This window comes from Streptomyces changchenzhani (genome assembly GCF_039766235.1).
In the GTDB taxonomy this organism is placed as follows: Bacteria; Actinomycetota; Actinomycetes; order Streptomycetales; family Streptomycetaceae; genus Streptomyces.
The window spans coordinates 113016-168808 of record NZ_JBDHNH010000012.1; the positions used below are offsets into that span (position 1 = coordinate 113016).

Annotated in this window: 53 protein-coding genes, 1 tRNA gene, 2 pseudogenes and 1 riboswitch (2 of these 57 cut by a window edge); of the genes and pseudogenes, 29 read left to right on the plus strand and 27 right to left on the minus strand. The window is 70.3% G+C overall.

Annotated features, from left to right (window positions below; all coding sequences use genetic code 11):
- On the minus strand, positions 1-1158 hold the 5' portion of the coding sequence (gene aceE / locus ABCR94_RS32190) for a pyruvate dehydrogenase (acetyl-transferring), homodimeric type (RefSeq protein ID WP_347124243.1). 1575 nt of this gene lie to the left of the window's left edge; 1158 of the gene's 2733 nt are visible here — the first part of the coding sequence; the start codon lies at positions 1156-1158; its stop codon lies beyond the left edge, outside the window.
- A gap of 424 nt (positions 1159-1582) precedes the next feature.
- Here aceE and ABCR94_RS32195 point away from each other — a divergent pair, with 424 nt between their 5' ends.
- The 6 genes from ABCR94_RS32195 to ABCR94_RS32220 all read left to right on the plus strand — a co-directional run bounded on the left by ABCR94_RS32195 (position 1583) and on the right by ABCR94_RS32220 (position 6124).
- Positions 1583-2023 carry a DUF3052 domain-containing protein gene (locus ABCR94_RS32195; protein ID WP_347124244.1) on the plus strand — a complete coding sequence of 147 codons (441 nt, stop codon included), beginning with the start codon at positions 1583-1585 and terminating at the stop codon, positions 2021-2023.
- 205 nt (positions 2024-2228) lie between these two features.
- A complete protein-coding gene (locus ABCR94_RS32200; protein WP_347124362.1) occupies positions 2229-2747 on the plus strand; it encodes a peroxiredoxin in 519 nt (172 codons plus the stop codon).
- 105 nt (positions 2748-2852) lie between these two features.
- Positions 2853-3428, plus strand: coding sequence for a TerD family protein (locus ABCR94_RS32205; RefSeq protein ID WP_347124246.1), 576 nt, complete (start codon positions 2853-2855; stop codon positions 3426-3428).
- Between the two features lie 94 nt (positions 3429-3522).
- Entirely contained in the window at positions 3523-4098 is a 576-nt protein-coding gene (locus tag ABCR94_RS32210; RefSeq protein ID WP_347124248.1) for a TerD family protein, read from the plus strand.
- A 49-nt stretch (positions 4099-4147) separates the two neighbouring features.
- Positions 4148-5287, plus strand: a complete 1140-nt coding sequence (locus ABCR94_RS32215) for a DUF475 domain-containing protein (RefSeq protein ID WP_347124250.1) — start codon at positions 4148-4150, stop codon at positions 5285-5287.
- 99 nt (positions 5288-5386) lie between these two features.
- Positions 5387-6124: a TerD family protein gene (locus ABCR94_RS32220; protein ID WP_347124251.1), complete on the plus strand. Its 738-nt coding sequence runs from the start codon at positions 5387-5389 to the stop codon at positions 6122-6124.
- A gap of 79 nt (positions 6125-6203) precedes the next feature.
- On the opposite strand, the gene ABCR94_RS32225 is transcribed toward ABCR94_RS32220, so the two are convergent.
- Positions 6204-7001: a TerD family protein gene (locus tag ABCR94_RS32225; protein WP_347124364.1), complete on the minus strand. Its 798-nt coding sequence runs from the start codon at positions 6999-7001 to the stop codon at positions 6204-6206.
- 186 nt (positions 7002-7187) lie between these two features.
- On the opposite strand from ABCR94_RS32225, the gene ABCR94_RS32230 reads away from it, so the two are divergent.
- The 4 genes from ABCR94_RS32230 (at position 7188) to ABCR94_RS32245 (ending at position 12705) form a co-directional block, all read left to right on the plus strand.
- Positions 7188-8348: an HpcH/HpaI aldolase/citrate lyase family protein gene (locus tag ABCR94_RS32230; RefSeq protein WP_347124253.1), complete on the plus strand. Its 1161-nt coding sequence runs from the start codon at positions 7188-7190 to the stop codon at positions 8346-8348.
- A gap of 157 nt (positions 8349-8505) precedes the next feature.
- The gene (locus tag ABCR94_RS32235; protein ID WP_347124366.1) at positions 8506-11049 is read left to right on the plus strand and encodes a phosphoribosyltransferase; all 2544 of its coding nucleotides are present in this window, start codon (positions 8506-8508) and stop codon (positions 11047-11049) included.
- Positions 11046-11897, plus strand: a complete 852-nt coding sequence (locus ABCR94_RS32240) for an HAD family hydrolase (RefSeq protein ID WP_347124255.1) — start codon at positions 11046-11048, stop codon at positions 11895-11897. The genes ABCR94_RS32235 and ABCR94_RS32240 overlap by 4 nt, the downstream gene beginning before the upstream one ends.
- Before the next feature lie 148 nt (positions 11898-12045).
- A complete protein-coding gene (locus ABCR94_RS32245; protein ID WP_347124257.1) occupies positions 12046-12705 on the plus strand; it encodes an O-methyltransferase in 660 nt (219 codons plus the stop codon).
- Positions 12706-12795: 90 nt separating this feature from the next.
- On the opposite strand, the gene ABCR94_RS32250 is transcribed toward ABCR94_RS32245, so the two are convergent.
- The 3 genes from ABCR94_RS32250 to ABCR94_RS32260 all read right to left on the minus strand — a co-directional run bounded on the left by ABCR94_RS32250 (position 12796) and on the right by ABCR94_RS32260 (position 15321).
- The gene (locus tag ABCR94_RS32250) at positions 12796-13014 is read right to left on the minus strand and encodes an FmdB family zinc ribbon protein (RefSeq protein ID WP_347124259.1); all 219 of its coding nucleotides are present in this window, start codon (positions 13012-13014) and stop codon (positions 12796-12798) included.
- Between the two features lie 143 nt (positions 13015-13157).
- Complete coding sequence (locus tag ABCR94_RS32255; protein WP_347124261.1) at positions 13158-14540, minus strand: coiled-coil domain-containing protein; 1383 nt, start codon at positions 14538-14540, stop codon at positions 13158-13160.
- A gap of 73 nt (positions 14541-14613) precedes the next feature.
- Entirely contained in the window at positions 14614-15321 is a 708-nt protein-coding gene (locus tag ABCR94_RS32260) for a DUF4097 family beta strand repeat-containing protein (RefSeq protein ID WP_521978352.1), read from the minus strand.
- A gap of 440 nt (positions 15322-15761) precedes the next feature.
- Here ABCR94_RS32260 and ABCR94_RS32265 point away from each other — a divergent pair.
- From ABCR94_RS32265 to ABCR94_RS32275, 3 genes are all read left to right on the plus strand, one after another.
- A tRNA-Val gene (locus ABCR94_RS32265) sits at positions 15762-15836 on the plus strand.
- Between the two features lie 364 nt (positions 15837-16200).
- Positions 16201-16572 (plus strand): hypothetical protein, encoded by a 372-nt coding sequence (locus tag ABCR94_RS32270; protein WP_347124263.1) that lies wholly within the window; start codon positions 16201-16203, stop codon positions 16570-16572.
- Between the two features lie 14 nt (positions 16573-16586).
- Positions 16587-17024, plus strand: coding sequence for a 2'-5' RNA ligase family protein (locus tag ABCR94_RS32275; protein WP_347124265.1), 438 nt, complete (start codon positions 16587-16589; stop codon positions 17022-17024).
- Between the two features lie 255 nt (positions 17025-17279).
- Here the strand turns inward: ABCR94_RS32275 and ABCR94_RS32280 are convergent, their stop codons facing one another.
- Both ABCR94_RS32280 and ABCR94_RS32285 read right to left on the minus strand, forming a co-directional pair.
- Positions 17280-17765 carry a hypothetical protein gene (locus ABCR94_RS32280; protein ID WP_347124266.1) on the minus strand — a complete coding sequence of 162 codons (486 nt, stop codon included), beginning with the start codon at positions 17763-17765 and terminating at the stop codon, positions 17280-17282.
- An 11-nt stretch (positions 17766-17776) separates the two neighbouring features.
- Complete coding sequence (locus ABCR94_RS32285; RefSeq protein WP_347124267.1) at positions 17777-19234, minus strand: NsdA family TPR-like regulatory protein; 1458 nt, start codon at positions 19232-19234, stop codon at positions 17777-17779.
- Positions 19235-19418: 184 nt separating this feature from the next.
- Between ABCR94_RS32285 and ABCR94_RS32290 the strand changes: the two genes are divergently transcribed.
- The 6 genes and pseudogenes from ABCR94_RS32290 (at position 19419) to ABCR94_RS32315 (ending at position 23536) form a co-directional block, all read left to right on the plus strand.
- Positions 19419-19781, plus strand: coding sequence for a hypothetical protein (locus tag ABCR94_RS32290; RefSeq protein ID WP_347124269.1), 363 nt, complete (start codon positions 19419-19421; stop codon positions 19779-19781).
- 279 nt (positions 19782-20060) lie between these two features.
- Entirely contained in the window at positions 20061-20558 is a 498-nt protein-coding gene (locus ABCR94_RS32295) for a glycine-rich domain-containing protein (protein WP_347124271.1), read from the plus strand.
- A gap of 68 nt (positions 20559-20626) precedes the next feature.
- The gene (locus ABCR94_RS32300) at positions 20627-20803 is read left to right on the plus strand and encodes a hypothetical protein (protein ID WP_347124273.1); all 177 of its coding nucleotides are present in this window, start codon (positions 20627-20629) and stop codon (positions 20801-20803) included.
- A gap of 210 nt (positions 20804-21013) precedes the next feature.
- Positions 21014-21280, plus strand: a pseudogene (locus ABCR94_RS32305) (CopG family transcriptional regulator).
- Entirely contained in the window at positions 21277-21690 is a 414-nt protein-coding gene (locus ABCR94_RS32310; RefSeq protein WP_347124275.1) for a DNA-binding protein, read from the plus strand. Before ABCR94_RS32305 ends, ABCR94_RS32310 begins: the two are co-directional and overlap by 4 nt.
- Positions 21691-21892: 202 nt before the next feature.
- Positions 21893-23536: a GMC oxidoreductase gene (locus ABCR94_RS32315; protein WP_347124277.1), complete on the plus strand. Its 1644-nt coding sequence runs from the start codon at positions 21893-21895 to the stop codon at positions 23534-23536.
- 73 nt (positions 23537-23609) lie between these two features.
- Here the strand turns inward: ABCR94_RS32315 and ABCR94_RS32320 are convergent, their stop codons facing one another.
- Together ABCR94_RS32320 and ABCR94_RS32325 are read right to left on the minus strand one after the other, a co-directional pair.
- Positions 23610-24089: a carboxymuconolactone decarboxylase family protein gene (locus ABCR94_RS32320; RefSeq protein WP_347124278.1), complete on the minus strand. Its 480-nt coding sequence runs from the start codon at positions 24087-24089 to the stop codon at positions 23610-23612.
- On the minus strand, positions 24086-25165 hold the full coding sequence (locus ABCR94_RS32325) for an NAD(P)H-dependent amine dehydrogenase family protein (RefSeq protein ID WP_347124280.1): 1080 nt from the start codon (positions 25163-25165) through the stop codon (positions 24086-24088). The genes ABCR94_RS32320 and ABCR94_RS32325 overlap by 4 nt, the downstream gene beginning before the upstream one ends.
- 188 nt (positions 25166-25353) lie before the next feature.
- Between ABCR94_RS32325 and ABCR94_RS32330 the strand changes: the two genes are divergently transcribed.
- Together ABCR94_RS32330 and ABCR94_RS32335 are read left to right on the plus strand one after the other, a co-directional pair.
- Entirely contained in the window at positions 25354-25875 is a 522-nt protein-coding gene (locus ABCR94_RS32330) for a hypothetical protein (protein ID WP_347124282.1), read from the plus strand.
- A gap of 83 nt (positions 25876-25958) precedes the next feature.
- On the plus strand, positions 25959-26189 hold the full coding sequence (locus ABCR94_RS32335) for a DUF2277 domain-containing protein (protein WP_347124284.1): 231 nt from the start codon (positions 25959-25961) through the stop codon (positions 26187-26189).
- Positions 26190-26195: 6 nt separating this feature from the next.
- On the opposite strand, the gene ABCR94_RS32340 is transcribed toward ABCR94_RS32335, so the two are convergent.
- The gene (locus ABCR94_RS32340) at positions 26196-26852 is read right to left on the minus strand and encodes a DedA family protein (RefSeq protein ID WP_347124286.1); all 657 of its coding nucleotides are present in this window, start codon (positions 26850-26852) and stop codon (positions 26196-26198) included.
- Between the two features lie 211 nt (positions 26853-27063).
- On the opposite strand from ABCR94_RS32340, the gene ABCR94_RS32345 reads away from it, so the two are divergent.
- Entirely contained in the window at positions 27064-27603 is a 540-nt protein-coding gene (locus ABCR94_RS32345) for a superoxide dismutase family protein (protein ID WP_347124288.1), read from the plus strand.
- On the opposite strand, the gene ABCR94_RS32350 is transcribed toward ABCR94_RS32345, so the two are convergent.
- The 3 genes from ABCR94_RS32350 to ABCR94_RS32360 form a co-directional block, all read right to left on the minus strand.
- Positions 27569-29527, minus strand: coding sequence for an FAD/NAD(P)-binding protein (locus tag ABCR94_RS32350; RefSeq protein WP_347124289.1), 1959 nt, complete (start codon positions 29525-29527; stop codon positions 27569-27571). The two genes, ABCR94_RS32345 and ABCR94_RS32350, sit on opposite strands and share 35 nt — an antisense overlap.
- A 166-nt stretch (positions 29528-29693) precedes the next feature.
- Positions 29694-31385 carry an alkaline phosphatase D family protein gene (locus tag ABCR94_RS32355; RefSeq protein ID WP_347124291.1) on the minus strand — a complete coding sequence of 564 codons (1692 nt, stop codon included), beginning with the start codon at positions 31383-31385 and terminating at the stop codon, positions 29694-29696.
- A gap of 154 nt (positions 31386-31539) precedes the next feature.
- Positions 31540-32184: an HNH endonuclease family protein gene (locus tag ABCR94_RS32360; RefSeq protein ID WP_347124293.1), complete on the minus strand. Its 645-nt coding sequence runs from the start codon at positions 32182-32184 to the stop codon at positions 31540-31542.
- A gap of 259 nt (positions 32185-32443) precedes the next feature.
- On the opposite strand from ABCR94_RS32360, the gene ABCR94_RS32365 reads away from it, so the two are divergent.
- Together ABCR94_RS32365 and ABCR94_RS32370 are read left to right on the plus strand one after the other, a co-directional pair.
- Positions 32444-33259, plus strand: a complete 816-nt coding sequence (locus ABCR94_RS32365) for an ABC transporter permease (RefSeq protein WP_521978330.1) — start codon at positions 32444-32446, stop codon at positions 33257-33259.
- A 282-nt stretch (positions 33260-33541) separates the two neighbouring features.
- Positions 33542-34123 (plus strand): TMEM165/GDT1 family protein, encoded by a 582-nt coding sequence (locus tag ABCR94_RS32370; RefSeq protein WP_347124294.1) that lies wholly within the window; start codon positions 33542-33544, stop codon positions 34121-34123.
- Positions 34124-34245: 122 nt separating this feature from the next.
- Here the strand turns inward: ABCR94_RS32370 and ABCR94_RS32375 are convergent, their stop codons facing one another.
- Both ABCR94_RS32375 and ABCR94_RS32380 read right to left on the minus strand, forming a co-directional pair.
- Positions 34246-34908 carry an HAD-IA family hydrolase gene (locus tag ABCR94_RS32375; protein ID WP_347124295.1) on the minus strand — a complete coding sequence of 221 codons (663 nt, stop codon included), beginning with the start codon at positions 34906-34908 and terminating at the stop codon, positions 34246-34248.
- Between the two features lie 143 nt (positions 34909-35051).
- Positions 35052-36053 (minus strand): peptidoglycan-binding domain-containing protein, encoded by a 1002-nt coding sequence (locus tag ABCR94_RS32380; RefSeq protein ID WP_347124296.1) that lies wholly within the window; start codon positions 36051-36053, stop codon positions 35052-35054.
- A 151-nt stretch (positions 36054-36204) separates the two neighbouring features.
- On the opposite strand from ABCR94_RS32380, the gene ABCR94_RS32385 reads away from it, so the two are divergent.
- On the plus strand, positions 36205-38295 hold the full coding sequence (locus ABCR94_RS32385) for an MDR family MFS transporter (protein ID WP_347124298.1): 2091 nt from the start codon (positions 36205-36207) through the stop codon (positions 38293-38295).
- A 44-nt stretch (positions 38296-38339) separates the two neighbouring features.
- On the opposite strand, the gene ABCR94_RS32390 is transcribed toward ABCR94_RS32385, so the two are convergent.
- The gene (locus tag ABCR94_RS32390; RefSeq protein ID WP_347124300.1) at positions 38340-38816 is read right to left on the minus strand and encodes a GNAT family N-acetyltransferase; all 477 of its coding nucleotides are present in this window, start codon (positions 38814-38816) and stop codon (positions 38340-38342) included.
- A 100-nt stretch (positions 38817-38916) separates the two neighbouring features.
- Between ABCR94_RS32390 and ABCR94_RS32395 the strand changes: the two genes are divergently transcribed.
- Together ABCR94_RS32395 and ABCR94_RS32400 are read left to right on the plus strand one after the other, a co-directional pair.
- Complete coding sequence (locus ABCR94_RS32395) at positions 38917-39573, plus strand: hypothetical protein (protein ID WP_347124302.1); 657 nt, start codon at positions 38917-38919, stop codon at positions 39571-39573.
- A 293-nt stretch (positions 39574-39866) separates the two neighbouring features.
- Positions 39867-40214 carry a hypothetical protein gene (locus ABCR94_RS32400; protein WP_347124304.1) on the plus strand — a complete coding sequence of 116 codons (348 nt, stop codon included), beginning with the start codon at positions 39867-39869 and terminating at the stop codon, positions 40212-40214.
- A gap of 48 nt (positions 40215-40262) precedes the next feature.
- On the opposite strand, the gene ABCR94_RS32405 is transcribed toward ABCR94_RS32400, so the two are convergent.
- Together ABCR94_RS32405 and ABCR94_RS32410 are read right to left on the minus strand one after the other, a co-directional pair.
- Complete coding sequence (locus ABCR94_RS32405; RefSeq protein ID WP_347124305.1) at positions 40263-40601, minus strand: antibiotic biosynthesis monooxygenase family protein; 339 nt, start codon at positions 40599-40601, stop codon at positions 40263-40265.
- A gap of 42 nt (positions 40602-40643) precedes the next feature.
- Entirely contained in the window at positions 40644-41786 is a 1143-nt protein-coding gene (locus ABCR94_RS32410) for a DUF2330 domain-containing protein (RefSeq protein WP_347124307.1), read from the minus strand.
- A gap of 346 nt (positions 41787-42132) precedes the next feature.
- On the opposite strand from ABCR94_RS32410, the gene ABCR94_RS32415 reads away from it, so the two are divergent.
- Positions 42133-44211: a bifunctional glycosyltransferase 87/phosphatase PAP2 family protein gene (locus tag ABCR94_RS32415; protein ID WP_347124370.1), complete on the plus strand. Its 2079-nt coding sequence runs from the start codon at positions 42133-42135 to the stop codon at positions 44209-44211.
- A gap of 69 nt (positions 44212-44280) precedes the next feature.
- On the opposite strand, the pseudogene ABCR94_RS32420 reads toward ABCR94_RS32415, so the two are convergent.
- Both ABCR94_RS32420 and ABCR94_RS32425 read right to left on the minus strand, forming a co-directional pair.
- Positions 44281-44634: pseudogene (locus tag ABCR94_RS32420) on the minus strand (MMPL family transporter); the annotation flags it as partial.
- Between the two features lie 253 nt (positions 44635-44887).
- Complete coding sequence (locus ABCR94_RS32425) at positions 44888-46132, minus strand: cytochrome P450 (protein ID WP_347124308.1); 1245 nt, start codon at positions 46130-46132, stop codon at positions 44888-44890.
- A gap of 235 nt (positions 46133-46367) precedes the next feature.
- Between ABCR94_RS32425 and ABCR94_RS32430 the strand changes: the two genes are divergently transcribed.
- Positions 46368-47537, plus strand: a complete 1170-nt coding sequence (locus tag ABCR94_RS32430) for a steroid 3-ketoacyl-CoA thiolase (RefSeq protein ID WP_347124310.1) — start codon at positions 46368-46370, stop codon at positions 47535-47537.
- 136 nt (positions 47538-47673) lie between these two features.
- Here the strand turns inward: ABCR94_RS32430 and ABCR94_RS32435 are convergent, their stop codons facing one another.
- The 7 genes from ABCR94_RS32435 to ABCR94_RS32465 form a co-directional block, all read right to left on the minus strand.
- A complete protein-coding gene (locus tag ABCR94_RS32435; protein ID WP_347124312.1) occupies positions 47674-48492 on the minus strand; it encodes an ECF transporter S component in 819 nt (272 codons plus the stop codon).
- Positions 48489-50114, minus strand: coding sequence for an ABC transporter ATP-binding protein (locus ABCR94_RS32440; RefSeq protein ID WP_347124314.1), 1626 nt, complete (start codon positions 50112-50114; stop codon positions 48489-48491). Before ABCR94_RS32440 ends, ABCR94_RS32435 begins: the two co-directional genes overlap by 4 nt.
- Positions 50111-51241: an energy-coupling factor transporter transmembrane protein EcfT gene (locus tag ABCR94_RS32445; RefSeq protein ID WP_347124316.1), complete on the minus strand. Its 1131-nt coding sequence runs from the start codon at positions 51239-51241 to the stop codon at positions 50111-50113. Before ABCR94_RS32445 ends, ABCR94_RS32440 begins: the two co-directional genes overlap by 4 nt.
- Positions 51238-51900, minus strand: a complete 663-nt coding sequence (locus ABCR94_RS32450) for an SCO2322 family protein (protein WP_347124372.1) — start codon at positions 51898-51900, stop codon at positions 51238-51240. The genes ABCR94_RS32445 and ABCR94_RS32450 overlap by 4 nt, the downstream gene beginning before the upstream one ends.
- On the minus strand, positions 51900-53135 hold the full coding sequence (locus ABCR94_RS32455) for an SCO2321 family membrane protein (protein WP_347124317.1): 1236 nt from the start codon (positions 53133-53135) through the stop codon (positions 51900-51902). The genes ABCR94_RS32450 and ABCR94_RS32455 overlap by 1 nt, the downstream gene beginning before the upstream one ends.
- Before the next feature lie 109 nt (positions 53136-53244).
- Positions 53245-53317, minus strand: a riboswitch (cobalamin riboswitch).
- Between the two features lie 69 nt (positions 53318-53386).
- Positions 53387-54436, minus strand: a complete 1050-nt coding sequence (locus ABCR94_RS32460; protein WP_347124319.1) for a Strvi_7410 family MBL fold metallo-hydrolase — start codon at positions 54434-54436, stop codon at positions 53387-53389.
- 174 nt (positions 54437-54610) lie between these two features.
- Positions 54611-55793 carry the 3' portion of an ATP-binding cassette domain-containing protein gene (locus ABCR94_RS32465; RefSeq protein WP_347124321.1) on the minus strand. Its footprint extends 560 nt past the window's final position, so the window shows 1183 of its 1743 coding nt (coding positions 561-1743); its start codon lies off the right edge, out of view; the stop codon is at positions 54611-54613.

A 55793-nucleotide genomic window follows, 5' to 3' on the forward strand; every position in this document is an offset into this window, starting at 1 on the left:
CGCGTAGACCTTCTTGTGGTCGTGACCGCCGCGGCCGAGGTGCAGGATCTGCTCGTCGCTCATGCCGTCGACCATCGCGCGCAGGCGGTGGTCGTCGCCGAAGAAGTGCTCGCGGATGTACTCGCCGGTCTCTGTCGCGTACGTCTGGAACTGGCCGTCGGGCGTGGTGTTCAGCCGGTTCACCAGGACGCCGTCGCGGTCCTGCGCGAGCAGCGGGTCCCAGGAGCGGTCCCAGACGAGCTTGATGACGTTCCAGCCGGCGCCGCGGAACTGCGACTCCAGCTCCTGGATGATCTTGCCGTTGCCGCGGACCGGGCCGTCGAGGCGCTGCAGGTTGCAGTTGACGACGAAGGTCAGGTTGTCCAGGTTCTCGCGGGCGGCGATGGACAACTGGCCCAGCGACTCGGGCTCGTCCATCTCGCCGTCGCCGAGGTACGCCCAGACATGCGACTTGGAGGTGTCGGCGATGCCGCGCGCCTCCATGTAGCGGTTCATCCGGGCCTGGTAGATCGCGCCGAGGGGGCCGAGGCCCATCGAGACGGTCGGGAACTCCCAGAAGTCCGGCATCAGCCGCGGGTGCGGGTAGCTGGACAGGCCGTTGGGGAACTTCGACTTCTCCTGGCGGAACCCGTCGAGCTGAGCCTCGCTCAGGCGGTCGAGGAGGAACGCGCGGGCGTAGATACCGGGGGAGGCGTGGCCCTGGAAGAAGATCTGGTCGCCGCCGTCACCCTCGTCCTTGCCGCGGAAGAAGTGGTTGAAGCCCACGTCGTACAGCGAGGCGGAAGACGCGAAGGTGGCGATGTGGCCGCCGACTCCGATGCCGGGGCGCTGGGCACGGGACACCATCACGGCCGCGTTCCAGCGGGTCGCGTTGAGGACCTTGCGCTCGATCTCCTCGTTGCCGGGGAAGAACGGCTCGTCCTTGGTGGCGATGGTGTTGATGTAGTCCGTGCTGCGCATCTCGGGCACGGCCACGCGCTTCTCGCGGGCACGCTCGATCAGGCGGAGCATCAGGTAGCGGGCGCGCTCGCGGCCCCGCTCGTCGACGGCGGCGTCGAGGGAGTCCAGCCATTCCTGGGTTTCTTCGGGATCGAAGTCCGGGACCTGGCTCGGAAGGCCGCCAATGATGATCGGGTTGCGATCGGATCCGGAAGCCACGCTGTTCCTTCGCTGGTTGGGTTCTGAGGGGGTGTCGCGCCGCATCCATCGTGTACCCCGCGAACGCAAACGTCATCTCTACTGGGGGGTAACCACCGCTCGGCGAGAAGGCTCGTCGTCGGTCCGCGGGCAGGGTCACGGATGGGTCCGGCCAAATCGCAACCTTACGCCCAACGCGTTTATCTGTTCCGTAAGGCTGTTCGGAACCCGATTGGCGTACTGAAGCCGCGGAACCCGTCAAACCCGGTCGAATGGTGTGGGATGAATCACGGCGGGCGGTCCAGGGGTGCCCGTATACCCATCCTTTGGGCGGGATCGGGGGCGGGGTACTTGCGAGATTCGTCCTGCACGTGTGGACTACCGCCAATGCCCCGCGCACGCGCGGGTCCCAAGCATTTTCCAAAACATGATCAGGAGGCAACCCGTGAGCGCGACCGCGGACCACGCGGAGGAGCGGACCAACCCTGCCGCGAGGCTGGGTTTCCAGCCCGAGCAGGTGGTCCAGGAGATCGGCTTCGACGACGATGTCGATCAGGAGCTCCGCGAGGCCATCGAGGAACTCATTGGCAGCGATCTCGTCGACGAGGACTACGACGATGTGGCAGATGCCGTCGTGATGTGGTTCCGAGACGACGACGGTGACCTGACGGACGCGCTGGTCGATGCCACGCAGCTGATCGACGAAGGCGCACCCGTCTGGCTGATGACGCCGAAGACCGGCCGCGACAACTACGTCGAGCCGAGCGACATCAACGAAGCCGCGACGACGGCGGGTCTCTCGCACACCAAGAGCGTCAATGCGGGCAAGGACTGGACCGGCAGCAGGCTGGTTACCCCGAAGGCGGCGAAGTCAAGCAAGCGCTGACCAGCACGGACACAGACACCGGCCACCTTCACCGATGCACTACGGGCCCCCGCCGACCTCGTCGGCGGGGGCCCTCCGCATAGGCTTGACGGCCCCATGTTCCTGACACCTCTGTTTCCGACACCTCTCCTGACACGTCTCCTGAGACCTCTGACGGCACCGACGAAGGGTTGACGTTTCCATGGCAACTGCCACGGCGGGTTCCATGACGGGTTCCACGACGATCGAGGTCGGCGCCCTCGCCCCGGACTTCGAGCTGAAGGACAACCACGGGCGGACCGTACGGCTCTCCGACTTCCGGGCCCCGGGGGCGACCGGGCAGACAGCGGACGCCGACGACAACGCCAGGAATGTCGTGCTGCTCTTCTACCCCTTCGCCTTCACCGGCGTCTGCACGGCCGAGCTGCACGCGCTGCGCGACGAGGCGGAGAAGTTCGTCAACGACGACGTACAACTGCTCGCCGTCTCCAACGACTCCATCCACACCCTGCGGGTGTTCGGCGAGCAGGAGGACCTCGAATACCCCCTGCTCTCGGACTTCTGGCCGCACGGCGAGGTCTCGCGGGCGTACGGCGTCTTCGACGAGGACAAGGGCTGCGCGGTGCGCGGCACCTTTGTCATCGACAAGGCGGGCGTGGTGCGGTGGTCCGTGGTGAATGCTCTGCCCGACGCGCGTGACCTCAACGACTACCTCAAGGCCCTCGGAGAGCTTTCCGGTCAGTAACCTTTCCGGTCGATAAATTTCGGGACTTTAGCCCTGCTGCGACCGGGAACCGGTCACTAGGATCGGATCGTTGATCCGATACAGCTCGACATCATTGGAGGACTCGTGGGAGTCAGCCTCAGCAAGGGCGGCAACGTCTCGCTGACCAAGGCCGCCCCCAACCTGACCGCGGTCATCGTCGGTCTGGGCTGGGACGCGCGTACCACCACCGGGGGTGACTTCGACCTCGACGCCAGCGCCCTGCTGACCAACGACCAGGGCAAGGTCACCAACGACTCGAACTTCGTCTTTTTCAACAACCTCAAGAGCCCCGACGGCTCGGTCGAGCACACCGGTGACAACACCACCGGTGAGGGCGAGGGCGACGACGAGGTCATCAAGGTGAACCTGGCCGGCGTGCCGGCCGATGTCGCCAAGATCGTGTTCCCGGTCTCGATCTACGAGGCCGAGTCCCGGCAGCAGAGCTTCGGGCAGGTGCGCAACGCGTATATCCGCGTGGCGAACCAGGCCGACAACGCCGAACTGGCGCGCTACGACCTGAGCGAGGACGCCTCGACGGAGACCGCGATGGTCTTCGGAGAGCTCTACCGCAATGGTGCGGAGTGGAAGTTCCGGGCCATTGGCCAGGGTTACGCCTCGGGTCTGCGCGGCATCGCGCAGGACTTCGGCGTCAACGTCTGAGCGAGACCCGCTTTTCCGTCCGGCGCCGCACATGAGTGCGGCGCCGGACGTGCCTGGCCACTGATTCACTTCACTGCGGGGAGGAAGCAACAACATGGGCGTCACACTCGCCAAGGGAGGCAACGTCTCCCTCTCCAAGGCAGCACCGAACCTCACTCAGGTACTGGTCGGACTCGGCTGGGACGCACGTTCAAGCACCGGAGCCCCCTTCGACCTTGATGCCAGCGCGCTGCTGTGCCAGAACGGCCGCGTGCTCGGTGATGAGTACTTCGTCTTCTACAACAACCTGAAGAGCCCCGAGGGCTCCGTCGAGCACACCGGGGACAACCTCACCGGTGAGGGCGAGGGCGACGACGAATCGCTGGTGATCGACCTGTCCGCCGTGCCCGAGCACTGCGACAAGATCGTTTTCCCGGTCTCGATCCATGACGCGGACAACCGCGGTCAGACCTTCGGTCAGGTGAGCAATGCCTTCATCCGGGTGGCAAATCAGGCCGACGGACAGGAACTTGCTCGCTACGACCTCTCCGAGGACGCTTCCACCGAGACGGCGATGATCTTCGGCGAGGTGTACCGGTACGGGGGCGAATGGAAATTCCGTGCCGTTGGGCAGGGGTACGCGTCGGGACTGCGGGGCATCGCTCTAGACTTCGGGGTCAACGTTTCGTAAAGCCGCGCACGGCGCGGGGGAGACCCGTACTCACACGATGGGGTAACCAGTGGTTCTGAAAACCTTCGGCTGGTCGTTTGCCATCACGGCAATCGGACTGGCTTTCGCCGCCTGGCAGTGGGGGTGGGAGGCATTCGGGATCGTACTGATCCTGTCCATCCTCGAAATCTCGCTGTCCTTCGACAACGCGGTGGTCAACGCCGGAATCCTGAAGAAGATGAATGCCTTCTGGCAGAAGATCTTCCTCACCGTCGGCATCCTGATCGCAGTCTTCGGCATGCGGTTGGTCTTTCCCGTCGCCATCGTCGCGATCAGTGCCAAGGTCGGCCCGATCGAGGCCGTCCAGCTCGCGATGGACCAGCCTCAGCGGTACGAGGCCCTGGTCACGGACGCCCACCCGGCCATCGCGGCCTTCGGTGGCATGTTCCTGATGATGATCTTCCTGGACTTCATTTTCACCGACCGGGACATTAAGTGGCTCGGCTGGATCGAGCGCCCGCTGGCCAAGATCGGCAAGGTCGACATGCTGTCGGTCTGCGTCGCGCTGATCCTGCTGCTCGGCACTGCCATGACCTTCGCGACGCACGCGCACACCAGCACCGGCCACGCGGACAAGACGGCCACGGTGCTGCTCGCCGGCGTCGCCGGTCTGATCACATACCTCATCGTCGGCGGTCTCTCCGGACACTTCGAGAACAAGATCGAAGAGGAGGAGGAGCGCGAGCACGACGAGGAGGAGAAGGCCAAGGCCGAAGGCAAGGAACCCACGGTCATCGGCCTCGCCGGAAAGGCCGCGTTCTTCCTCTTCCTCTACCTGGAAGTCCTGGACGCGTCCTTCTCGTTCGACGGCGTCATTGGCGCCTTCGCCATCACGAACCACATCTTCTGGATGTCGCTCGGCCTCGGCATCGGTGCGATGTACGTCCGTTCGCTGACGGTCTACCTGGTCCGCCAGGGAACGCTGGACGACTACGTCTACCTGGAGCACGGCGCGCACTACGCGATCGGCGCCCTCGCGGCCATCCTGCTCGTCACCATCGAGCACGAGATCAACGAGATCATCACCGGTCTCGTCGGTGTCCTCCTGATCGCCGCCTCCTTCTGGTCCTCGATCCGCCGCAACAAGCGGATCGCGACCGAGGACGGCAAGAGCGCCGACGAGAAGTCGGAGGTCCCATCCGGGGTGTGACCCGGCTGGTATTGAGGAACGCTCTCTGCGGGGCGGTCACGAGGCTTCGGCTCTCGGGGCCGCCCCGCGGCTTTCCGGACGACTGAGGGGTGGGGCGCGATGGCCATCTGGGACAGCCTGCGGCGGGACAGGTCGGCGCAGTACGCGCCGGGCAGCTCGGCGACCAATGCGATCGAACTGACCAAGCGGCGGCCTTCGGTGTCGCTCACGAAGCAGGGCGCGGACACCGGCAATCTGCGGGTGAACCTCTCCTGGCGGATGCGGACTTCCGACATCGGCGGCAGGCCGCGGCAGGGCGGCGGACTCCTGCGGCATCCCTTCAAGTTCTTCCAGCCGGACGTGGTCCAGGCGCACACCCAGGGCGTGGTCAACGTCGACCTCGACCTGGGCTGCCTCTACGAGCTGGAGGACGGCACCAAGGGCGTGGTGCAGCCACTGGGCAGCTTCTTCGGGAGCCTCAATGTGGCGCCGTACATCAAGCTCAGCGGCGACGACCGGTTCGGTGCCCCGTCGGGCGAGACGATCTATGTGAACCTCGACCACCGCGAGTCGATCAAGCGACTGCTGGTCTTCGTCTACATCTACGACCAGACGCCGGCCTTCGACCGTACGCACGCCATTGTGACGCTCTTCCCGAGCAACGGCCCCCGAATAGAGATCGAGCTGGACGAGCGCGCCCCCCAGGCCCGCTCGTGCGCGGTCTTCACCGTCGAGAACGTCAAGGGTGACCTGGTCGTGCACCGCGAAGTGAAGTTCGTCTACGGATTTCAGGCGGAGCTCGACCGGCTGTACGGCTGGGGTCTGCAGTGGGGGCGCGGCTACAAGACCAAGACCTGAGAGCCGCGGGCGCCCGGCGGGCGCGTCAGAGGCCCCGGGCGCGCTCGGTGCCCCGGGGTGCCCCGGGGCACCCTGCGCGTCAGCCGCGGATGAACTGGGGGCCCTGCGGCGGCAGCCTGAAGTTCGGGTCGGGCGCGGGCGCCGCGGCTGCGGCGGGCTGCGGATAGCCGTACGCGGGCTGCGTCGACGCCGACTGGGGATACCCGTAGGCGGGCTGGGCCGGGCCGGGCTGCGGGTAGCCGTACGCGGGCTGCGGGGGCTGGGCCGACGGCTGGGGCTGTGCGGGGGGCGCAGAGGGCTCAGCGGCCCCTCCGGGCTCGGCGGCGGCCTCGCTCTCGTCCACCGAGATGCCGTGGTCGGTGGCCAGGCCGATTAGGCCGTTCGAGTAGCCCTCGCCGAGCGCCCGGAACTTCCAGCCGTCACCGCGCCGGTACAGCTCGCCGCAGATCAGCGCGGTCTCCGCGCCGGTCTCCGGCTTGACCTCGAAGTACACGAGGGGCTCGCTGCTCCCCGTCGCGGTGGCGTCGTACACCTCGATGCACAGATCCCGTACCTGCTCGAACGGAATGTGGTCCGTCGAGGCCACGATCAGCACCCGGTCCACCGCGGATTCGAGCGCCGAGAGATCCGTCTGCACCGAATCGGTGACCCGGTCGGGGAAACGCTTCTTTCCCAGGCTCCGCACCAGCCCCGAGGGATGGCGGGGCTGGTTGTAGAAGACGAAGTCCTCGTCGGAGCGCACGCGCCGGTCGACCCCGAGCAGCAGAGCCGAGGCATCCACCTCGGGAACGTCCGGGCCCGGAGTCCAGCGCAGTACCGCCCGTACGGCCATGGCGTCGAGCGGGACGTTCGAGCCCTTCAGCATCGCGTGCGTCATGCCGGTCATCCTGCCTCCCCGGCGCCCCTGTGGACAACGCGGGGCCACTTTCCGTATCAGCGGTGGCGAGTGTGCGCTTCTGCGCGTTACCTGAAGTTCATGGACCCGGGAACTCTGGGCCCCCGTACCTACGTACTATTACCGGCCACACCTCGCGAGGCATTTACGGCAGTACGGGAGACCCTCATGCGTCATTTCGGGCATATCCCGCCCTCTGTCCGGGAGAGTCTGTTCCATCGGGAGCCCGGTGAGTTCACGGCCGGGTCGCCGATCCAAACGCTTTCCGTTGCCCTCGGCGCCACGCTCTACAGCCCTGCCACACGGCCGCACCTCGCCGACGACGTGGTCAAGCAAGCCGGCCGCGGTGTCATTTCCATGGTCCTGTGCCTGGAGGATTCCATCGACGACGCGGAAGTCGCCGACGCCGAGGAAAATCTGGTCCGGCAGTTCACCGAGCTCGACGCGCGGGGCGTGGAGCCGCCGCTGCTGTTCATCCGGGTCCGCGAGCCCGAGCAGATTCCCGACCTGGTGCACCGGATCGGACCGGCGGCGCGGCTGCTGTCCGGATTCGTACTGCCGAAGTTCACCCAGGAGCGCGGAGTCCCGTTCCTGGAGGCGCTCACGGAGGCGGAGGCTGCGAGCGGGCAGCGGCTGTTCGCGATGCCGGTGCTCGAATCGCCTCAGCTGCTGCACCTGGAAACGCGCGCCGAGACCCTCGACGGCATCGCCCGCACCGTCGACAAGTACCGGGAGCGGGTACTCGCGCTGCGGCTGGGCGTCACCGACTTCTGCTCGGCGTACGGGCTGCGCAGGGCGCCCGACATGACGGCGTACGACGTGCAGATCGTCGCCGGGGTCATCGCCGACGTGGTGAACGTGCTGGGACGCTCCGACGGCACGGGCTTCACGATCACCGGCCCGGTGTGGGAGTACTTCAGGGTCCAGGAGCGGATGTTCAAGCCGCAGCTGCGCCGGAGCCCGTTCGCGGGCCGGGCGGAGGCACTGCGGACCGCGCTCATCGAGCACGACATGGACGGGCTGCTGCGGGAGATCGGCCTCGACCGCGCCAACGGGCTGCTCGGCAAGACCTGCATCCACCCCTCGCACGTCCCGCCCGTGCACGCGCTGTCGGTGGTGAGCCACGAGGAATTCACCGACGCGCAGGACATCCTGCGGCCCGAGCGGGGCGGTGGCGGCGTGCTGCGCTCCGCGTACACGAACAAGATGAACGAGGTGAAACCCCACCGCGCGTGGGCCGAGCGCACGCTTCAGCGGGCCGAGGTCTTCGGTGTGGCACGGGAGGACATCGGCTTCGTGGAGCTGCTGACGGCCGGAATCCCCGGCTGAGATGGCACAGGGGGGAAGCGGCCGGGTGGCTCACGGTGACCATGAGGGTCAGGTGGGTCAGGTGGGTTACGTGGCCCACCTCGGCCACCTGGGCCACACGGGCGACACTGGTTACATCGGACCGTCCGACGAACGCAAGGCAGCGGAGAACAACGTGGTGTGGTCGGGAACGTGGGTCGCTGAGCGGCTGGGTGTCGAACTTGTCGGCGGGGGCGGAGGCGCCGGCGAGGGCGGTGAGCTGACCGATCTGCTGGGTATGGCACTGCGCCGCAACCCGAAGCGGGCCCATCTGCTCGTGTCGAACGTGCTGGGCAAGCACGTACCGCAGCGGCCCTCCCGGGTGTACGGAGCCGGGTTCGCGCTGGGCCAGGACGTGCGCGAGCTGCTGGGCGACGAGACGGCCGCGCGTGCGGTCGTCCTCGGGTACGCGGAGACGGCGACCGGGCTCGGCCACTCCGTCGCGGACGGCGTGGCGCTCGCCCCGTACCTCCACTCGACGCGCCGCCCGGTCGACGGCGTGGCGACGGCGGGCGGCTTCGAGGAGTCGCACTCGCACGCCACCTCGCACCTGCTGCTGCCGCAGGACCCCGAGCTGCTCGCCGGGACGGGGCCGCTGGTCCTCGTCGACGACGAGTTCTCCACGGGCAACACGGTCCTGAACACGATCCGCGACCTGCACGCGCGTTACCCGCGCGACTGGTACGTGATAGTCGCCCTGGTCGACATGCGCTCCGCCGAGGACCGGGGACGGCTGGCGGAGTTCGCGCGGGAGATCGACGCCAGGGTCGACCTGATCGCGATGGCCTCGGGGACGGTCCGGCTGCCGGCGGGCGTGCTGCAGAAGGGCATGGACCTCGTGGCCCGGTACGAGGAGGGGGCGGGGACGGCGCCGATATCCGGAGCTGCGCCGGTGCCCGTGTCCGAGGGCGTGTCCGTGCCCGGAGCTGCGCCCGAGGGCGGGCCGGTCCCCTCGTCCGGCACCTGTGTCCGCGTGGAGCTGCGCTGGCCGACCGGTGTGCCCGACGGTGGGCGGCACGGTTTCCTGCCCGCGCATCGGGTCGCCCTGGAGGGCTCGCTGCCGGGCATGGCGGCCCGTATCGCCGAGGCGCTCCCCGCCGGGGCCCGCCGTGTGCTGGTCCTCGGCTTCGAGGAGCTGATGTACGCCCCGCTCCGGCTGGCCGAAGCGCTCGACGCGCGCGTCGACGCCGAAGTGCGGTCGTCGACCACCACCCGCTCGCCCGTGCTCGCCGTCGACGACCCGGGCTACGCGATCCGCACCCGTATCACCTTCCCCGCGCACGACGCTCCCGCCGACGGGCCTGGCCCGCGCTATGCGTACAACGTCGCGGGCGCCGGCTTCGACGCCGTGGTCGTGGTCGTCGACTCCACCGCCGACACCCCCGAACTGCACGCCCCCGACGGCCTGTTGGCGGTGCTCGCCCCTCATGCCGGCCGCGTCGTGCTCGCGGTCGTCCCCTCCTACGTGCCCGAGTCCTACGTGCCCGAGACATCCACGAGGCCCGCACGCCCCACGCACGCCTCCGAACGGCAGGAACCGCTCATGCCCGAGCCCCTTCGCGGCCCCGCCTTCTCCTCGTACGCGCCGGAGGACTGCGGCTGGCTGCTCCAGGACCTGTCGGACGTCGAGCTCGAAGCCCCCACCGAGGAGCGCGAGGAGGCGATCCAGAGCGGCGGCGCGCACTACGCCGAGTCGCTGCCCGTGGAGTACCAGCCGAGCGCCCACTACCAGGAGCTGTTCAAGTCGGCCCTGGACACGTCGGCCGCCCGTATCGCCAGGGCCGTCGGCACCGTGACCGAGACCGTCCTCGCCGAACGCTCCCCGCGCCCCGTGCTGGTCTCGCTCGCCCGCGCGGGAACGCCCGTCGGCGTCCTGATGCGCCGCTGGGCCCAGCACCGGCACGGCCTCGACCTGCCGCACTACGCCGTCTCCATCGTCCGTGGCCGGGGCATCGACGAAACCGCCCTGCGCTGGCTGGCCGCCCACCACGACCCCGCCGACATCGTCTTCGTCGACGGCTGGACGGGCAAGGGCGCGATCACCCGCGAGCTGGCCCAGGCGCTGGAGGCCTTCGAGGGCTTCAACCCGGAGATCGCGGTCCTCGCCGACCCCGGCGGCTGCGTCCGGACGTACGGCACCCGCGAGGACTTCCTCATCCCCTCCGCCTGCCTCAACTCGACGGTTTCCGGGCTGATTTCGCGTACGGTGCTGCGGTCCGACCTGGTCGGTCCCGACGACTTCCACGGGGCGAAGTTCTACCGGGAGCTCGCCGGTGACGATGTATCAGGCCACTTCCTCGACACCGTCGCCGCGCGCTTCGACGAGGTCACCGATGCCGTGGACGCCGAGGTCAAGGAACTGCTGTCGGCGGACCGGGCCCCCACCTGGGAGGGCTGGGCGGCCGTCGAGCGCATCAGCGAGGAGTACGGCATCCACGACGTGAACCTCGTCAAGCCCGGCGTCGGCGAGACCACCCGCGTCCTGCTGCGCCGCGTCCCCTGGAAGATCCTCGCCAACCGCGGTGCGGGCCCTGACCTCGACCACGTACGGCTGCTGGCCGAGCAGCGCGGCGTACCGGTCGAGGAGGTCGACGGGCTCCCTTACACCTGCGTCGGACTGATCCACCCCCAGTACACACGCGGCGCGACCGGCGCCAACGGCAAGGCGGTAACGGCGAAGTGACCAGCTCTCCCGCCCCTTCGGCAGCTCCCGTTCTGGTCGCGAGCGATCTCGACCGCACCCTGATCTACTCGTCGGCGGCGCTAGGTCTGCGCATGCCCGACGCCGAGGCGCCGCGCCTGCTGTGCGTCGAGGTGTACGAGAGCAAGCCGCTCTCCTACCTGACGGAGACCGCCGCCGGGCTGATGACGCAGCTCGCGGCCGAGACCTGCTTCGTACCGACGACCACCCGTACCCGCGAGCAGTACCAGCGCATCAAACTGCCGTGCCCCACACCGCAGTTCGCGATCTGCGCCAACGGCGGGCACCTCCTCGTCGACGGGGTGTCCGACCCGGACTGGCAGGCCAGGGTCGCCGGGACTCTCGCGGACGAATGCGCCTCCCTGGCCGAGGTCCGCGCCCACCTGCTGAGCGCGGCCGACCCGGCCTGGCTGCTCAAGGAGCGGGTCGCCGAGGATCTCTTCGCCTATCTCGTCGTGGAGCGCGCGCTGCTGCCCGACGAATGGGTCAAGGAACTCGGCGAGTGGGCCCAGGACAAGGGCTGGACCGTCTCGCTCCAGGGCCGGAAGATCTACGCCGTACCCAAGCCGCTCACCAAGAGCGCGGCCATGCGCGAGGTCGCCCGCCGCACCGGCGCCACCCTCACGCTCGCCGCCGGTGACTCGATTCTCGACGCGGACCTGCTGCTGGCCGCGGACCGGGGCTGGCGTCCGGGCCACGGAGAGCTGGCGGACACGGGCTGGACAGGCCCCCGGGTCACCGTACTCGCGGAGACAGGCGTCGCGGCGGGCGAGGAGATCCTGAGGTCCTTCATCCGCGCTGCCGGCCGGCACGGGCACGCGGCCGCCTGAGCGTCCGTACGCCCGCGAAGGGCAGCACGGCGTAGGAAAGCGCAGCTGAAGCCAGGCTGAAGATGGCGGCGAGCGGCGAGGGCATGGAGGTCACGCACTGGGCGATATGGTGCGGTTCCGGGGATCTGACGGCCTGACAGGGAGCGCGATGAGCAAGGGAAACAGCACCAAGATCACCGACGAGTTGTACGACTACATCCTGGCGCACAACCCGCCACTGGACGCCGTGCAGCGCGAGCTCGTCGAGACCACCTACGCCCGGCTGCCCGACCGGGCGGGCATGCAGTCCGCCGAGGAGCAGGGCCCGCTGCTCGCCTTCCTGGTCAGGCTGATCGGCGCCCGGCACATCGTCGAGGTCGGCACCTTCACCGGATTCTCCGCCCTGGCGATGGCCCAGGCACTGCCCGAGGACGGCCGGCTGATCGCCTGCGACATCTCGGAGGAGTGGACGGCGTACGGGCGCGAGGCATGGGCGAAGGCGGGCGTCGCGGACCGCGTGGAGCTGCGGATCGGCCCCGCCCTGGACACCCTGCGCGCCATGCCCGCGGAGCCGCACATCGACTTCGCCTACCTCGACGCGGACAAGGCCAACTACGTCCCGTACTGGGAGGAGTTGGTGCCCAGGATGCGGCAGGGTGGGGTGATCGCGGCCGACAACGTGCTTTACGGCGGTGGTGTCGTCGACCCGGGCGCGACGGGTGGGGCGGCGGCGATCAAGGAGTTCAACGACCGGGTGACGGCCGACGCGCGGATGGAGAGCGTGATGCTTCCCGTCGCGGACGGCCTGACGCTTTCGCGCAAGCGCTGAGCGCCCGCCGCTGCCGCGTCGGGTTCCCCCAGGCCAGCCGGACGGCCGAACCGGAGGACTCCGACCGTCCGGCGGGGCCAGGAGCGGGGTCTAGCTGCAGCATCCGCCGCCGCAGCAGCCGCCCCCACCCCCTCCCGAGGGCGCCGGACCGCTGGACTGGGCCGTGCCGCCCACGGCGACGGCGGACAGTAGCTTGACGGTGTCGTCGTGCCCGTCCGGGCAGGCGGCGGGCGCGGAGGATTCGGCCATGGGCCGGTTCAGCTCAAAGGTGGTGCCGCAGGAGCGGCAGCGGTACTCGTAGCGAGGCATGCGCACAGGCTACTGAGTCGGCGGCGCGCCCAGGAGCCGGCCGGGCCCCACCTGGCCTCGGGGTGACCCGGCGCGGGCACGCGTGCGTATGCCGGGTCGGGAGGCGGACGTACATCCGCCGCCCCCGTGCCGGCTCCGCCGGGTCAGGCGCCCGGGTGACCGCCCAGCTCCTCGCGGATCAGCTCGACTACCCGCGCCACCGTGCGGCGTACCGCCTCCGTCTCGGTGAGGAAGTGCCAGTAGTCGGGGTGCCGGCCCTCCAGGCCCGCGACGGCGCGGTCCAGCCGGGCCACCGAGTCGTCCAGCGGGCGGGCGTGCCGGGGGTCGGGCGTATTGCGGCCGGCCATGGCCAGCCGCTGGGCGTCCCTGATCGCGAACCGGGTCCGCTCGATCTCCTGCTGCGGGTCCTTGGACACGGCATTGAGCCGCTGCAGCCGGTCACCGGCGGCCGAAACGGCCTCGTCGGTGGAGTTCAGCAGGGCCCTGACCGTGCTGAGCAGCGCGGTGGCATCCGGCCAGCGCTGCTCCTCGCGCGCCTTCGCCGCCTCTTTGATCTTTTCCTCGGCCTGCCGGACGGTCGACTCCGTCTGCGCGGGAACGGCCTGCAGGTCCTGCCAGCATGCCGCCGTGAACCGGCGCCGCAGCTCGCTCAGGATCGGCTCGACCTTGCCCGCCCGGGTCGTCAGCGCCTGCGCCCGGGTCCGCAGCGACACCAGCCGCCGGTCGATGTCGGCGGCCCGCTCCGGCAGCCGCTCGGCCTCGGCCCGCACGGCCTCCGCGTCGCGCAGCACCTGGTCGGCGCGGAGCAGGGTCTCCGCCACGCCGTGCCGGCCGGCTCCCTGGTTGAGCTTGGTCAGCTCGGGAGCGAGGGCCGCGAGCCGCGTGGCAAGATCATCGGCCTTGAGCCCGGACTTACGTACCGCGTCGAGCGCGTTACTGGCGGCCAGCAGTGTCTGCCGGGCCCGCTCCACGGCGGGCGCGAGCCGGGCGAGCTGCGTCTCCGCGGTGTCGAGCAGCGGCCCAAGACCCTGCCCGAAGCGGTCGAGCTCGCCCTTGACCCGTACGAGCTCGTCCTTGGCCTTGCTCAGCTCCCCGCGCGCCCTGGTGGCGGTCGATGCGTCCAGGTCGTCTTGGTCGAGGTCGTGCGCGTCGACGGCGGTGATGTAGACACTGCTGGCCTCGTCGATACGTCGTCCGAGCGCCGCGAAGTCCTCCGCGGCTTTGCGGGCGGCCGGTGAACTGTCCACCGCGGTGATCGTCTCGATGGAGATCCGCAGATCGCGCTGGGCCGTGTCCAGCTCGTAGAAGGCCGCGGCCGCCGCGTCCTTCGCGGCCTGCGCATCGGCCCGCACACCCTCCCCGCGCCCGCCGAACCACCGTCTCGTACCGCCGCCCGCGAAGGCGAAGGGAAGCGCGGCGATCAGCGGTACGGGCAGGAGCACGAGGGCGAGAACATCCCGGACGGCACCCGCTTTCGTACGGCGGATTACTCGCTGCGTGCACGGCTGCGCGTGTGTCGCCGTCACATCCCTCTCCCGTGCTGTGTCCGCCCTACCCAGTTACAGTCTCCCACCAGGTAAGGACGAACACACGGGCCCGTTAGTTCGCACTTCGCAAGGTGACTTCCCCATTGTCGCTGCGGGCCTTCACCACATGCGTGCTGTTCTCGTCCCGCGGGACGTCCACGTTGACGTCGCCGTTGTCGCTGCGGGTCGTCACGTCGTACCCCGTCCTGGGCAGGTCGATGACGATCTCACCGTTGTCACTGACGGTCTCCACCAGGTCCGGCACGGCACTGAAGCCCAGCCGCACCGCCCCGTTCTCGGAGTCCGCGGTCACCTTCTTGGCCGAGATTCCCTTCGCGACGACCTGGCCGTTGTCACTGTCCAGGTCGAGCGCGCCGCTGGAGTCCTCCACCCGCACCTCGCCGTTGGAGGACTGGATCTTCAGCGAGGTGTCGAACCCGGTGGCCCTGACGCTCCCGTTGTCACTCAGCACGGTCACGGCGACCCCGCGCGGCACCTTGACCCGATGCCAGGCGTCACAGTCGCTCGCGAGCGCGTCGCACTTCTGCTGAAGGACGAGCTTCCCGTCCTTCAGCTCCCAGCTGTTCTTGGGCCCTTCCCCGAGGAACACCCACCCGTCGGCGCGCCGGGTGACCTGCACGTCCTTCACATCGGCGGGCACCAGCTCCAGCGCGGAGTTGTCGGCGTCGACGGTCAGGGTGTCCCCGCTGAAGGCGAACGACCGGTTCTCGGCAGGCGCGTCCTTGGCGTCATCACCGCCGCAGCCGCTAAGGGCGACCATGGCAACGACGACTCCGCCGACGGCGGTGAGAGTGCGAGTACGAAGTGCCACGGTGACCGTTCCCCCTGATAGTTCCTGCTGACAGACTCCACGCTACGAAGCCGGAGCCTCCGGGACGATCCGGAGTGCCACCGGATCGGGGGTGGGGTTATCCCCCCGGCGGGCGGCGGCGGGCGGACTCCGGCCCGGCGCGGGCGACTCGGGTGACCAAACGGTTTGCGATGTCGCCTCGTGAGACGTCCCTGATCCCCCGTGGGGATCCCGGCCTTCAGGCCGGGCGGGAAGCGCATCCTGGAGTTCGGAGCCGCGAAGCGGCGGAGTACACTGCGTATCTGCTTCGGCAGCGGTCAGGGCTTGGCCGTCATGAGACCCCTCGGGGTCAAGTGAGAAGCCGCCTCGTTTACGAGGGGGAGGAGTCACGTAATCTGTTGGCTCATCCAGGGCGCGTAGCTCAGGGGTAGAGCGTCGCCCTTACAAGGCGAATGTCGGCGGTTCGAAACCGTCCGCGCCCACCAGCAGGTAGTACGACAAGGGCCCAGGTCGCCGGTAGTAGTCCGGCAACCTGGGCCTTGATCGTTTCTACACCTTTCCGGCGGGGGAGCGGCATCGTGCCACTCACGGGCACGTGGCTCCTGTAGATCTTCCCCAGCGGACTCCGTCGGCCGCGCTGCCGTTCCTCTCGCGAGTCGTCGCCGCGTGGTCCCGCTCCGTGAACCAAGGGCTCGCTCCGCTCGCCGGTCTGTTCCGTCGAGCGCCAACCGTCTGATCCGACCTTCTCCCATCGGGCCCTGCCGGGCCCGATGGGCCGAACACGCCGGCTCCACGCTCGTCGGCGAGGACGACATCGGCGGACTCTTCTCCTGCCCCGAGGCGCGGCAGGTGAATTACGCAGCAGCTGTGCACCTGGGCACGGGACACCCTCGCGCGGCGTTGCGAGAGACCCGGACCGCACTGGAGCCCGTCAGGGCGTACGGAACCGAGGCGCAGATCCACATCAGCCACGCGTCGGCGCTCCTGGGGTGCGGCGAGACCGAGGGCATCATGGACGCGCTGCTGCCCGTGCTGGCGATGCCCGCTGAGCGGCGTATGGGGCCTGTGACGCAACGGATGCGAGAGCTCGCCGTGGCCTTGGGGCACGGTCCGGCGGCGGACAGCACCGGCATCACAGCAGCCCGCCGCACGCTTGAAGAGTGGTGCCTCGACTCGGCACCGAGGCGCCTTGCCCTCTCGTCAGGGGACGGCTCGGGCTGATTGGATCTCGGGCCATGACGACTGGACCCGAGCACATGCGTGATCACTGGTGGTGGCGGCCCGGCTGGAAGGCCGGCCGCCGCTTCTACAACTGGCATCTGACGTTCGACGAGCAGCCAGAGGTCCACCGGCTCGCAGAGCAGTACCGCACTGCTCTCGCACCGGTCGGTGGGCTCGACTTGATCCCCGATCGGTGGTTGCACCTCACCATGCAAGGCATCGGGTTCCTCGGCGACATCGACGGCCAGAACCTGAGGGCGATCGTCGAAGCAGCTACGCAACGGCTCGCGGAGGTACCGGCCTTCGGCGTGACGCTCAGGGAGCCGATCGTCGACCCCGAGGCCATCCTCGTCCCCATGGAGCCCGCAGCTCCGGTGCGTGCGGTCCGCGAGGCGATCAGGGCAGCGATCGGCTGGTCTCCTTCCGGCAGCGCCCGATCCGGGTGTCGGTGACCTGTCCACAGGCCGTGCCCGCCGGTCGAACATCTGATGGCGCCAACGTTGATGTCGGACTGGGGCCCAATCACTTGCCACAAACAGTTGGCTGGCTGCTGAGGCCTCGGCGCCACCGGTATAACTTTCCCTGACCGGTCTGCATAGAGCTACGGATCAGAGGGGTCATTCGCGACCGGTCGCCGCTTGAGCCATCCTGACGCGTAGCGCAGAAATGTCCCGTCCGTGCGTGCGCCCAGACCATGACCGGGCTGGTCACGTCCGGCGTTCGGCGCCATCCGGCCACACAACGTCCACCGGCATACCGGCCGTGCGCGCATCAGCCACGACATCCGCCGTACCGCCGCCCTTGGCTGACGGGGGGGAACCGTTCCACACCGCGACGAGCCGGTCGGCCCGCTCAAGCAGAACCGCGTTCGCGGCTTCGTACGCTTCTCGGTTCGCGGTCGAGTGCGGCATGACGAGGACCTCGTCTGCCGCCGCGTGCAGGCGGTCGAACAGTTCGGCGTGGCCCGGCTTCACCTTCGTTTGCCGGTAGTCCTGGGAAGGCAGCACTGCGACGAGCCGACCGCCTGCCTCGACAATCGCCTCGGCGAACAGCGAGTCGGCGCCGGCGGCGATGCACGAGATGCCGACGAGATCCTCACGGTACGACAGGAGCACCTCGCGCAGGGCTGCTCTCACCAGCGGCACGCTCCCGTCGGTCAGATCCATGTGCCCGGTTACGGCCAGCGTCACCACGCGGCCCCTCCTCAGCTCGACAGCAGGTCGCGGATACTATCCCGCGCCCCGCGTACCGATCGCGACGCGCTGTGCCCCACTGTGTACGGGTAGAGCTGGCCAAGCTGTGTCCGTACACGTCCGGACTGTGTGTGCCGCGCAGCTTCGACCGCGAACCCGGTCTCCTCGGCACCTCCCACGATGTCACCGACGAGAAAGCGGCACTCGGCGAGGCCGATGCGGTCGAGTGCGTGGGAGCGGCCTGCCTCGGGACCGCGAGCGGCCAGTGCACGGCGGATCTCGGTGGCGGCCCGCTCGGCGTGCTGGCGCGGGTCCTGCCGGGCCATGTCGAGGAGTCGGCCCCCGGTGACCCCGGCGAACTCAGCCTTGTCGAAGTAGGCAATCCAGTATGGCTCTTCCTCACCCGGCACTGCAGCGGCAAGCGCCTCGGCAGCGCGCGCCGTCGCTCGTTGAAACCCGGCGGTCCTGCCCTGCGCTGCGTACGCCCATGCCTCGCGGGTGTGGAGCATCGCCCGAACGCGTGGCCCGATGGCGTCGCGCGCGCCCTCTTGGGCGAGGTTGATGAGCTGCAGGGCGTCGTCGGGCCGGTCGCGGTAGAGCATCTGCCGTGCCATCCCGCCAAGGACATTGGCACCGAACACGGCGTCGCCTCCGGCGTGTGCGGCACGCAGCGCGAGCCGGTAGTAGTCCTGCGCTCGGCTCTGTAGTCCGCAGTCCCATGACATCGTGGCGGCGGTCCCGGCGAGTTGAGCCATGATGCGGTACAAACGTGCTTCGACGGCCGGCGCCTGGTGCTCGTCAAGGTTCGCCGAGACCTCGTTCAGCTGACCAAGTACAGCTTTTCGACGCAGGCCGCCGCCGTATCGGTGGTCCCATTGGCGGAACGCGCGAGCGGTTGTTTCCAGTTCGCCGATTTCGGTCATGCCAAGGCGTCCCCGGCGCCGTGGCCCCGGCACTGCGGCGGCGGGCTGCAGCCATCCTTCGAGGGAATCGAGCAGGGCAGCACCGGTTATAGCTGCTCCGGCCAGTGCGCGATTCATGGTGCGTCGGTCCATCAAGAGGTCCGCTCCAGTCAGGTGGGAGGCGAGATCGACTGTCGCGTCGGGACGCCACGGAACGTCGAGCGAGGCTGGTCGAGCCCCCGCCGGGGCCGGTGGGCGCTCGACCGGTGTCTCGGTGGCTGTCTCCCACGGCCGGGGGGCGAGCCCGAGCAGGCTGCCGGGGATGCGCAGTCCGTCGGCGATGCGGCAAACCACATCGAAGGACGTGACCCGTTGAGCCCCGCTGGTGATTGTGGACACCTTGCCGGGGGTGAGCTGACAGGCTGCCCCGATCCGGTTCTGTGAGATGCCGCCCCACTTCTTGATCAGGGTGAAGGCGGCACCGAAGTCGTGCTCAGTGAGCGCTCGTCGGACGTCGTCTCTGTCGAGTACGTCGGGGTTGAGCGGGCCGGGGGTGGTGGCATCCATGGGGGCCGACTTCCGGGGCGATCTTATGCACGCGGACGCACCTTGCAGAAGCTGCAACGAGTGTATTACCAGCTTGGTAACCCCCGCTGGGCATGCTGGAGTTACCCGAATCGCTCGACGCTAAGAAGGCAACCGGAACGGAGCAGCATCCGGACCGGATCCCGACGTCGGAAGAGGCGTAGCGATGACCATGACCATCAAGGTGTACCGGGTAGCGGCTGACGGACAACGACGCGACCTCGGGTCGCGGATCACTGTCCTGCAGGGTGACCCCGAGCGGCTGCCGGAACCTCTCGACGTCCGCGATAGGTGCACGTGCCCGCGCTGCGGGTCCGGGACCTTGGGCGAGCCCGAAACCTCTATTTCGGAGGGCATGCAGAACTGGTGTCGCTGGCACGCGGGCCCGACCGATACCGAGCTGGGCGCCCTGGTCAGCGAGAGCAACTCGGGCCCGCCGAGGCTTGTCACGGCCTGCAAGCCCTGCCGCGACACGGCCGAGGCCGCCGCCTCGGAGCGGGCTCGAGTTCGCGCCGCGGGAGATTCGTGAGCACCAGGGGGCGAGGCCGCGTACACACGGCAGTGAAGGCCGAGAACGAGTCCCGTGGTGGCGCGTACGAGACCGGGGTGTGCCGCATCGGCGAACACCGGGAATGTCATGGCAACGAAGACATCAAGGTCGGCGGTGCCATCGCCCTACGCCTGCGCTGTGCGTGCAACTGCCACAAGAAATCGCTTCATTGAGCCCCGCCCCGGCCGATGCATCCGGCCAGGAAACCCCGGCCGAGGCGGACGGTCCATCCCATCCGGAGAACGGGAGAACACCACCATGAGTATCACCGCACAGCCGTCCGTGACTCGGGAAGTCCGCGACCTGATCCACCCCGAGGACCTCGCCGCCGTGACCGCTACCGTCCAGCGGAACAATCCCGGCATGACGGTCGACATGGCCGAGCTGGTCACGTTGGAAGCGCTGAAGTTCGAAGCGGCCTGCGCCGCACACCCGGATGCCCGTCTGAAGCCCTCCCGCGTGGTGGACGAGGGATGGCACGCGCTGATCCTGCACACGCGCGTCAAGGCGAGCCTGGCCGGCCGACTCGGCCTGTTCGTCCATCACGTACCCGAGGCCACGGACGCCGGCCGCCACGATCCGGGTGCCCTCACCCGCAGCCAGGCAGCGATCGTGGCTGCCGGGTACACCCCCGAACCCGCGATGTGGGGTGCGCCCACCGACATCACCATCCCCGTTGCGGCTTCGTGCGAGCACTCCCCGCCCGGCCCCGAGGGGTCGTGCAGTGGGGACTGCTCCAATACGGGTGGGAACTGACCGAAGCTCTCGTCTCCGATCTGCGGCGGCCGTAACGTCGTTGGGGATCGGAGAGAAACGAGGCCGGTATGCGCGAGTGGATTGATCCGCGTTACGCGGAAGTGGTGGACAGCTACCGGGCGTCGAAGGCGACGGCAGGGCCACCGGCGCAGAAGAACCGAGGCTGGGCCAGGACGTCCTACGGGGATCCGTTTGTGATCTTCATTCACCCGGTGAACCGGACGACGTACACGCTCGGCCGCTGAAACGGCCCCGGCTGTCCGCTTCCTCCGAGGCGGACAGCCGGGGCTCCGCCCCCGTCGTCGCGCGCTCTCGTGCAACTCGTCGACCTGCGCGGGGCTGAGCACGCCCGCGACGGGACCGAGCGCGGAGACTTCGCGCTTCTCGCGTCGGGTGGTCGACCCTGAATCCTTATCTCTGCCCGTATGCGGAGGATCATAGGTAGGAGAAGGAGCATGAGTGAGCCCACCGGGAAATACTCGATCACGATGCCCCGCGACATAGCGGAAGCTGCTCGTGCCCGCAGTGGTCCTTCCGGTCTGTCCGCGTAGGTCGCCGCGGCCGTGGCGCGTCAGATCGAGCGGGACAACCTCAACGAGCTCAACGCGGTCGCCGAGGCCCAGCACGGGCCGGTCGGTGAAGAGGAGATTCAGGCCAAGCGCGATCAGCTGCAGCGCGCCCGTGAGCAGCAGCGGGCGGCCGGCGCGGTAGGCGCCGTGTGACGCGTCCGCCCGCCGCGCCCGGAGGCACCCTTGTGCTCGACAGTGAGGGCCTGGCCAAGGCCGTGCTGCGTGAGCGCGAGGTGACGGGGTGGCTCGCTCTGGCTCGCGCCGACGACATGAGGGTAATTACCAGCGCGGCCAGCCTCGTTGAGGTCGTCCATCCCAGGATCAACCGCCCGGCCCTCGAATGGACCCTGTCCCGCATTGTGGTGGAGCCGGTCACCGAGACCCTTGCCCGTCACGCGACAGCCCTGCTCGCCGACGCCGGGCTGCACGGCCACAAGTGCGCCATTGACGCCATCCTCGGCGCCACTGCTCTGGCCGCTCCCGCACCCGTCACTGTGCTCACGTCCGACCCCGAGGATCTCGCAGGGTTGTGCGGCGGACTCGTCACCGTCATCAAGGTCTGAGTCATCAAGGTCTGACCCCGGGCGGAGTGCGCCCGCCAGCACGTCTGACCCGGCCTGTTCATGACCCCGGTCGAGATCGACTGCGAGGTTATTGCGCTCAGAGTCAATAGGGAGGGCGCAAGTTACTTCGAGGTATGTAGTGACTTCGCAGGTAAGCGGCAGTAGAACCTGTTCTCATTCCTTCGAGAGTGAGGAACGTCACATGAGTGATCCTACCAGGCGTGGTAATGGTTTCAAGGGTATATCGCGCCGCAGGTTCATCGCTGGAACAGGTTCTATTCTGGGGGCCGCAGCCCTCGCCGGGCAAGTGGGCGTCAATCGGGCCATGGCCGCCACCGCCGCCGCCCCGATCGACAATGGGGCCCAAGTCCCCGTCCTGGTGATCGGTACCGGGTACGGCGGCTCCGTCGCCGCCCTGCGGCTCGCTCAGGCCGGAGTCGACGTGCACATGATCGAGATGGGCATGGCCTGGGACACTCCGGGTGCCGACGGCAAGATCTTCTCGCACACGACCAACGCGGACCAGCGGTCCTACTGGCTCCGCACCAAGACCAAGCAGCCCCTCAGTAACTTCCTCGGCTTCCCGATCGACAAGGCCATACCCCGCTACACCGGGATCCTGGACGCCGAGGAATTCAGCGGCATCACCGTCTATCAGGGACGCGGCGTCGGCGGCGGCTCGCTCGTCAATGGCGGCATGGCCGTCACCCCCAAGCGGGAGCGATTCAGCGCCGTCCTGCCGTCCGTGAATGTCGACGAGATGTACGGCGTCTACTACCCCCGCGCCAACACCGGGCTCGGCGTCAACCACATCGACCCGGCCTGGTTCGACACCGTCCCGTGCTACCAGTACGCCAGGGTCGGCCGTAAGCACGCCCAGCGCTCGGGCTTCCCGTTCATCTTCGTGCCCAATGTGTACGACTTCGAGTACATGAAGAAGGAGGCGGCCGGGTCCGTACCCAAGTCGGCGGTCGACGGCGAGATCCTCTACGGCAACAACTACGGCAAGAAGTCGCTGCAGAAGACCTACATCGCCGAGGCGAAGGCCACCGGCAAGGTCAGCATCTCGCCGTTGCACAAGGTCACTTCGGTCGCCCCGGCGTCCGGCGGCGGCTACACGGTCACCATCGAGCAGATCAACACCAACGGTGACACCACGGCCACCAAGACCGTGACTGCGGCCAAGGTGTTCTTCGCGGCCGGCAGCGTCGGTACCAGCAAGCTGCTGACCAAGCTGAAGGCCACCGGCGTGCTGCCCAACCTGAACAGCGAGATCGGCAAGGGCTGGGGCGACAACGGCAACGTCATGTGCGGCCGTGCCAACCACATGTGGGACGCGACCGGCAAGGTCCAGTGCGCCATGCCGTCGGCGGGCATCGACAACTGGGACACCGGCGGCGCCTTCGCCGAAGTCGCGCCGCTGCCGACCGGGATCGAGACGTACGCCTCGTTCTATCTGTCGATCACCAAGAACCCGAACCGCGCCCAGTTCAGCTGGAACGCCGCGACCGGCAAGGTCGACCTGAACTGGCAGACCGCGTGGAAGCAGCCGTCCATCGACGCGGCCAAGACGATCTTCGACAAGATCAACGCGAAGGAGGGGACGATCTACCGGACCGACCTCTTCGGTACGTACAAGATCTGGGGCGACCACCTCACGTACCACCCGCTCGGCGGCGCCGTCCTGAACAAGGCCACCGACAACTACGGTCGCCTGCACGGCTACACCGGGCTGTACGTCATCGACGGCGCGCTGATCCCCGGCAACACCAGCGTCAACCCGTTCGTCACCATCACCGCTCTCGCCGAGCGGAACATCGAGAAGATCATCGCTACGGATCTGTAGTTCGATCCGCAGTGTCCGAAGCAGTGTCCGATGCCGGGGCCGGCCGGTTCGCCGAGCGGCCCCCGGCCGGGCATCAGTGCCCCGGCAGTACGCACACGGCGTCGAGGCCCAGCACATGGTTGAGCCGGCCGAACGCCAGCCAGGAACCGATGCTCATGCTCAGCTCCACGATCTCGACCTGGCTGTAGTGCGCGGTCATCCGGGTCCAGAAGTCCTCGTCGATGCCGTGGTGATCCAGCGCGTACCGCTCGGCGTACTCGGCGGCTAGCCGGGTGCGGTCGTCGAACGCGTCCGTGGTGCGCCACTGGGTCACCGCCTCGGGGAACTCGTCCTCGACCTTCTCGCCGTCCCGGTCGGTCCGCCAGTCGAGGCAGAAGAGGCACCCGTTGATCTGCGCGATCCGCAGCCGCGCGGCCTCGAACTCGCGCAGCCCCAGGGTCGTGTGTGCGTACACCGACAGGGAGAAGTTTGCGGCCGCCATGCCGATGCCGGGGACCATGTCGCCCCACACATAGCCGATCGGCTCCTGGCCCTCGGGGATGTCGATCCTCATCGTTTGCTCCTTCCGAGCTTGCCCACTGCGGGGCGCAGCGGCACGTCGAGCGCGTCGTAGAGTCCGGGTGCCGCGTCCATGAGCCAGTCGACGGCGCTCACCAACCGGCCCACGGCGGTGGCGTTTCCGCCCGCCGACCGGTTGTCGCCCTCGTCGGTGGCCTCGATCGTGACCTCGATGCGCGGGCGGCCCTCGATGACGACCCGGTGCGCTCCCGCGCCGTCGGGCGGCGTCGGCCAGTCCGGTGCGCAGGACGGGTGGATGCGGGTGACGTGCTCGATGACGATGCGCGGCTCGCCCTCGACGATGCCCTGCACCTCGAACCGCACCGCGCCCTGGGTGCCGGCCTCGAACTCGCCCATCGTCCGGGTGCTCACGGTGGTTTCGAGGGCGCGGCGGTCCAAGGTCTCGCGTATGTCGTCGAGTTCGACGCCGAGCGCCCTGGCCATCAGCCGTATCTGCCCGCCCCACACCATGGTGGGGACGGTCGGTGCGAGCATCAGCGGCTCGTAGTCCATCGGCTGGCCCATGCCGACCAGGTAGCGGACGGAGTCGGGCTGGTCGTAGGTGGAGTAGTCGAAGATCTCCTGGCAGCGGATCACATCGACGGTGGTGCCCAGACCGCTGATCAGCAGCGGCAGTACGTCGTTTCCCCAGCCGGGGTCGACACCGGAGACGAACAACGAACCGCTGCCTTCCGCGATGGCGGCCAGCACCGGATCGCGTAGCTCCGGCGGGGCGTTGCGCTGGTCGTAGAGCGCGTACAGCGCGGGAGTGACGACCACGGCCCCGGTCCGGATCGCCCTGACGATGTCGGCGAGGGCGTCGTCGGGGCGAATGTCGCCGGACGCGGCGTACACCACGGCTTGGGGACCGGCGGCCAGGACCGCATCGATGTCGTCGGTCGCAGTGACCCCCAGTTGGTATCCGAGCCCACCCAGGTCGCCCGCGTCGCGGCCGACCTTCTTGGGGTTGTTGACCAGTACGTTCGCGAGTTTCAGAGCCGGGTGGGCCTCGACGGCACGGATGGCCGCACGGCCGACATTTCCGGTACCCCAGACAACCGTGGAAATCATGCGGCGGAGGGTAGCGCGGGGGTCCAGCGGTTCCCAGGGATGTGACCGGAAACAATGAGCGAGTTGGGCGGGATGTCCTCGCGATGCCTCCGTGATGTCTCCGCGCGCGGTGGCGCAGCCCGGCGCCGGGTTGGTGTGTACCTGACGCTAGAGTGCGGTGTTTGTGCCGATGGCGGAGGGGGATTCGCATGAGCGGGCAACTGAGGGAAAAGGCAGTCGAATTGGGCGCGCTGCTGTGGCGCGAGCACACGGTCTACCGGGATCGCTCCGGAGGTGTGGTCATACGGGGCGAGCACGTCCAGCGCTGGATCAGCCTGGCACCCGCGGGCGGCCAGGGTCAGATCCTCGTTCGCGCGGGCCGCATCCTCGAAGGCGGTACCACCGCGCCGGCCCGCTCGGAGGCGGTCGTGCCGCTTGCCGCCGGGACGGGCGAACTCGCCGCGGCCTGCCGCCGTTTGCTCGCCGAGACCGCCGCCGCCGCCGACACGGCACGCGAGCCGGGCCGGGCGCGGTCCGGCGGAGCCGGTGGGTCGGGGGACGCGGCCGGCACCGGCCGCACCCGCCGCTTCGGCCGTTCCCGGCGGCCCCGGAAGCCGCGGCGCGGCGTACGCCGAGTACGCCGCACGAGCTTCAGCTCCTGGGTGGCCCTCGTGTGCGTGGTCGCGGTCATCGCCCTGTACGTCTACAGCACCCCGGCGATCTACCGGTAGGTGGCAGACCGTGCGGTCACCGGTCCGTGCGGTCACCCTGGATCGACCCTGCCCGCCAGGACCGGTCGGCGTATCGTCGGAGTATGTGCCGCAGCATCAAAACACTCCGACCGCCCGTCCTGCCGGAGGAGGCCACCGACGAGGAAATCGCCGCGGCCGCCCTGCAGTACGTACGCAAAGTCTCCGGATTCCGCGCCCCGGCGGCCCACAACCGCGAGGTGTTCGAGCAGGCCGTCGCCGAAGTGACCGAGGCGACCAGGAAGCTGCTCGCCGGGATCGAAGTGCGTGGGGCCGCCGCTCGCAAGGCGTCGTAGGAGGTACTACGGCGCCGCCGGCGCGGGCGCTGTCGCGGCCTGCAACGGGCGGCGTACCACCAGGGCCGCCAGGGCGCCCGCGCCGAACAGCGCGAGTACCGAGACGGCCACGCCCAGCCAGGTCGCGCCCAGCCACTGCGCGCCGAAATAGCCCAGGCCCACGCCGTAGCCCGCCCATGCCAGGGCCGCCAGCGCCGACCAGGGCAGGAACTCCTTCACCTTGCGGTGCGCCGCTCCCGCGCCCAGCGAGACGACCGAGCGGCCGGCCGGGGCGAAGCGGGCGACCACGACCAGGGCGCCGCCACCGCGGGCCAGCGCCGTGCCGAGACGTTCCTGCGCGGCGGTCAGGCGGCGCGAGCGGGCGATCGCCCGGTCCAGGCGCGCGCCCCCGCGCCACGCCAGCCGGTACGCGGCGTAGTCGCCGAGGACGGAGGCCGCGGTCGCGCACGCCATCAGGATCAGGATGTCGGGCACCTGCGTGGCCACCTGGCCGGTGGCGCTCGCGACGGTCGCCGTGGTGGATCCCGCTGCCGCCGCGGTGGCGGCCGTGATCACCAGCACTCCGCTGGGAAGCACCGGCACAAAGACGTCCAGGACGACGGAGAGCGCCACGACCGCATAGATCCATGGGCTGCCGGTCAGCGCCCCCACACTTTCGAACAACGTGACTCCCCGATTCGTCAGCAACGCCGCGACGTCGCAGGGGAGCGGCAGGAGCGGCTTTACAGCCCATCAGCGTACGCCTGCGCTCCCAGTGGTCGGCGGCCAGGTCATGTTCACCCGGCTGCCCTCCTGGACGTGGCGTCGACCGCGCGACGCGCGGAAGGTGGGTCACGTACGGGTTGAAAGGGGGGCGAGTGCGAGGAGCAGGCGGATGGTGGCAGGAATAGTGGTCGGTGCCGCTGTAGCGGCGCTGGTGGCGAGTAGCGCGGGTGCCGGTGGTGGCGCCGGTGAGTGCTTCAGGCTGCGGGCCGAAGGGCGGTTCTCGCCGCCGAGCGCGCTGATCCCGTCGGCGGCCGTGACGTACAACATGGATCTTGTGCCGGCCGCCGCGTTCATCGAGGTCGAACAGAAGTCGGACGTGAACGGCACGCGCGTGCGCGCACGCGTGCGGGGCGTCCTGCCTGGCCACGCGTACGGCGCGCATGTGCACACCGCTCCGTGCGGCACCCGCCCCGGGGACGCGGGCCCGCACTACCAGCACGTTCTCGACCCTGACCGGGTCGATCCGGCCAATGAGGTGTGGCTCGACTTCACGGCCGACGCGCGCGGCGAAGGCACGGCGAGCGCCCACCACGGCTGGGGATTCCGGCCGGGCGAGGCACGTTCGGTGGTCATCCACCGGGCCCCGGGCGGTGCGGGCGAGCGCGTGGCCTGCTTCAGCGTGCCGTTCGGTCCGCAGCCGCGGGGCTGACGGGACTGCCGGGGCTGACGGCGCCCACGGGGTTGACGGAGCTGAGGAGTGCCCTGGTACGTACCGTGGTGGCCGCCCGCAGAGCGGCCCGCGCCACCGCGTCCGCGTCCGCCAGCGTCACCGAGTCCACGCCGGGCCTGGCGCCCGCCGCGGTCACCCAGTGCACGCCCTCCGTGGGCACGCCGAACGCGAACCGCGCCGGGTGCGCCTCCCCTCGGCTGTTGATCAGGCGGTACGGGCGGCGGGTCACGTCGAGGCCGCCCGTCTCGTACCCGTCGACCGTGTGCGGGCGGCACTGGCCGGTCCTGAGCAGCCGCGCGAGGAGCGTATCGGCGGTCGAGCGCAGGTCGGGCTCCGGCAGCCGCGCCTCGACGAGCACCGAGGTCCGGATCTCGGATCCCGGCACATCGGGGGAGGAGGCGACGAAGGCCCCGCCCTGCGTCCGCACGGTTGTCCGCGGGCCGATCACATCGAGCACGCCCGCCTCGATCAGGGCCGTCATCTCCTCGATCCTGCGGCGCGGCGGCCCGATGGAGAGGAAGGCGTTGAGCGGCGTGTACCAGCGGTCGAGGTGATCGCGCCGGGAGGCGCCGGGCAGCCCGGCGTGGTCGACGATCTGCCGCAGCTCGTTGCGCAGGTCGCGCAGCACGTCCAGGGCGGCCTTGCGCGGGCCCGCCACATTGCCGAGCGCCGCGTGCGCCGCGTCCCGCCGCAGGTGGTGCAGGAGCCAGCCGCGGTGGTCCGCCGGGTCGTGGAAGGTGCGGCCGGTGTGCGGGCGGGCGATCAGGTCCCAGCACCAGCGCTCGTGCGCGGGTATCCCGAACTCGCCCAGTACGTCGGCCTCTTGGGCGCTGCGGTGCGGGGCGGCAAGGAAGCGCGCCCGGAAGTCCGAGCCCCCGGTGGAACCCCCGGGGCCCGACGGCCGAGTCTCCCCGAGCAGCGTCTCGTAGAAGACCGTCTCCACCTCCTTGGCGACCAACGGCCATACCTCGCCGAGGAAGTCCGGCGGATCGCCCGCGTCCGCCCGGACCCGGAAGGCGGCTATCGCCGAGGGGGTGAGGAGCAGCGGCTCGTGCCTGCCGTACGGGCCCTTCGCGTTGTCGCCGCGCGCCTGGTGCGGCACCCCGCGCCGCGACCCCGCGTACAGGCGTGGCTCGCGACCGCTGGGGCGGTAGTCGAGGCTGCCGTCGGCGCGGCGGGTGAAGGTGCCGCCCCGGCCGGCCGTCAACAGCGCCATGTGGTCGAAGAAGTTGAGGCCGAGACCGCGCAACAGCACGGGCTCGCCCGGCGCCAGGGCCGACAGGTCGAGGTCGGCGGGGTTGGCGGGCGGCAGATGGCGCAGGCCGTGCCGGGCGGCGTACGCCGTCAATGCGGCCTGGGAGGTGTCCGGGAGCACCGGCAGGTGCCCCTGGGCGAGGATCACCGCGCTGAGCCCGGTGAGGGTGACACCGTTGTCGAGAGTGAGCGTCTGGGTGGCGTCGGGGGCGTCCTGGAGGCCGACGGCCCGCGCGGGGTGCACCCGCACCGTCACGGTCCCCGGTGCGGCGCGCACCACCCGGCCGAAGACCCACTCCAAGTAGCGGCCGTAGCAGGCGCGTGTCGGATAGTCGTCGGGGCCGAGCGCCTCGCCGCCGCGGTCCGCGGCCCACTCGTACAGGCTGGGCCCCGGACGGACCGGGCCCGCGCAGCCGACGCTCTCGTCGGTGAAGAGGGTGACCTGCGAGGCGACCGTGTTCATCAGCAGGTCGGCCGGCTGTCCGGTCCGCCAGACCCTGCCGGGGCCGGGCGGCGCGGGGTCCACGACATGGAACGTCAGCAGTGCGTCCGGCGCGAGTGCAGGCACGGAGGCGCAGAGCCGTTCGAGCACGCTGGTGCCCCGGGGGCCGGCGCCGACGACAGCGAGGGCGTGATGCGCTGCGGACAAACCGGTGACTCCCGGGGCGTTGAGGCATGAGGGCTACTGGAAGCTGAGGGTCCGGTTCATCATGCCGGGGGAGCGCCGGAAGTCGTAGTCATCCTGTCGAGGATCTCCCTCCGCTGTGGGAAGGATCACGGCAGCAGATCAACACTTCGCAGCACTTCTCAACACTTCACTCTGGTTCGGTCAAATTCCTCTCCAGTACGGTCGCGAGCCGGACACCGCCGCCTCGCTTCGTGCGCGCCTGATCCAGACTCAGCGTCGCCGCCCGCCCGCGCAGCGTCAGCGTCATCAACTGGTTCCCGAACCACGGCCCCGACGTCTTGCGCCAGTTGATCTGCGGCTCCGCCACCCGCCCGTGCCGCGCCAGGAAGCGGCCCAGGCGCCGGCCGGCCCTGCTCCAGCCGAAGCGGAAGCCGACCCGTATCGAACGGGGAATGCCGTTGTGCACGGGGGAGCAGGTCAGTTGCAGCACCTGCGCGTCGGGGCCGCCCGTGTGCCACCGGGGCTCCGCGATGTACGCGTGGTGCACGTCGCCGGACAGCACGCACACCGTCGCCGGGGCATCGGGCCCCGACCCCGCCTCCGCGATCAGCGTGGCGAGCCGGTCGAACGAATCCGGGAAGGCCGCCCAGTGCTCCAGGTCCGCCCGCCTGCGCAGATCCTCGCCGAAGCGCGCCCAGCGCTCGCCCCGCTCGCCCCGGCACAGCGCGGCGTTCCAGCTCTCCGCGTCATGGACCAGCGGCGGCAGCAGCCAGGGCAGCGAGGTCCCGATCAGGAGGTGGTCGTACGAACCGGGGTCCTCCAGCGCCTGCTCGCGGACCCACTGCTCCTGGCCGGCGTCGAGCATCGCGCGCTGCTGCTCGTCCAGGACGCGGGCCGCCCTGGTGTCCACCATCAGCAGCCGCACCCGGCCGAAGTCCCGCCGGTAGCTCCAGCGCACGCACGTCGGGTCGGCGTCGGCCCGCGCCGCGTACTCCCGCAGCAGGTCCGTCCCGTCGGGCGTCTGCCGTACCGCCGCGAACAGCTCGTCCGCGGCGAGCTCGGCGGGCGAGAGGTTGCCCAGATGCTGGTAGACCCAGTACGACATCAGGCCGCTGACCACCCGCTCCTGCCACCAGGGCGTGTCGCGCATCTCGGCCAGCCAGGGCGCGCTGGTGTTCCAGTCGTCGATCACATCATGGTCGTCGAAGATCATGCAGCTGGGGACGGTGGAGAGCAGCCAGCGCACCTCGGGGTCCAGCCAGGACTCGTAGTAGAGCCGGGTGTACTCCTCGTAGTCCGCGACCTCCGCCCCGGGCGGCTCGCGCAGATCGCGCCGCGCGGCCAGCCAGCGCCGCGTCGTCTTCGACGTCTCGTCCGCGTACACCTGGTCGCCCAGGAGCAGCAGTACGTCGGGGCGCGCGGCCTTCGGGTCGGCGGCCAGGGTCGCTGCGAGCGTGTCCAGGGCGTCGGGACCCACCGGGTCCTTCTCGCCGGCGGGCGCGGAGGCCCACCGGCAGGAGCCGAAGGCGATCCGCACCTGCTGGTCCGACCGCTCCGACGTCTCCGCTTGCTCCGATGCCGTGTTCGGTGTGCGGATGGTGCTCGGTGGGAAGCGGGAGCCCGCCAGCGGCCATACGAGGCGCTCGTCGAGCAGCAGCTCGTACGCCGTCTCCGAGCCGGGCAGCAGCCCGGTCACGGTCACCAGCGCGTAGTGGTGCCCGGCGATCTGGAACGTACGCGCCGAGCCGCCCGCCCTGGCGTCGCCGACGCACCGCACCCGCGCCGTGCAGGGGCGGTCCGTCTCGACCCAGACGGTCGCGGCGTCGCCGGTCTCCTGGTCGATATGCCGCAGCAGTGGTCCCAGGCGCAGCCCTGCCATGTGTGTGCCCTCCTCCGTCGTGCCCCGATCGGGCACGCCCCGTACGGTACGGAACGACGGAGGAGGGTGGGGAGGTTCCGTCCGGGAGATTCTGTGAGGTTCCAGGAGGATCTGCGCAGTTGTATCCGGAGGTCCCAGCCGTCCCCGGCGGGTCTCAGCAGTTGTTGAGGACGCCCTGGAGGGCGGTCTTCTCGGCGGCGTTCACCGTGAGCTTCCAGTGGTGCTTCACGTCCACCCACATCCGGGCGTACATGCAGCGGTAGGCGGTGCGCGGCGGCAGCCACTCCGCCGGGTCCTGGTCGCTCTTGCTCTGGTTGACGTTGTCGGTGACGGCGATCAGCTGCGGCTGGGACAGATCGTTGGCGAACGACTGCCGCTGGGCGGTGGTCCAGCTGCTGGCGCCCGAGCGCCAGGCCTCGGCGAGCGGGATCATGTGGTCGATGTCCACGTCGGAGGCGGCGCTCCAGGTGGCGCCGTCGTACTCGGAGTACCACTTGCCGCTGACCGCGGCGCAGGCGGCGTCCTGCTGGACGTTCGTACCGTCGCGCTTGAGGACGACCTCGCGGGTGTTGCAGGCGCCGGACTGGGTGCTCCAGTGCGGGAACTTCTCCCGGCTGTAGCCGGTGGAGGAGCCCTCGGCCTGTTCCGTCAGCTGGCCGAGGTAGGTGCGGGCGGTGGCGGCGCTGACCGGGGTCGGCGGGGCCGCCTGGGCGGTGGGGGCGGTGAGCAGGATGCTGGTGCCGGCGAGTGCGGCGGATGCGGTGAGGACGGCTATTCGACGCGCGTAGACACCTGACATGCGAACTCCCTTGGTGTGTGGGGACCTTGGCCGTACCGCCCGTTGGGGGCCCGGCCATCGTGTCGGCGCCAGGTTGCGAGGGGATGGGCGCCGGGTAACAGCGTGACGACATGTGCACGTCACGACAAGTGTTCTGACGATCCGGCACTTTCCGCCACGGGGAGGGTGTTGGCCGCGCGCCGGCCCGGGTTGACGCGCATCGAGTCGGGTCGGCCGCGCGTCGGCCCGGAACCGGCCGTCACCGGCCTAGGGTTGCGCCGTGCCCGTACCGCCCGATCCCGCACCCCGCCCGGTCGACTGGGCCGCGGCCCAGACGCTGCTGCCCGCCAACGCCACGCTCGGGGCCGTCCTCGCCGTGCTGCTCGCGGTCGCGGTGACCGTCGTCTCCTACGCACGCCTCTCCGCGGACGGCGGTCGGGGACAGGGGCGCGCCATCGCCACGGCGGGGGTGCGCGCCGCGCTCCAACTCGCCGCCGTGGCATTCCTCATCGGGTGGGTCGCACGCTCCGGCTGGCTGCTGCTGGCCTTCCTCGCGCTGATGTACGCCGTGGCCGTGCGCACCGCGGGGCGTCGTATGACCGACAACGGGTCCTGGTGGTGGGCGGCCCTGCCGATCGGCGCGGGCGTCGCCCCCGTCGTCGCCGCGCTGCTGCTCACCGGGCTCGTCCCGGCCGTCGGCATCACACTGGTCCCGATCACCGGAATCCTCATCGGCGGTGCGCTCACCGCGTCGGTGCTGGGCGGCCGGCGCGCCCTCGACGAGCTCGCGGTGCGGCGCGGGGAGGTGGAGGCGGGCATGGCGCTCGGCCTGCTGGACCGCGAGGCCCGGCTGGAGGTGGCCCGTCCGGCCGCGTCCGACGCGCTGCTGCCGGGGCTCGACCAGACCAGGACGGTGGGGCTTGTCACGCTGCCGGGCGCGTTCGTCGGCATGCTCCTCGGCGGCGCCTCACCGCTGCTCGCGGGGGTGGTGCAGCTCTTCGTACTGGTGGCGCTGCTCGCCGTGCAGGCGGTGGCCGTCGCGGTGGTGCTTGAGCTGGTGGTACGCGGACGGCTGTACCGGGATCTCCCGTCCTGACGGCCGGGCGGAGGTGTCGCGTACCGGGACCTCCGGCCCTGACGGGCGCGGGCGGGCGTCGCGTATCGTGTACCGAGCAGAAGGGGAGTAGCTCTTCGCCGGGACCGTCGACATACTGCTGAGCTCGCCTCAGCCGGCGCCCGGAGGGGGACTGTTTCACGGTCCTCCAGCGAGACCTTCGGCCACAGTGTTGTTCCATGAACGCTGTCGTGCCGAAGTGACCCCTGAAACACCCAGGTTCTCTCGGTACGGGCAGCCCAACCGATTGAGGAACCCCCTCCCGTGATCAGCTTCACCATCATGGCGATCGTCTTCGGCACCGTCTTCCTCGCCGAACTCCCCGACAAGACCGCCCTCGCCGGCCTGATGCTCGGCACCCGCTACCGCGCCGGTTACGTCTTCGTGGGCGTCGCCGCCGCCTTCGCCGTGCATGTGGGTCTCGCCATCGCGGCGGGCAGTGTGCTGACCCTGCTGCCGCACCGGCTCGTACAGGGCGTCGTAGGTGTCCTGTTCCTCGCGGGCGCGGCCGTACTGCTGCTGAAGAAGGACGACGGCGAGGGAGAGGTCAAGGCCCCCGCGGACCAGTCCTTCTGGAAGGTGTCGGGCGCGGGCTTCATGCTCATCCTGGTCGCGGAGTTCGGTGACCTCACCCAGATCATGACGGCGACCCTGGCGGCGCGGTACGACGACCCGGTCTCCGTGGGACTCGGCGCGGTGCTCGCACTGTGGGCGGTCGCGGGCATCGGCATTCTGGGCGGCCGGACTCTGATGAAGTACGTACCGCTGAGCCTGATCACCAAGGTGGCGGCGGCGCTGATGCTGGCGCTCGCGGCGTTCAGCCTGTTCGAGGCGATCGCGGGCTGATCGTGGGATGACGGCGACGGGCCCGCGTCGCGGTGTGCGATGCGGGCCCGGAGCGGTGGTCGTCCAACGGTCTCAGGTCTCAGTTCTCGGTTCTCAGTTCTCGGTTGTACAGGTCTCAGGTCTCAGTGCGAGATGTGCAGCGTCAGCGCGCCGTCCGCGGTCGCCACGACGCTGATGCCGGTCAGGTCGGCGACGTGCACGGTGGGGCTGTGTGCACCCGCGCGCGGGCCCACACCCACCACGCGCATGCCGGCGGCCCTGCCTGCGGTGATGCCCGCCTCCGAGTCCTCGAAGACGATGCAGTCGGCCGGGGCGAAGCCCAGTTCGGCCGCGCCCTTGAGGAAGCCCTCCGGGTCCGGCTTGCTCGCTCCGACGAGCTCCGCGGTGACCCTGGTGTCGGGCATGGGCAGGGCTGCGGCGGTCATCCGGGCCTGCGCCAGCGCCTCGTCGGCCGAGGTGACCAGGGCGTGCGGGAGGGCGGCCAGCGCGGCCAGGAAGGCGGGCGCGCCGGGGATCGCGACGACGCCCTCGACGTCGGCGGTCTCCTGGGCGAGCAGGGTGCGGTTGTCGGCGTAGTTCTGCTCGACGGGGCGTTCCGGCAGCAGGACGGCCATCGTCGCGTAGCCCTGGCGGCCGTGGACGACCTTGAGCGCCTCGTCGGGCACCAGGCCGTGCTCCTCGGCCCAGCGGCGCCAGACGCGCTCGACCACCGCGTCGGAATTGACGAGCGTGCCGTCCATGTCGAGCAGGAGGGCGCGGGCGGTCAGGACGGTGGTGGCCGACATCGGCGTACTCCAGAGCGCGGGGAAAGAGACAAGTGGCCTTCGCCCGCCGGTCAGGGAGTACGGGCGAAGACCACTTTGTTCCACCAGCATACAAAACAGGTCGACACAACGCCACCCCGCCCCCGCGCGCATCCGCGGCCCGCTCAGTCCCGGCCGGGCTCCTTGGTCGATGCTTCCAGGGCGCGGCGGGTGTGCGGGCCGTAGGTGCCCTCGGGGTCGCCCTCGATCGACATGTACAGCTGATACGTACGCACTGCCTGCTCCACGTCCGTGGTGTACGAGCCGTCACCCGGCCCCTGGTACAGCCAGACCTGCCCGAGCCTGTCCTGCAGCTCCACCACCTCGGGCCCACTGTCGCCCATGCTCAGGGCGTCGGCGGCCTGCTCCGGTGCCGTATCCACCGTGCCCGTGGCCTGCGCCGTCGAGGGGGGCGGCGCAGGCGGCGCCTCGACGGTCTTCGACGCGCTCGGGGTGAGGTCGGCCGAGGGCGTGCGGGACGGGGGCGGGGGCGCCGAAGGTGATGCGGCGGCCGGCGCGGACGGGGCCTTGGACGCGCGATCCGCCGTTGCCGAAGCCGAGGCCGGCGCCACGGGTTCGTCGCTCGGGCCCGGTGCGCTCGTCACCGTGGCCGGCAGCGCGCGGTCCTGGTCGTTGTCCGCGGAGAACAGCCCGCCCGCGAATGCCACCGTTCCCACCGTCGCGGTGGCCACCGCCCCCGCCACCACCAGCCACAGCGCCGGCCGCCCCCGACGGCGTACGGGCGGCTCCACGCCCGGACCGGGCGGCAGCCGGTCCTGCACGGGTCCCACCGGCACGGTCGGCCTCGGACCACGGGGGCCGTCCGGGGCCAACTGGCCCGGGTACGCGGCCCCCGGGGCGCCGCGCCGCGCCCCATCCGTGTCCCCATCCGCATCCCCGGCATCCGCATCCCCGGCGGACACCGCGTCGTCCTGCGTATCAGGGTCGGGAAGTGTCACGTACGGCCTGATCCGCAGTGGGTCGAAGTCCTCCGCAGCCGCGATCTCGGCCGCCCGCTCGGCCCGTGCGGCCGCGACCGCTCGTTCCGCGCACCCGCAGTCGGGTCTGTCACCGTCGGGTGCGGTACCCCGTTCCGCACCGCACCCGGGACATATATGTCCGCTCATCGTGGGTCCCCTCCCTCGAACTGCCAGCGATTATGCAGACCCGCCGCGGGGATGCCCAGCGCGCCCGTCCGCACTCGGCAGGCCATATCGGCCCACACCGACCAGGATGGAAGGTGCAGCCGATCCAAGGAAAGCCGAGGAGTGGTCATCCATGGCTCAGCAAGCGAGCGGCGCCGCGGCCGTGCGTCCCGCCGCGGAACCGGCCAACAGCCGTCGGACGATCCTCGTCGCCATCGGCGCGCTGCTGCTCGGCATGCTGCTCGCGGCGCTCGACCAGACGATCGTCTCGACCGCACTGCCGACGATCGTCAGCGAACTCGGCGGCATGGAGCATCTGTCCTGGGTCGTCACGGCGTATCTGCTCGCCGCGACCGCGGCCACCCCACTGTGGGGGAAACTCGGTGACCAGTACGGCCGAAAGAAGCTCTTCCAGGCCGCCATCGTCATCTTCCTGATCGGCTCCGCGCTGTGCGGTATGGCGCAGAACATGCCGCAGCTCATCGGCTTCCGCGCCCTCCAGGGCCTCGGCGGTGGCGGCCTGATGGTGCTGTCGATGGCGATCGTCGGAGACCTCGTACCGCCGCGCGAACGAGGCAAGTACCAGGGCCTGTTCGGTGCGGTCTTCGGCGCGACCAGCGTCCTGGGCCCGCTGCTCGGCGGGCTCTTCACCGAGCACCTCAGCTGGCGCTGGGTCTTCTACATCAACCTTCCGATCGGTGTTGTCGCCCTGCTCGTGATCGCGGCTGTGCTGCACATCCCGGTCCGTACCACCCAGCACACCATCGACTACCTCGGCACCTTCCTCATCGCCTCGGTCGCCACCTGTCTGATCCTCGTGGCCTCCCTCGGCGGCACCACCTGGGCCTGGGGCTCCGCGCAGATCATCGCTCTCGCGGTCCTCGGCGCGGTGCTGCTCGTCGCGTTCGTGGCCGTGGAGCGCAGGGCCGTCGAGCCCGTACTGCCGCTCAAGCTCTTCGGGATCAGGACCTTCTCGCTCGTCGCGGTGATCAGCTTCATCGTCGGCTTCGCGATGTTCGGCGCGATGACGTATCTGCCGACGTTCCTCCAGGTCGTGCAGGGCGTCACGCCCACCATGTCGGGCGTGCACATGCTGCCGATGGTCCTCGGCTTGCTGATCACCTCGACCGTGTCCGGCCAGATCGTCAGCCGTACGGGCCGCTGGAAGGTCTTCCCCATCGCCGGTACGGCGATCACCGCCATCGGCCTGCTCCTGCTGCACCGGCTCTCCGCGACCAGTGGGACCTGGGAGATGAGCGGCTACTTCTTCGTCTTCGGCGCCGGCCTCGGCCTGGTGATGCAGGTGCTGGTCCTGGTCGCCCAGAACGCCGTCAGCTACGCGGACCTGGGCGTCGCCACCTCAGGCGCGACCTTCTTCCGCTCCATCGGCGCGTCCTTCGGTGTCGCCATCTTCGGCACGATCTTCACCAACGGGCTGGTCGACAAGCTCGACACCGCCCTGACCGGGCAGCAGTTGCCGCCCGGCATCGGCCCCGACCAGATCGCGGCCGACCCGCGTGACATCACCCAACTCCCGGCCGCACTGCGCCCGTCGGTGCTGGACGCGTACGCGACATCGATCACCGATGTCTTCCTGTACGCCGCACCCGTCGTCGTACTCGCCTTCCTCGTCGCGTGGTTCCTCAAGGAGGACAAGCTGCGCGGCGCGGTGACCGCGCCCGACGTGGGCGAGACGCTGGCGTCCAACCCCGTCGAGCGTTCCTCGTACGACGAATGCGCCCGCGCCCTTTCGGTGCTCGCCACCCGCGACGGACGGCGCGAGATCTACGTGAAGATCACCGCGAAGGCCGGCTACGACCTTCTCCCCGCGGCGAGTTGGCTGCTGCTGCGCATCAGACGCGAGGGCGCCGTCGAACCGGCCGCGCTCGCCGAAGTCACCCCCGTGCCGCTCAAGTCCATCACCGACGCGTCCCGGCAGATCGAGGAGCGCGGGCTCGCCCGGCGCGAGGGGATGCGGCTGGTGCTGTCCGAGAAGGGCAAGGAGGCCGCGGGCAAGCTCTGCAAGGCCCGCGAGGAGTCACTCGCCGAACTGCTCGGCGACTGGTGGGGCCCGGATCGGCCGAGGGACCTGGTCAAGCTGGTCGAGGACCTGAGCGCCGAGGTGAGCGGCTCCGACGGTGACCGTCCCCACAGCCCGGCGCTGCAGTGGGACCACTCGGCGGGGCGGGTCCGCCACGAACGGCCTCCGCACCGGGGTTCCTGATCGGACGCCCTGATCCGTTCCGCCGACTACAGCTCCTACAACCCCTACAGCTCCTTGGCGAACCAATGCTCGGCGTACGGCCCGTTGTTGAACGCCGGGACCTCGATGAAGCCGTGCCGGGCGTACAGCGCACGCGCCTCCACCAGGTCGTGGCGGGTGTCGAGACGGATGCGCTTGACGCCGAAGGCGCGGGCCGCGGCCTCGGCGGCGTCCATCAGCAGGCCCGCGCCGCCGCTGCCGCGGAACGCGGGGCGTACGTACACGCGCGTCAGCTCGGCCGTGTCCGCGCCCACCACACGCACCCCGGTACAGCCGGCCGCCACTCTGTCGGCGCGGCCGACGAGGAACTGTCCGGTGGGCGGCGCGAGCAGCTCGACCCCGTCGTTCGTCAGGCCGTCGTCGATCTCCTGAGTGGTCGAGGCACGCTCCCAGTACCGGCCGGCCACTTCGCCGTAGTAGTCGCGGCGCAGCGCGGTCGCCTCGGCGGTGTCGAAGCGCTCGGGGGTCACGGTCCAGTTCATGGTCATGTCTGTACCTGAACGGTGGCTTGTTTGGCGACCGGTTTCCTGGCAACTCGAACGGTCGTAAGTCTTTGAAAAACCGACAACAGGGAAGGCAGCCATGTCCACAGTCTGGATCATCGCCCTGATCGTGGTGGTCGTCCTTGTCGTAGCCGCCGTCGTCATGGTCGGACGAGGCAAGGCCGGTGCCGGTGGCGGGCGTGGACTGAAGCGGCGGTTCGGTCCCGAGTACGACAGGGTCGTGGCCCGCCACGACGGAGACACCAAGGCGGCGGAGCGGGAGCTCGGTGAGCGCGTGAAGCGCCACGGGTCGCTCGAACTCCGGCCGCTGTCCGCCGAGACGCGTGAGCAGTACGTCGCCCACTGGGCCGGCACGCAGGAGCAGTTCGTCGACTCCCCGCAGCGCGCCGTGGCCGAGGCCGACAAGCTGCTGGCCCGGCTGGCGGCCGACCGGGGCTACCCGGACGGCACGCAGTACGACGAGCAGTTCTCCGCGCTCTCCGTGCACCACTCGGCGCAGGTGAACGGCTACCGCAAGGTGCACCGTGCGGCGCACGGCGAGAGCGGCGGCGAGAGCAGCACGGAACAGATGCGCGAAGCCATGATCGAGGCGCGTGAGCTCTTCGAGGTTCTGGTCACCGCCAAGCCGGCCGACACCGGCCGGAACCGTCCGCAGCACACCGAAGACGGCAAGGGGCGCAGTGGTGCGCCGTGGACCCCGGGCCGGCGCCATGACGCGAAGGGCAGTGGGGCCTGATGAGGTACGAAGCGGAACGAGAGAACGACCCGCAGTCGCAGCCGAGGCCGGACGAGCAGAGCGGCGCACTGAGGCCCACGGACCGGGGTGCCGGGCTCGGGCAGGAGGGCCAGGGCACCGAGCTCAGGCCCGAGGATCGAGGCGCCGGGCCGAGGCCGGAAGGGCCGAGGCACGATGCCGGGGTGAGGCCGCCGGGACCGGGGCCGCAGGGGCCGGGCGGTACGCCTCCCACCGGGCCCGGCGGGAGGCCGGGTGAGTCTCACCGGCCGCCTGAGCCTCCCAGGCCGCCCGAGGTGCACAGGCCTCACCAGGCGCCCGAGCCCCACCGGCCGCACCAGTCGGCTGACGCCGCCGGTACGGAGTCCTCGACCGAACGGCTGCTCCCGAAGGGCGAGCGCGAGAAGATCGGCCTGCGTTTGCAGCAGACCGTGAACACCTTCGTGGACACCCCGCGCCGCTCGGTCGAAGCGGCCGACAGTCTCCTGGAGGAGACCGTGCGTCAGCTCACCGAGGCTCTCGCCGAGCGACGCCGCTCCCTGCGCACGACCTGGGCGGACGAGGGCCGCCAGGCCGAGACGGAGGAGCTGCGGGTCGCCCTGCGGACGTACCGGGAGATGACGGAACGACTTCTGCAGCTGTAGGTGAAGGTGAAGGCCTGCTGTGTTGAGCCGATGTACGGGGCTGAGCCCTCAGGCATCCTTCTTCGGGGCGGTCTGCTGAACCACCTCGAAGGACCACAGCGTGGACCCGGAGGCGGCGGGCTTGGGACGCTCGCCGCCTTCGCCGCTGCCCTGGGGGGCCTGGTGGGCGGACTTCATCGAGCCCTCCATCCACGCCTGGAAGGACGCCTCGTCCGCCCAGCGGGTGTAGACGAGGTACTGCTCGGTCCCCTCGACAGGGCGCAGCAGCTCGAACCACTCGAAGCCGTCGGAGCTCTCCACGGACCCGGCGCGCGAGGAGAAGCGCTTCTCCAGGACCTCGCGCTGCTCGGCAGGGACGGTCAGTACGTTGATCTTTACGACGCTCATGCCTCCATCCTGCCGTACGCGCCCGGGCCCGCGTCGGGGGCGTCAGGACAACGGAGGCGGCACGTACACCGGCGGCGGGGGAGTGACCGGGCGGCGCCCCCGGACCCGTACGACCAGCAGAGCGGCCACCACGAGCACCAGTAGCGGAACACCGAAGGTCATCAGCCACACCGGCACACCGCCCGCCGTCCACAGCACCGGGTCGTACACGACCTTCCGGAACGCGGTGTCGGCCTCGGCCGGGCGGAACCGGTGGTCGCCCGTGATGCGTTCGGGCTGCGGGAAACTCTGGTCGACGGCTGTCAGGAACGCGCCATCGCCTCCTGTCAGATCTCCGACCGGGCCTTCGCCCTCGACCTTGCCCGCGAACAACACCTCGGGTTCCAGGCCGCCGATCGCGGTACGCGGCTCCATGCGGTGCGCGGCCAGTACGTACAGGCCCAGGGACTGTGGGGTGTCCGCGAGGCGCGACAGGCGCATCGGGTAGACGAGCTCGGTGCTGGGGAACCGCATCCGCAACGGGTCCAGGGTGCCGCGCAGAGCGGCGTCCTCGGCGTCCTCGGGTGCGAGGCGTACGGCGACGTACTCCCACTTCTGCTTGACGTACGGCCGCAGTTCGGCCGCCAGCGCGTCCGGCAGCTCGAAGCCGTTCCTTTCCAGCCAGCCGCGCAGGGCCTTCGGGTCGGTGGCGGTCAGCCGCGCCACGTCGAACGGGCCGAGGCGTTCACGGCCGACGACACCGACACCGCCCGCGCCCGCCCGTGGTGCGCCCGCGCCGTCGGACTCGCCGCCGGCGAACGGCCAGTCGTCGTCGCGTGGCCAGAAATAGGGGCGGTCCCGGTGCTCGGGCGCGGTGAGGGTGTCCAGCTCGTCGAAGAGGGCGCGGTCGCCGAGTTCGACCGTGGCCCGGCCGGGCACCGGCATGATCCAGGCGGCCTCGGGGGCGTCCCCGTCCACCGTCAGGCTCATCACGATCTGCTCGGTGCGGCCGTCCCAGTGCACCACCGACCGTTCCTCGTCCACCCGCATGCCGGAGCCCCTGGACGGCACCATCGCGCCGCAGCCACAGGCATATGCGGGGACGGCCAGCGAGCCGAGCTGGAGGGCCATGAGGAGCAGGGCCACCAGCAGCGCCCGATGTCGCACCCCCTCCCTCAGCCCGGATCTCGCCACTGTCCCTGTCATCCTCGTCATCCTCGTCATCCCCGTGTCCCTCCGTGGTGCCGTGCCGTTGTGTCGTCGGCAAGACCTCGGACGCCGCGGTCGGGTGCGCGGTTCCGGCACTCGCGCGGGGCTGTCCGGGCGCCCCCTTTGTGATCCATGTCGCGGAGCTGTGGCGGAACGATCCGCGATGCACCATCGTCCTTCGGACAAAACTGGATGACAGTCAGGCGAAGTGGGGGTTGCCTGCGTCTTGCGTGCAGGGCAGTGCGACGCTCTACGCACTATTGAACAGGTGTGCAGGCAAAGGTGGGAGGGGCAGCGCGACGTGGCGAATGCGGAGCAGGGCGGACCGGGCGGGGCGCTCGGTATGGGGAGCAGGGTCGGAGCGGCCAGAGTCGCACTGTGGGCGGTCGTGGCGATCCTGGCCGTGCGGCAGATCGCGACAGTGCTGCGGACCCCGCCCGGCGAGCGCCTCACCGACCTGGAGACCTGGATCGGTGAGCGGGGCGTGCTGCATGTGGCGGGCTCGCTCTACGACTCCGACCGCTTCACCGGTACGCCCTTCGCGGGTCTCGTCCTGAAGCCACTGGCCCGCTCGGCCGAGCAGAGCCTCGGCGTCGCCTGGACCTTCGGGACGCTGCTGCTCGTCGCCGTGCTCGGCGTCGTGGCCGCCCGTGCGCTGCCGGGGACCGTGTCGCGGCGTACGGCGCTGCTGGCGGCGCCCGTCGCGATCAGCCTGCTGATGCTGTCGCTGCCCGTACGCAACACGCTCCACCTCGGCCAGACCAGCATCATCCCGGTGCTGTTCGTCCTCCTGGGCTGTTTCCAGGCGCGCGGCGAACGCAGCTCCGGCATCCTCATCGGCATCGCCGCCGCCCTCCAGCCCACCATGCTGCTGTTCGCACCGCTGCTGTGGCTGACCGGCCGCAGACGGGCGTCCCTCACCTCGGGCATCACCTTCGCCGCCTCCTCGGCGCTGGCCTGGGCGGCGCTGCCGCAGGACTCCTGGATGTACTGGGTGCACCACGTGGCGGGCGCCGGTCTCGGCGCGCGCCCCGACAGCCTCGCCAACCAGTCGCTGCACGGCGCGCTGCTGCGCCTCGGCCTGGAAGGCCCGCTGGAGATCGGACTGTTCCTGCTCCTCGGCGCGGCCGTCGTCGTGCTCGGCCTGCGTCGCGCCGTGCGCTACGCGAAGGACGGGCAGCTGCTGCTCGCCGTCGCGATCACCGGCTGTGTCGCGGTCGCCGTCTCACCGACCGCCTGGCAGCACCAGCTGCTGTGGGTGCTGCTCGCGGTCGTCGGCCGGGTCGGCAAACGGGCCTCCGACCGGATGGTGTGGCCCGCGGCGGTCGTCCTGGTGATGACGCTGCCCGGCGAGATGCTGCTGCCCAACATGACGGTGCTGAACCCGGTCCGCGACAACGTCCTCCTGGTCGTGGCGCTCGTGGCCGCCTGCGTGGTGCCCTTCGCGTCGCGGACCTCCCCGTACTGGCTCCAGCCCATCGCCACCGACTACGCGAAGCCGGTGGCGTCGCGGTGGAACTGGGTGCCGCTGGTACCGGTCTGGCGTCGGCTGCTCTCCCGCCCGAACCTGCTCCTCGAACTGCTGCTGATCCGCGTGGGCTACTCCGCGTACTCGCATGTGCGCCTCGCCGCGACGAGCGGCCGTCCCACCGCCGAGGAGAACGCCAGGAACATCCTCTCGGTGGAACAGTTCCTGCACATCGACATCGAGCACTGGTTCAACCAGCTGGTCGTGCGCAACGGCTGGCTTGAGGACTTCTTCAACTTCTACTACACGTCGTTCCACTTCGTGCTGCCGCTGATCGTCCTCGGTGTGCTCTACGTCCGGCGCCCCGCGGACTACCGCTGGGCCCGCAGCTCGCTCGGTTTCGCGACCGTACTCGCGCTGGTCGGCTTCTGGTTCTACCCGCTCGCACCGCCGCGCCTGATGGAGGGCCTCGGCTTCGTCGACACGGTGCACGGCCCGCAGGACTTCGCCAAGCCCGACTACGGGATGATGACGGAACTCACCAACCAGTACGCGGCGATGCCCTCGCTGCACTTCGGCTGGTCCCTGTGGTGCGGCCTGACGGTGCTCATGATCGCGCCCAAGCTGTGGATGAAGCTGCTTGGCCTGCTGCACCCGCTGTTCACCATCTGCGCGATCGTCGGCACGGCCAACCATTGGGTGCTGGACGCGGTGGGCGGCGCGGCGGTGGTCGGAGCGGGCTTCGGCCTGACGTACGTGCTGTGCGGTCCGCGGAAGCTGATGAAGGTGCCGAAGGTGCCGGGGGTGCCGGGGGAGGGGACGACGTCCGTCCCGTCGGTGCCGGAGAGCAGGATGGGGGCGGACGGGGGCGCGTCGACCGCATCGCCCGCGCCGGTCTCATCGGCCGAGAGCGTGGACGCGGAATCCGACGCGGGCGTCAGTACGTCGAAGTAGTCGAGCAACGGGGTCGGACGCGATCCCGCGCAGGCCCGGTGTGGTGGCGGGCCAGGGCGCCACGCTCGTCTACTGAGGCGGGCTTGGGCATCCCACGGTGGGTGGCGTGGGCGACGCGTCCTTCGGGGCCTCCTCGCGCCGCTCGTCCCCGTGGCCCGGCCACCAGGCCGCGTGGCCGATGAGGGCCGTGAGGGCCGGGGTGAAGATCATGGCCATGACGAAGGCTGCCACCGCGATGCCGAAGGCCAGTGAGAAACCCATCTGGGACAGCGTCGAGTTGCCCGCCAGCATCAGGGTCGCGAATGTGCCTGCCAGGATGAGGCCGGCCGAGCCGATTGTGGGGCCCGAGTGGCGGATCGCCGTACCGGCCGCGTCGCGGGGGCTGCGGCCCGCTCGGGCTTCCTCGCGCAGGCGCGAGACCATCCCGCGACGGCGGCCACCACCCGGGCGAGGATGATCCACCAGGGACGACGGACCACGAACCGGCCCAGACCTGCGAACATCGGCTATTGCCTCTCCTCGCCCCCGAGGCGGATCGTCGCGTTCCGCCAGGATCCGTCGGGTCGGGAGAGTCCGCCACTGGGGGTGCAAGAGAGTGGACGAGAGCGGAAGAGAGACGAGTGGCAGGGGCGGGGCGTGGGGTTGCCCCCGCCACTCGGGTTCGGCCCAGGCCGCCTCAGCCGCGGCTGACCTGGAGTTCCTTGATGCCGTTCAGCCAGGCCGAGCGCAGGCGGCGCGGGTCGCCCACGAGGGTGAGGTTCGGCAGGGCGTCCGCGATCGCGTTGAAGATCAAGTTGATCTCCAGTACGGCCAGTGACTTGCCCAGGCAGAAGTGCGGGCCGCCGCCGCCGAAGCCCAGATGCGGGTTGGGGTCGCGGGTGATGTCGAAGGCCTCCGGGTTCTCGAAGACCTCGGGGTCGTTGTTGGCCGAGGAGTAGAAGATGCCGACCCGATCGCCCTTCTTGATCGCCTGGCCGCCCAGTTCGAGGTCCTCGGTGGCGGTCCGCTGGAAGGAGACGACGGGCGTCGCCCAGCGCACGATCTCTTCGGCTGCGGTCTCCGGGCGCTCGCGCTTGTAGAGCTCCCACTGCTCGGGGTGGGTGAGGAAGGCGTGCATGCCGTGGCTGATCGCGTTGCGGGTGGTCTCGTTGCCGGCCACCGCCAGCAGAATGACGAAGAAGCCGAACTCGTCGGTCTGCAGGTTCCCTTCGCCCTCCGCCGCGACCAGCGTGGACACGATGTCCTTCGCCGGACACTCCTTGCGGGCGGCGGCGAGGTTCATCGCGTACGAGACGATCTCCATGGCCGCCTCGGTGCCGACCTCCTCGGTGATCGCGTACTCCGGATCGTCGTACGCCGCCATCTTGTTGGACCAGTCGAAGATCTTGGTCCGGTCCTCCTGCGGTACGCCGATGAGCTCGGCGATGGCCTGGAGGGGCAGCTCGACGGCGATGTTGGTGACGAAGTCGAAGGTGCCGTCGTCCTTGGCGTTCGCGAGCGCGGCATCGACGATCGAGCGGGCCCGGTCGCGCAGGGTGCCCTCCAGCGACCGGATGGCGCGGGGCGTGAAGCCGCGCTGCACGATCTGGCGGACCCGGGTGTGCTCGGGCGGGTCCATATTGAGCATGATCAGCCGCTGTGCGTCGATCTGGTCGCGGCTGATCGACTCGTTGAAGCGGATGATCGCGGTGTTTGTGGTGGAGGAGAAGAGTTCCGGGTGCGTGGAGACGTATTTGACGTCCGCATGCCGGGTAACCACCCAGTAGCCCGCGTCGTCGAAGCCGGAGATGCCGTGCGGCTGAGCGCACCACCACACCGGGGAGGTCTGCCGCATCTGTGCGAACTCCGGGTGGGGAACCCGGGATTGGAGCAGGTCGGGGTCGGTGAAGTCGAACCCTTCGGGCAGCGCGGGGCAGTGCATCGGCAACTCCATGTCTGACGGACCATCAGAAGTTGCCCGGAATGTAGTAACGAGTTCTACAAGTGGCAAGGGATTTGGCGCCAACTGTTGCGTGCGCGGTGGGCGCATACCGCGTGCAGGGCCCTTGCGCTACAGGGGTGCCACTCATAAGACTGAGGCAAGAACTAGAACGCGTACTAGTTCCAAGCCTGCCGTGGGCGCCGGGACGTCCTACGGGTAAGGAGAGGACGAGCTCATGGCCGCGGAACCCGTCATTGTCGAAGCTGTACGGAGCCCCATCGGCAAGCGCGGAGGCGCGCTCGCCAACCTGCACCCCGCCTATCTGCTGGGCGAGACCTACCGTGAGCTCCTCGGCCGTACCGGAATCCAGGCCGACTGCGTGGAGCAGATCGTCGGCGGTACGGTCACCCACGCCGGCGAGCAGTCCATGAATCCGGCGCGCAATGCGTGGCTCGCCATGGGACTGCCGTACGAGACCGCAGCGACCACCGTGGACTGCCAGTGCGGGTCTTCGCAGCAGGCCAGCCACATGGTCGCCAACATGATCGCCGCCGGGGCGATCGACGTCGGGATCAGCTGCGGGGTCGAGGCGATGTCACGGGTGCCGCTGGGGAGCGGGTCCAAGCATGGTCCTGGCAAGCCGTTCCCTGAGGAGTGGAACGTCGACCTGCCCAATCAGTTCGAGGCGGCCGAGCGCATCGCGCGCAATCGGGGGCTGACGCGTGAACGCGTCGACTCGCTGGGGCTGTTGTCGCAGGAGCGGGCCGCGGTGGCGTGGGGCGAGGAGCGCTTCAAGCGCGAGACCTTCGCCGTGCAGGTGCCGACCACCGAGGAGGAGCAGGCGGCCGGGCAGGGCATGTGGCGGCTCGTCGACCGGGACGAGGGGCTGCGCGACACCTCCATGGAGGCGCTGGGGCGGCTCAAGCCCGTCATGCCGACGGCTGTGCACACCGCGGGCAACTCCTCGCAGATATCGGACGGTTCGTGCGCGATCCTGTGGGCGTCCAAGCGGATGGCGCGGGCGCTCAAGCTCAAGCCGCGGGCGCAGATCGTCGCCCAGGCGCTGGTCGGGTCGGATCCGCACTTCCATCTGGATGGGCCGATCGACGCGACTCGGGCCGTGCTCGGCAAGGCGGGGATGTCGCTCAAGGACATCGACCTGGTCGAGATCAATGAGGCTTTCGCGGCCGTGGTGTTGAGCTGGGGGCAGGTCTTCGAGCAGGACCTGGAGAAGGTGAATGTGAACGGCGGGGCGATCGCGCTGGGGCATCCGGTGGGGGCGACCGGGGCGCGGCTGATCACTACGGCGTTGCATGAACTGGAGAGGCGGGACAAGGAGTTCGCGCTGATCACTATGTGTGCGGGTGGGGCGTTGGCTACGGGGACGATTATTCAGCGGTTGTAGCGGGAGTGGGGCGGGCGGGTGGTGGGTGCGGGTCGGTGGGGTGTCTGTGGCTACTGCCCGGGCTCGTCGAGGTCCAAAGACCTGTGGGCCGCCTCACCGCGCCGCGGCATTTTCGTCACCGACAGCGATACGGCGCCTACGCCTTTGTGTCGTCGAATGTGACCGCCGCCTCGAACGCGGCCCGGCGCGTGGCCCGCCGCAGCGCCTTCAGGACCGTCGCGCCGATGGTGAGGGTCAGGGCGATGGTGAGGACGGCCCGGCCCAGGTCCCAGCCCAGCGAGGTGGCCGCGCAGTACGTGAGGAAGCGGACCAGGTTCTCGTGCAACGGGTCGCCGGGGCGGAAGGAGACACCGGAGGAGAGCCCGCCGATGTACGTCCACCCCTGGAGGTTCATGATCGTGCCGTAGAGGAAGGCCGCGGCGCAGCCGTAAGCCGCCAGCATCAGCAGCTCGGCCCGGCCGCGCAGCCGGTCCGCGCCCGGCAGCAGGCCCGCGCCCATCGTGAACCAGCCCATGGCCAGCATCTGGAACGGCATCCACGGCCCGACACCGCCGGTGAGCAGCGCGGAGGCGAACATCGTCACCGAGCCGAGGACAAAGCCGAAGCCGGGCCCGAGCACCCGCCCGCTCAGCACCATCAGGAAGAACATGGGCTCCAGGCCGGCCGTGCCCGCCCCGAGCGGGCGCAGCGCGGCCCCCACCGCGGCCAGTACGCCCAGCATCGCAACGGCCTTGGCGTCGAGCCCGGAGTCGGCGATGGTCGCCACGACGACCGCGACGAGAAGCGGGAGCAGTGCGGCGAAAAGCCACGGCGCGTCCCTGGAGTGGGCGAGGCCGGACGCGGAGTCGGCGAGCAGCGGCCAGCCGAAGGCGATCACCCCGATCACGCTGATGAGCAGCAGCGCGACGACGGCCCGTGGGCCCAGCCGTACGGCCCGGGGACCTTGTCTGCTCATGCGGCGGCCTCGGGGCCGGCGGCCAGTGCGTCCCGTACTTGCGAGACCGTGAGCCACTTCTGCGGCGCGAGGATCTTCGCGACCTGCGGGGCGAACGCGGGTGAGGACACCACCACCTCCGGCGTCGGCCCGTCGGCGACCACCTCGCCGTCGGCGAGGATCACCACCCGGTGCGCCAGTTCCGCCACCAGCTCCACATCGTGCGTGGCCAGCACGATCGCGTGGCCGTCTGCAGCGAGCCCGCGCAGGATCGTGACCAGGCGGGCCTTGGCCGCATAGTCCAGGCCACGGGTCGGCTCGTCGAGCAGCAGCAGCGGGGGCCGCCCGGTCAGTACGACGGCGAGGGCCAGCGCGAGCCGCTGCCCCTCCGACAGGTCCCGCGGATGCGTGCTGTCCGGTACGTCCGGGAGCAGCGCGGTCACCAGCGCCCGGCAGCTGCCCGCCTCGGCGCCGGTGTCCCCGTCGGCTGCCGCGCACTCGGCGGCGACGGTGTCGGCGTACAGCAGATCGCGCGGCTCCTGCGGTACGAGCCCGACGCGGCGGATCATCTCGCGCGGCGGGGTGCGGTGCGGGACCTTCCCACCGACGCGGACCGAGCCCGACGTCGGCTCGTGCATGCCGACGAGCGCACCCAGGAGCGTCGACTTCCCCGCCCCGTTGCGGCCCATCAGCGCCACGGTCTCGCCCGGCCGCACCGACAGCGTCACCCGGCGCAGCGCCTCGGTCCGCCCGCGCCGCAGCGTCAGCGCGTCGGTCTCGGCGACGGGTGGGGCGGGCGGGGGCTCGGGCGCGGCGGCGGGCGCACGGTCCGCGAGGCGCTCCCGCAGGGGGGCGGCCCGGCGGCGGGCGTCCCGTACGGACAGCGGCAGCGGGTCCCAGCCCGCGAGCCGCCCCAGCGCCACCACCGGCGGATGCACCGGCGACACGGCCATGACGGCGGCGGGCCCACCGAGGACGGGGGCCTGGCCGGGGCCGGGCAGCAGCACGACCTGGTCGGCGTACTGCACCACCCGTTCCAGGCGGTGCTCGGCCATCAGTACCGTCGTCCCCAGGTCGTGCACGAGGCGTTGCAGCACGGCAAGGACCTCCTCGGCGGCGCCGGGGTCCAGGGCAGAGGTGGGCTCGTCGAGCACCAGCACCTTCGGGTGCGGGGTGAGGACCGAGCCGATCGCGACGCGCTGCTGCTGGCCGCCGGAGAGTGTGGCGATCGGGCGATCGCGCAGCTCGGCGAGCCCGAGCAGGTCCAGGGTCTCCTCGACCCGGCGCCGCATCACGTCCGGCGCGATGCCGAGGGACTCCATGCCGTACGCCAGCTCATCCTCGACGGTGTCGGTGACGAAGTGGGCCAGCGGGTCCTGGCCGACCGTGCCGACGAGGTCGGCCAGTTCGCGGGGCTTGTGGGTGCGGGTGTCGCGGCCGTCGACGGTGACCCGGCCGCGCAGGGTGCCGCCGGTGAAGTGCGGGACCAGGCCGGAGACCGCGCCCAGCAAAGTCGACTTGCCGACTCCGGACGGGCCGACGAGCAGGACCAGTTCACCCTCGGGCACGGTGAGATCGACGCCCTGGATCGCGGGCGCGGCGGCGTCGGTGTAACGGACCGACACATTCTCGAACCGGATCACTGGGCTGTCTCTTTCTCTGGGGCAGTTACAACCGCTGCCAGCTCCCTGTGCACCGGCGCCACGAACGCGGGCAGCAGGCCGATCACTACGGAAGCGGCCGGCCACAGCGGGAACTCCGGCGCGACCAGCGGCACGACACCCGGGTGCAGGGCCACCGGGTCGTAACTGCCCGCCCAGATCATCAGCCCCCCGACCGCCGCACCGGACGCGGCCACCAGCCACGCGCGCGTGCCCCACAGGTCGGGCCGGTAGCGGGTACGGATGCTGCGCCGGCCGCCGAGCCGCAGGCCCGCCATCGCGGCGAGCAGCCCCACGGCGAGCACCGGCAGCCCGAACGCGGCGCCGTCCGCCGCCAGTAGCCCGTACGAACCTGCGCACACCCCGAGCAGCCCGCCGATGGTCAGCGCGGTCGTGGTGTGCCGCACGGCGGGCGGGACCTGGGCGCTGCGCCCGTAGCCGCGTGCGTCCATCGAGGCGGCCACCGCGACCGACCGCTCCAGGGCGCCCTCCAGGACCGGCAGCCCGACCTGGAGGACGGCCTTGATGCCGCCCGTGGAGCGCCCGCGCAGTCGGCGCGCGGTCCGCAGGCGCAGGACGTCGGTGACCATGTTCGGCGCGAAGGTCATCGCGACGACGACGGCGACCCCGACCTCGTACAGCGCGCCGGGCAGCGACTTGAGCAGCCGGGCCGGGTTGGCGAGCGCGTTGGCTGCGCCCACACAGATGAGGAGCGTGGCGAGCTTCGCGCCGTCGTACAGGGCGAAGACCAGTTGCTCGGCCGTCACCCGGCCGCCGATCCGCACACCCTTCGCCCAGTCGGGCAGCGGCACCTCGGGCAGCGTGAACAGGGTGTGGGTGCCGGGGATTGGTGAGCCGAGGAACACCGAGAACAGCAGCCGGATCCCGATGACCGCCAGGCCGAGCTTGACGAACGCGCCGTACGAACGGGCCCACGGCGCGTCGGTGCGGCGCGCGGCGACGACGTAACCGGCGACTCCCACCAGCAGCCCGAGCAGCAGTGGATTGGTGGTCCGCGAAGCGGCGGTGGCCAGCCCGAGCGCCCACAGCCACCAGGCCCCGGCGTGCAGGGCGTTGCTGCGGTTCGCCTCGGGCGCGCGCAGGGTCACGCTCGTCCGCGGCGGCGCCGGGCCTGCCACACACCGGCCGCGCCGAGCGCGAGGACGGCGGCGAGGCCGACCAGGATGCCGGCGGAGGGGCCGCCGTCGTCGGGGGTGTTGTCGGACGCCGGGGCCGTCTTCTTGCCGCCGTCGGCCGACACCTGGTCCCCGCAACCCGCCTTCGGGTAGCCGGAGATCGCGCACAGCAGCGCGTCGCTGTTGTACCGCAGCGGCTTCGCCACCGCGGCGAGCGCCTCCGCGCTGGTCGCGTCCGGGCCGATCCGGGCGCAGGCGGTGCGCACTGGGGGAGGCCGCTCGGCCCCGGGTGCGTCGGCCACCGTACCGAAGTCGATGACCAGCGCGACCCGCTTGGTGTTGTCCTTGGCGGGGGTGGCACCGCAGATGGCCCCGAAGTCCCCTGCCGCGCGCGGCTTCGCGGCGTCCCCCGAGTCCTGGCTCACGGCGAACCGGAAGCCCTGGACATCACCGTCGGACGGCCGCGCGGTGGACGGGCCCTGGGTGGCGTACGTCCACTTCTTGCCGTCGTCCTGGTCCCAGAACGACCAGTAGCGGTACCCGGTCGCCGCTTGCGCGGACCCCGCCCCGCCCAGCACCGCGAGCGCGGCGCACAGGGCGAGGAGGAGGGCGACCGGGCGGGTACGCGTGATCACCGCTGCCGGTTCTTCTTCTTGCGGCCGCTGAACAGGATGCCCGCGCCCGCACTGGCGACGAAGACGATGCCGACGATCCACCAGGCGCCGAAGCCGGAGCCGTCGTCGTCCTTCTTTGCCTCCGGCTGCTGTACGGACTCGGGCGCGGGCCCGGTCGCGTTGAGCGCCTTGACCAGGTCGGCGCCGCCGAAGGACTTCGGGTCGGTGCCGGTCGCGTGCGCGGCGAAGATCAGCTGGGCGTACGCGGCGGGCCCGCTCTGCTTCGCCCAGCCGGCCGAGTTCTTCTCCAGCCAGGTCAGCGGCTTCTTCGCCTGCTCGGCCCCGCCCTGCGCGGCCAGCGCGACCACGGCGTCCGCGGTGTTGCCGAAGTCCGGCAGCGGCTTCGCGTCCTCGGCGCCGGGCATGGGCGGAGTGTCGAGGTGACCGGACTTGGCGAGCGTGGCGGCCAGGTACGCGGCGCCGTTGGCGGTCGTCATCTCCGGGGTCGGCTTGCCGCCCTGGGCGCACTGCGCCTTCTTGCCGCCGTCCTTGCCCTCGACGACCAGGCCCTTGCCGAGCCCGCCCAGCACGGCCGCGGCCGTCGCGTCACCGTTGGGCGCGAGCTTCCCGGCCTTGTCCGGCTGGTACGCGAACGCCCCGCCGCCCGTCTTCGCGTCGCACGGGATGGCGAAGGTGACGAGCGCGTCGTACGGCGACCTGTCCTTCTGCGACTTCACCTCGCCCGGCTTCTCGCCCGCCGCGGCCAGCGCGCCGATCACGATCGACGTGGAGTTGGAGTCGGTCGGGGCGCCGGGGCTGTAGCTCCAGCCGCCGTCCTGGTTCTGCGTGGACTTCAGCCAGTCGACGCTCTTCTTCACGGCGGAGTCCTGCCCGCCGAGCGCGCTGAGCGCCTGCACGGCGGCCGCGGTGGCGTTGCTGTCCACCATGGTCTTCGCGTTGCACGGCTCGGTGGAGTCGGCGCGGTACGCGGGGAAGCCGCCGCTGTCGCACTGCTGCCCGACCAGCCAGCTCACGGCCTTCGCGGCGGGCTTGACGCCCACCGTGTCCTGGGCGAGCAGGGCCAGCGACTGCCGCCAGACACCGTCGTACATGGGGTCCGTCTTGCCGTACAGCCCGGAGGGAATCACGGGCTTGGGCGACGGAGTGGGCGCCGCGACCGCCACCGGGCCGGCGGCTGCGCAGAGAACGGCGGAAGCGGCGAGCACGGTGGCTGCGCTGCGGCGAAGGGTCATGACGGGCGGGGGCCTCTCCTGCTGGCGGAGCCGGGCACAAGCACGCAAAACCACGCACCGGGCGCCGGCCCCGTATACCTCGACGGTGCCGAGCCAGTCATGCCGGACCGGGTGTTCCGACTCACCGTCCAAGAGGGCGGATCACGGTTGCGGGTCAGCGCCGGATTCGCACCGGCTTCCCCCTGTGCGGGCATGATGACGACTCGCACACTCTACCGGCCCGTAACGTGCCCGCTCCGTACCTGGTCCCCTTACACCGCCTGGTAGGTGAGCGGGTCGCTGCCCATCACCGGCTCCGCCAGACCCAGTTTCACCAGGCGGCGCAGATGCGCCTCCGCCTCCGAGACCGCGATGTTCCTCGACCCGTACGGGATCTGCTCCCACGGGCGGTTCCACTCCATCCGCTCCGCGATCTGCCACGGGGTGAGCGGGGTGGCGAGGAGGGTGCGCAGGCCGGTCAGGCGGTCCTCGTGGTGGTCGAGGAGTTCTCGTACGCGCGTGGGGGCGTCGGTGAACGCGTGCTGGTGGGCCGGCAGGACCTCGGCGGGGGCCAGCCGCCCGATGCGCTCCAGGGAATCCAGGTAGTCGCCCAGGGGGTCGGTGACCGTGGCGTCGTCGGGGTCCTCGTACAGGCCGATGTGCGGGGTGATGCCGGGGAGGAGGTGGTCGCCGGAGAAGAGGCGGCCGTTGCCGGGGAGGTTTGCCGGGTGGGCCTCGTCGAGATGCAGGCAGACATGGCCCGGAGTGTGGCCCGGCGTCCAGATCGCACGCAGCCGGCGGCCCGCCAGCGGGAGCAGGTCGCCGGGGACGATCTCGCGGTCGGGGAGCGCGGCGTTGAGGCCGGGCAGGGTACGGGTGCGACCCGACTCGCGGGCTGCGCGCAGCGGCGCGAGGTGCTCCTCGGGGGCGCCCGCGGTGGTGAGCTTCTCGGTGATGAAGTCCAGCCAGGTGCCGGGCTTCGCACTGCGGGTGCGGCGTACGACGTCGGTGTCGGCGGCGTGCATCGCGATCCACGCACCCGATACGTCCCGCACCTGGCCGGACAGGCCGTGGTGGTCGGGATGGTGGTGGGTCACGAGCACGCCGTGGATGTCGACGACGGCCACATCGAGCGCCGCGAGGCCCGCGACCAGGGTGTTCCAGGACGTCGGGTCGTCCCAGCCGGTGTCGATCAGGACCGGGCCCTCGTCGGTGTCGAGCAGGTGGACCAGGGTGTGGCCGAGCGGATTGTCCGGGATGGGCACCTTGATGGACCAGACGCCTCCGCCGTGTGCGGTCACCTGGTCGGTCACCTGCGTCATGGGGGCCTCGTCTCGGTCGGGTACGGGCGCGGCTGCCGGTCGCACGGCGGCGTTCGGTAGCCGGTCGCCGTCGGGCTTCACCCCACTATAACTAGAACCCGTTCCAATCGATGCCCAAGTCAATTGTCCCTGAGGGGTAGTTGGGGGACCTCGGCCCGTCTCGGTGCTGCGGCGTCAGATGCGCTCGGCATGCCACTGGCCGACCAGGTCCCGGTAGAGCGGCGAGCGCTCGATCATCTCGTGATGGGTTCCCTGCGCGGCGTGTGCGCCGTCAAGCACCAGGATCCGGTCCGCCCGCTCGGCCGAGCTGATGCGGTGGGCCACCACGATCAAGGTGCCCGGCCGTTCGGCGAACGCCGTCTCGGCCCGCTCCTCGGCCGCCGGATCCAGGTGGCAGGTGGCCTCGTCGAGCAGGATCAGGGATGCGGGTGATACGTACGCCCTTGCCAGGGCGAGGAGTTGACGCTCACCGTGCGACAGAGCGGCGGGGTCGAGCGGGGTGTCGTATCCCCCCAGTCGACTGATCAGCGGGCCCAGGCCTACCGCTTCGGCGGAGTGACGTAAGGCTGTGGGCGACGCTCCGTCCGGGCAGAGGTAGAGCAGGTTCTCGCGCAGGGTGCCGGTGAAGACGTAGGCCTGCTGCGGGATGAGGACGCGGAGTGCGGACGGGTCGCCGGGGCCGCTCGCTGATGCCGGCCGCCCCTGCACCCGTACCTCCCCCCGGTCCGGTGTGAGCAGACCGGCGATGAGGGCGGTCAGGGTGGACTTGCCGATGCCGCTGGGGCCCACGACGGTGAGATGTTCGCCGGGCGCGACCGTCAACGTGAGCTTGTCCAGGACCGGTTGGGCGTCGGGGCGGTAGGCGAACGTCACCGCGCTCAGTTCGACGGCGGGGGTCGGAGAGGCGAACTCCGGTCGCGCGCCGGTGGATTTGGTCGTGGGGACCGCAGCGAGGGGATCCGGATACGTCCCCGCTGTCAGCCGGTCCAGGACCACCAGCAGTCTCGTACCCGCCGCTCCCAGGGCATGCATCAGCGTGTGCAGCGCCGGCAGGAGCGACTGCATGAGATAGGTCAGGGCGCCGACCAGGGTGCCGGCTGTGAGCCCTTGGCGCAGCAGCCAGGGGGTCGCGGCGAGGAGCAGCACCACCGGGAGCTGGCCCGAGACGGCGAGAGCCAGGGTGCGGGCGGCGGCCCACCTGGCGAGGGTCCGGGCCGTGCGCGCCTCGTTCTCGATAAGTTCGTACGTGCGGTCCGCCACCTGCTCCCGGGCGCCGCAGGCCACCACGTCACGCAGGCCTTCCGCCAGGGCCCCCGCTTGCGTTGCCAGAGCCTCGTCGGCGCGCAGGAAGGCTCGC

Bases quoted from the DNA above. Each gene is read 5' to 3' on its own strand.
- ABCR94_RS32335 (WP_347124284.1), top strand. From the start codon at position 25,959: ATGTGCCGCAGCATCAAAACACTCCGACCGCCCGTCCTGCCGGAGGAG.
- ABCR94_RS32380 (WP_347124296.1), bottom strand. From the start codon at position 36,053: ATGAGCGGACATATATGTCCCGGGTGCGGTGCGGAACGGGGTACCGCA.
- ABCR94_RS32300 (WP_347124273.1), top strand. From the start codon at position 20,627: ATGCGCGAGTGGATTGATCCGCGTTACGCGGAAGTGGTGGACAGCTAC.
- ABCR94_RS32390 (WP_347124300.1), bottom strand. From the start codon at position 38,816: ATGAACTGGACCGTGACCCCCGAGCGCTTCGACACCGCCGAGGCGACC.
- ABCR94_RS32250 (WP_347124259.1), bottom strand. From the start codon at position 13,014: ATGCCTCGCTACGAGTACCGCTGCCGCTCCTGCGGCACCACCTTTGAG.
- ABCR94_RS32225 (WP_347124364.1), bottom strand. From the start codon at position 7,001: ATGACGCACGCGATGCTGAAGGGCTCGAACGTCCCGCTCGACGCCATG.
- ABCR94_RS32345 (WP_347124288.1), top strand. From the start codon at position 27,064: ATGGTGGCAGGAATAGTGGTCGGTGCCGCTGTAGCGGCGCTGGTGGCG.
- ABCR94_RS32435 (WP_347124312.1), bottom strand. From the start codon at position 48,492: ATGAGCAGACAAGGTCCCCGGGCCGTACGGCTGGGCCCACGGGCCGTC.
- ABCR94_RS32410 (WP_347124307.1), bottom strand. From the start codon at position 41,786: ATGACAGGGACAGTGGCGAGATCCGGGCTGAGGGAGGGGGTGCGACAT.
- ABCR94_RS32220 (WP_347124251.1), top strand. From the start codon at position 5,387: ATGGCCATCTGGGACAGCCTGCGGCGGGACAGGTCGGCGCAGTACGCG.
- ABCR94_RS32355 (WP_347124291.1), bottom strand. From the start codon at position 31,385: ATGGCAGGGCTGCGCCTGGGACCACTGCTGCGGCATATCGACCAGGAG.
- ABCR94_RS32275 (WP_347124265.1), top strand. From the start codon at position 16,587: ATGACGACTGGACCCGAGCACATGCGTGATCACTGGTGGTGGCGGCCC.
- ABCR94_RS32245 (WP_347124257.1), top strand. From the start codon at position 12,046: ATGAGCAAGGGAAACAGCACCAAGATCACCGACGAGTTGTACGACTAC.
- ABCR94_RS32295 (WP_347124271.1), top strand. From the start codon at position 20,061: ATGAGTATCACCGCACAGCCGTCCGTGACTCGGGAAGTCCGCGACCTG.
- ABCR94_RS32360 (WP_347124293.1), bottom strand. From the start codon at position 32,184: ATGTCAGGTGTCTACGCGCGTCGAATAGCCGTCCTCACCGCATCCGCC.
- ABCR94_RS32230 (WP_347124253.1), top strand. From the start codon at position 7,188: ATGCGTCATTTCGGGCATATCCCGCCCTCTGTCCGGGAGAGTCTGTTC.
- ABCR94_RS32460 (WP_347124319.1), bottom strand. From the start codon at position 54,436: ATGACGCAGGTGACCGACCAGGTGACCGCACACGGCGGAGGCGTCTGG.
- ABCR94_RS32325 (WP_347124280.1), bottom strand. From the start codon at position 25,165: ATGATTTCCACGGTTGTCTGGGGTACCGGAAATGTCGGCCGTGCGGCC.
- ABCR94_RS32210 (WP_347124248.1), top strand. From the start codon at position 3,523: ATGGGCGTCACACTCGCCAAGGGAGGCAACGTCTCCCTCTCCAAGGCA.
- ABCR94_RS32430 (WP_347124310.1), top strand. From the start codon at position 46,368: ATGGCCGCGGAACCCGTCATTGTCGAAGCTGTACGGAGCCCCATCGGC.
- ABCR94_RS32200 (WP_347124362.1), top strand. From the start codon at position 2,229: ATGACGGGTTCCACGACGATCGAGGTCGGCGCCCTCGCCCCGGACTTC.
- ABCR94_RS32375 (WP_347124295.1), bottom strand. From the start codon at position 34,908: ATGTCGGCCACCACCGTCCTGACCGCCCGCGCCCTCCTGCTCGACATG.
- ABCR94_RS32315 (WP_347124277.1), top strand. From the start codon at position 21,893: ATGAGTGATCCTACCAGGCGTGGTAATGGTTTCAAGGGTATATCGCGC.
- ABCR94_RS32260 (WP_521978352.1), bottom strand. From the start codon at position 15,321: ATGGTCGCCCTTAGCGGCTGCGGCGGTGATGACGCCAAGGACGCGCCT.
- ABCR94_RS32415 (WP_347124370.1), top strand. From the start codon at position 42,133: ATGGGGAGCAGGGTCGGAGCGGCCAGAGTCGCACTGTGGGCGGTCGTG.
- ABCR94_RS32385 (WP_347124298.1), top strand. From the start codon at position 36,205: ATGGCTCAGCAAGCGAGCGGCGCCGCGGCCGTGCGTCCCGCCGCGGAA.
- ABCR94_RS32330 (WP_347124282.1), top strand. From the start codon at position 25,354: ATGAGCGGGCAACTGAGGGAAAAGGCAGTCGAATTGGGCGCGCTGCTG.
- ABCR94_RS32395 (WP_347124302.1), top strand. From the start codon at position 38,917: ATGTCCACAGTCTGGATCATCGCCCTGATCGTGGTGGTCGTCCTTGTC.
- ABCR94_RS32405 (WP_347124305.1), bottom strand. From the start codon at position 40,601: ATGAGCGTCGTAAAGATCAACGTACTGACCGTCCCTGCCGAGCAGCGC.
- ABCR94_RS32285 (WP_347124267.1), bottom strand. From the start codon at position 19,234: ATGGATGCCACCACCCCCGGCCCGCTCAACCCCGACGTACTCGACAGA.
- ABCR94_RS32455 (WP_347124317.1), bottom strand. From the start codon at position 53,135: ATGACCCTTCGCCGCAGCGCAGCCACCGTGCTCGCCGCTTCCGCCGTT.
- ABCR94_RS32290 (WP_347124269.1), top strand. From the start codon at position 19,419: ATGACCATGACCATCAAGGTGTACCGGGTAGCGGCTGACGGACAACGA.
- ABCR94_RS32320 (WP_347124278.1), bottom strand. From the start codon at position 24,089: ATGAGGATCGACATCCCCGAGGGCCAGGAGCCGATCGGCTATGTGTGG.
- ABCR94_RS32425 (WP_347124308.1), bottom strand. From the start codon at position 46,132: ATGCACTGCCCCGCGCTGCCCGAAGGGTTCGACTTCACCGACCCCGAC.